Genomic DNA, 56,611 nt, shown 5'->3' with positions numbered 1-56,611 from the left:
GCAGCATCTGCCGTGGGTCCATGCGGTACACGTGGTCGGCCCCGAACACGGCGATGTAGTCGGGCTGTTCGTCGTGGACGAGGTTGAGCGACTGGAGGATCGCGTCGGCGCTGCCCAGGTACCAGCGCGGGCCGAGCCGCTGCTGGGCGGGGACCGGGGTGACGTAGTTCCCGAGCAGACTGGACATGCGCCAGGTGGTGGTCACATGGCGGTCGAGCGAGTGCGACTTGTACTGCGTCAGCACGCAGTTGCGCAGGATGTCGCCGTTCACCAGGTTCGACAGGACGAAGTCGACGAGCCGGTACGTGCCGCCGAACGTCACCGCCGGTTTGGCCCGGTCGGCCGTCAGCGGCATGAGCCGCTTGCCCTCCCCGCCCGCCAGTACGATCCCGAGCACCGAAGGTCCACCGCGCATCTGCCGCCTCCTGCTCGCTACTTGGACTTGAGGATCTCCTCGTACACGGCCGCCGTGCGACGCGCCACGGCGTCCCAGCCGAACTCCCGCACCGCGCGCTCGCGGCCCGCCGCGCCCATCCGCCGTGCCGTGTCCCGGTCCCCCGCCAGCCGGTCGACGGCGGCGGCCAGCTCGGCCTCGAAGACCTCGGGACGCGACTCCTCGTACGGCACGAGCAGTCCCGTGCCGCCGTGCTCGACGACCTCCGGGATGCCGCCCACCGCGGAGGCGACGACGGGCGTGCCGCACGCCATCGCCTCCAGGTTCACGATGCCGAGCGGTTCGTACACCGAGGGGCAGACGAACACGGCGGCGTGCGTGAGGAGCTGGACGACATCGGGGCGCGGCAGCATCCGTTCGATCCAGTGCACGCCTTCGCGGGTGCGGCGCAGTTCACCGACGAGGTCGCGGAACTCGCGCTCGATCTCCGGGGTGTCCGGGGCGCCGGCGCACAGGACGAGCTGCGTGCCCGGGTCCAGGCGCCGGGCGGCCCGCAGCAGGTGGGGGACGCCCTTCTGGCGGGTGATCCGGCCGACGAACAGGGCGTACGGGCGCTGCGGGTCGATGCCCGTGCGGGTCAGCACGTCCGTACGCGGGTCGGGGCGGTACAGCGCGGTGTCGATGCCGTTGTGCACGACCCGCACCCGGCCCGGGGCGAGGGACGGGTAGCTGCCGAGGATGTCGGCGCGCATGCCGTGCGAGACGGCGACGACGGCGTCGGCGGACTCGATCGCCGTGCGCTCGGCCCAGCCGGACAGCGTGTACCCGCCGCCGAGCTGTTCGGCCTTCCAGGGCCGCAGGGGCTCCAGCGAGTGCGCGGTCATGACGTGCGGGACGCCGTGCAGCAGCTTGCCGAGGTGGCCGGCGAGGGCGGTGTACCAGGTGTGGGAGTGGAGCAGGTCGCACCCTTCGAGCGCGGCGGCCATCCTCAGGTCGACGGAGAAGGCGCGCAGCGCCTCGTTGGCGTGGCCGAGGGCGTCGTCGGGACGGTGGCCGTGGACGGGGCCGAGGGCGTCGCGGGCGCCCCAGCAGTGCACTTCGACCTGGGCGAGGGCGCGTAACTCGCGGGCCAGGAACTCGACGTGGACGCCGGCTCCGCCGTACACGTCCGGCGGATACTCACGGGTGAGCAGTCCCACCTTCACCGCGGTCCCCCCGTCGTCGCCCTCCCCCGATGGTCACTCAGATACGGGCTGTGCGGAAGACCGCCGCACGGAGCGCCGCGGCGCGCGTGGGAACACGCAGTCCCCGCAGACGCCGCCGGACGGGCAGCGGTAGTAGAGGCAGCAGCTGCGGCGGCGGAAGGCCCCGGCGTCCAGGGTGCCGGTGCCGCGCAGGTCCGGGTCGCGGAAGAGCTCGGCGGCCAGGGCGAGGGCCCGCTCGCCCACTTCGGGCCGCCCGTTCGCCCGCGCCCAGGTGCGGAGTTCGCGGGCGGCACCCGCCAGGGCCGAGCCCGCGTTGCCCCACAGCAGCGCCCGGGACACCCTCCCGTCCCGGCACAAGGCGTCGGCCAGGGGTACGAGATGGCCGTACTGGACCACTTCGCGGATGCGCTCGGCGGTGGCGGGCAGCGGGCGCGGCGGCGCCGCGAGCCACAGGTCGTCCGGTGACGTCAGGTCGGGGTCCCACCGCAGTTCGTCCGGCGGGAGCGCGGCGAACTCGCCGTACAGCGCGGCCGGGCCCAGGGCGAGCGACCACAGCCGGGCGGCGATTCCGAGCTGGGCGACGGAGGCGGCGACCCTGCGCTCGGGTGCGCCGAGCCGGGCGGCGACCTTGTCGACGCGGAACGTCAGCGGGGCGGTGTCCCCGGCGTAGATCCGTGCGAGCGGTACGTGGGCGCCCCCGTCGGGCGTCGCGGTGCGCAGCGCGAAGAACCCGCCCACCGCTGCCACTTCGGCCCAGTCCATGCGCGCTCCCGCCCGTCCGCCCGGCCCAGTGTCACACGCCGCCCGCGCCCGCCGTCCTCGGCCCCGGGGTGGGGCGGCCCTCGCCGGGAGGAGGAGGCCGGCCGGACCCCCGTACTCCGTCGGCAGTACGTCCGAATGCGTGCTCAAGGACGACGACGCGAACGCCTGGAGAAGACATCGTGGAGTGCATGAGTGCTCTCGCCCTGTCCGTGCTGCTGGCGCTGGTCTCCGCTGTCGCGTACGCGGCCGGGGCCGTCGTGCAGGAGCGCGTCGCGGCCACGACCCCGGCCCGCCCGTACGCCCCGCTGCGCCGCGCCGCGTGGTGGGCCGCCGTGGCGCTCAACGGGCTCGGCGCACTGCTGCACGTCGGGGCTCTGGCGTACGGGCCGCTGTCCCTGGTCCAGCCGCTGGGGGCGCTGACCATCGTCTTCGCGCTGCCGATGGCGGCCGTGTTCGTGCGGCGCCGGGCCGGCGCCGCCGCCCTGCGCGGGGCGATCATGGCGTCGGCCGGGCTCGCGGGCCTGCTGTCGCTCACCGGCACGGCGGACGCGCAGTCGCTGGACGGCGGCGAGCGGCTGGCCGTGACGCTGGTGACGGCCGGCGGGGTGGGGGCGCTGTTCCTGGTGGCGCAGCGGGTCCACCGTGCCGTCGTGCGCAGCGTCCTGCTGGCGACGGCGGCGGGCGTCGTGTTCGGGATCGGCTCGGTGTTCACCAAGACCGTGGCGGTCGACTGGGCGGCGTCGGGTGGGCCGGGCGGCCTGTCGGACCACCTGCCGAGCCTGCTGACGATCGCCGGGCTCGCCGCCGCGGGCATGGCGCTCTCCCAGGCGTCCTACCGGGGCGCCGGACTCGCCGCCCCGCTGGCCACCGTCACGGTGGCCAATCCGGTGGTCGCCGCCGCCGTCGGCATCACCCTGTTCGGCGAGCACTTCCGGTACGGCGCGACCGGCACGGCGCTGGCGCTGGGCTGCGCGGTCGTGACGGCCGGCGGTCTCATCCTGCTGACGACCGAGCGGCTGGGGGCGCACGCCGAGCGACGGCTGCCGGGCGTGCCGGCGCAGGCGCCGCCGACCGCATCGGCGGGTCTCGCGGGGCCCCGCACCGCGAGCCCCGCGGTGCCCCGCTCCCGGCCTCAGACGGTGACGCCGCCCGCCCTGAGGTAGGCCAGCGGGTCGATGTCGGAGCCGTAGCCGGGTCCGGTCCGCACCTCGAAGTGGAGGTGGGGGCCGGTGCTGTTGCCGGTCGAGCCGGAGCGGCCGATGCGCTGGCCGGCGCCGACGTTCTGACCCTCTCGGACGGTGAGCGCGGAGAGGTGCGCGTACTGGCTGTACTTGCCGTCGGCGTGCCGCACGACGACCTGGTAGCCGTACGCCCCGCCCCAGCCGGCCGAGACGACCCGGCCGGACGCGACCGACTTCACCGCCGTGCCGGTGGGCACCGGGAAGTCGACCCCGGTGTGGTAGCCCTTGGCCCACGAGGAACCCGCCGCGCGGTAGGGCGTACTGGGGCCCGTGTCGACCGGGGCGGTGAGGCCCTGGGACCGGCTCGCCTTCTTGGGCGGCCTGGGAGCCGGGGCGCGCTCGGCCTCGCTGCCCCGGCCGGGGCGCTCCACCGCCCGCTCGGCGGGCCCGGCCTTCCGCGCGCCGCCGGTCCGCTTGCCGTCGAGACTCAGGCGCTGTCCGGGGAGGATGAGGTCCGGGTCGCCGCCGACGACCTCGCGGTTGGCCGCGTACAGACGCTGCCAGCCGCCTCTGACGTCCTGGTCGTCCGCGATGGTGGAGAGGGTGTCGCCGCCGGCGACGGTGTACGTCTGCCCCTTCGCCCTGGCCGTGTCCTTCCCGGCCCCGTCCTTCTTCGCCTCCCCCTGCGCCCGGCCGGCGTCCTTCGAGCCGTGGGCGGTGGGGACCGACCCCTTCCTGGCCTGCGGCTTCCTGTCCGGGGCCGACTTCGGCCCGGTCCCGAGGTCCGGCGCGTCGCCGCCCCGGACCAGGCCGGCCCGTACGGAGCACAGCGGCCACGCCGTCGGCCCCTGCCCCTTGAGCACCTGCTCGGCCACCGCGATCTGCTCGTTCTTGGTGGCGAGGTCGGCGCGCGGGGCGTAGGCCGTGCCGCCGTACGCCTGCCAGGTGGACTGCTTGAACTGGAGACCGCCGTAGTAGCCGTTGCCCGTGTTGATCTGCCAGTTGTTCGTCGACTCGCAGGCGGCGACCTTCTCCCAGACGTCCACGGAAGCGGCTTCGGCCGCTCCCGGCGCGACCAGCGGCAGGGCGATCCCGGCGCCGCCGGCCGTCACCGTGAGCGATGCACGGTTGATACGGCTCGGCTGGTACCGGCGGTGTCGACCGGATGCGGCCATGCTCGGTTCCCCCCACTCACGTCACGCGTCGGACACGTCGCAATCGGCAAAAGTAGGGCCACCGTACGCTCCGGGACAAGGGCTTGTACGCCGAACTCACCCCTGCCTCCGGCATATTGGCCCACCGGCCGTCCGGCCGGACCGGTCCGGAGTGCGAAAGCCGCCGCGCGGCTCGAAGATCGGTGAACAGCCGGGTCCGTCGGTACGTACCCCCACGGACGCAGACACGGACACCCCAGGAGCTCACGCATGAGTGACAAGGCCCAGATCGGTGTGACGGGGCTCGCGGTGATGGGCGGCAACCTCGCCCGCAACTTCGCGCGCAACGGCCTCACGGTCGCGCTGCACAACCGGACGGCGGCGAGGACCCGGGCCCTCGTCGAGGAATTCGGCGACGAGGGCGCGTTCGTGCCGGCCGAGACGGCAGAGGACTTCGTGGCGGCCCTGGAACGGCCGCGCCGCCTGGTCGTCATGGTGAAGGCCGGTGAGCCGACGGACGCGGTGATCCGGCAGTTCGCGCCGCTGCTGGAGCCCGGCGACGTCGTCATCGACGCGGGCAACGCGCACTTCGAGGACACCCGGCGGCGCGAGAAGGAGCTGCGGGAACTCGGCATCCACTTCGTCGGTACGGGCGTCTCCGGCGGCGAGGAGGGCGCCCTGCACGGCCCGAGCATCATGCCGGGCGGGTCGGCCGAGTCGTACGCGTCCCTAGGGCCGCTGCTGGAGCGGATCGCCGCGAAGGCGAAGGACGGCGCGCCCTGCGTCACCCACGTCGGTCCCGACGGGGCGGGGCACTTCGTCAAGATGGTGCACAACGGCATCGAGTACGCCGACATGCAGCTCATCGCCGAGGCGTACCACCTGCTGCGCGCCGTCGCGGGCTATGGCCCGGAGCAGATCTCACGGACCTTCCGCTCGTGGAACACCGGGCGGCTCGACTCGTACCTGATCGAGATCACCGCCGAAGTGCTGTCCCACATCGACGACACCACCGACGAGCCCTTCGTCGACGTCGTCGCCGACGAGGCCGAGCAGAAGGGCACGGGCCGGTGGACGGTCCAGATCGCGCTCGACCTGGGCGTTCCGGTGTCGGGCATCGCGGAGGCGGTCTTCGCCCGCTCGCTGTCCGGGCACACCGATCTGCGCCGGGCCTCCCGGGAGCTGCCAGGCCCCACGGCCGCCCCGCTCGGCGAGGCGGAGGCGGCCGCCTTCGCGGACCAGGTGGAGCAGGCGCTCTACGCGTCCAAGGTCGTGTCGTACACCCAGGGCTTCCACCAGATCCGGGCGGGCAGCGACACGTACGGGTGGGACATCGATCTCGGGGCGGTGGCCGGGGTCTGGCGCGCGGGCTGCATCATCCGGGCCGCGTTCCTCGACCGGATCAGGGCCGCGTACGACGCCGAGCCGGGGCTGGTGAGCCTGCTGTCCGACAAGGGGTTCACCGAGGAGATCGGCGCGGCGCAGGACGACTGGCGCGCGGTGGTCGCGGGCGCGGCGCTGCGCGGCGTGCCGACGCCGGGCTTCTCGGCGGCGCTGGCGTACTACGACGCGCTGCGCGCGGAACGGCTGCCCGCGGCCCTCACCCAGGGGCAGCGCGACTTCTTCGGGGCGCACACCTACCGGCGCACCGACCGCGAGGGTTCGTTCCACACCCTGTGGGGCGGCGACCGGTCGGAGGTGCGCACCGGCTGATCAGGGTCCGGCCGGTCCCGGCTGCGGTTCCGGGTCGGGTACGGGGTCGGGCCCCGGCGGCTTGGGAATCGGGTCCGGCGCCGGTCCCGGGGGAACCGGGCCGGGGCCGGGTTCGGGTGTGGGGGTCGGGCCGGGTTCGGGGGAGGGCTCCGGTCCGGGGCCCGGTCCCGGGCCGGGGTGGGGCAGGGGCCCCGGGTCCGGCAGGGGGCCGGGGCCCGGTCCGGGTACGGGGCCGGGGGGCGGTGTCGGGGACGGTGGTACCGGGTGCGGCTGCGTCATGGCTGTGCCTCCTGACTGTGGCCGTCGGGCGACGGGATCCAGACCTGGCCGGATCATGACCCGACCGGATCACGACCTGACATCACGACCTGACCGGATCACGACCCGACCGGGTCAAGACCCACTTTCTCCCGCTGCGACTGCCCTCGCCCGCCGGAACGACACCTGCGCGGCCGCGCGGATCGCGGGGCGGCCAGGGCGGCCGGCGTCCGCCGGCGCCGCGACCGGACACCCCGTGGCACGGCTCTGCCGGACGGTCTCCGCCGCCGCGCGCAGGCCGGGTGCGGGGCTGGAGAGTACGGGCACGGGGAGGCCGCCCCGGACACGGGCGGCGGCATCGGCCATCGACGCCTGGGCCAGTACCACCGCGTCCACGTCGGTGAGGGCGGCGACGGCCCCGGCGACGACGTCGAGATAGCGCGTCCGGTCGCCGGCCTCGAAGTACGGCCAGGCCCCGTCGACCAGGACGGTACGGATGCCGACGGTCCGCCCCGCCGCCCGCGCCTCCTCGCGTACCAGGTCGCAGGTCGGCCCGAAGGTGCTCTCCAGGGCGGCGACGACGGCGACGCGGACCGTCGCTCGCTCCGGCGCGGCGGCGACGGCGGCCGCCGCCATGGGACGGTCCACGCGCAGCACGGGTACGCCGATGTGCGCGGCGTACCCCTCCGCCGCCGCGCCGATGCTGGAGCAGGTGCACAGCACGGCGGTCGCCCCGTCCCGCACGGCCGCGTCGAGTGCCGCGCCGACGGCCCGGTCCGCGGCGCCGGGCCCGCCGGAGCGGGCCAGGGCCAGCAGCTCCTCGTCGACGACGTGGCGCAGGGCGAGACCGGGGTGCTCGCGGTCCCGCAGGGCGTCGAAGACGGGGACGTGGACCGGCGAGGTGTGCAGCAGGAACAGCATGCCGCGATGCTAGGCCGTGCTGTGCTGGGCTCTGCTGCTACGCCCGCGCACCGGCGCGCGCTACGGCGTGCGGGCTGCGGCGGGTGTCGCCGCCCGGCGCGGGCTCGGACGCGTCGGCGCCGAGCGCGACGATCCGGTTCTCCGCGTCGACGTGCACGATCCGCGGCTCCAGGGCGCGCGCCTCGGCGTCGTCGACCTGCGCGTAACTGATGAGGATGACCAGATCGCCCGGGTGGACCAGATGTGCGGCGGCCCCGTTGATGCCGATCACACCGGACCCGCGCTCGCCCTCGATGGTGTACGTCTCCAGGCGCGCGCCGTTGGTGATGTCGACGATGTGGACGAGTTCCCCGGGCAGCAGATCGGCGGCGTCGAGGAGATCGGCGTCGACGGTCACGGACCCGACGTAGTGGAGGTCGGCCTCCGTCACGGTGGCCCGGTGAATCTTGGACTTGAACATGGTGCGCAGCATTTGCACTCCTGTAAGGCGGCTCCCTGCCAGCTTTCTGCTGGTCAAAGGCGGCCCCCACTCTACAACCGGCACGTGCCCGACTCGAACATTGTGAGGAACATCGCTTCGCTCTTCCGCGAAGGACGCAGCGGGCGCACACGTCGAGCCGGGCGCCGTCGATCGGCCGGCTGGTGGGGGGGGGTGCACGCGCCTACCCGGACACCGCCGTCCTGCGGTCCCCGTCCGGCGCCGGGTCGGCCGGTCCGGCCAACCCGCTGTGACCGTCCCCTGTGACGGTGGGCCCAAGGCCCGGCTCGGCGCTTTCGCCGAGGAAGCCGCCCGACTGGTGCTGCCACAGCTTGGCGTAGGCACCGTTCGCCGCGCGCAGCTCCTCGTGGGTGCCCTGCTCGACGACGCTTCCGCGGTCGAGGACGACGAGACGGTCCATGCCGGCGACGGTGCTCAGACGGTGGGCGACCACGAGGGCCGTCCGTCCGTCCATCAGCCGCCACAGGGCGTCCTGGACGAGGAGCTCACTCTCCGAGTCCAGCGCACTGGTCGCCTCGTCGAGCAGCAGGATCGGGGCGTCGCGCAGGATGGCTCTGGCCAGGGCGACGCGCTGGCGCTGGCCGCCGGAGAGTTTCACTCCCCGCTCCCCCACCAGAGTGCTGAAGCCGTCGGGGAGTTGGTCGGCGAACTCCGTGACGTGCGCGGCCACGGCCGCGGCGTGGATCTCCTCATCGGTGGCACCGGGCCGGGCGAAGGCGATGTTGTCCCGGAGGCTGCGGTGGAACATGGCGGGTTCCTGGGGGACGTAGGCGATCAGTGAGCGCAGGTCCGTCTGACGCAGCCGGCTGATGTCCTGACCACCGATCAGAATGCGTCCGGCGTCGATGTCCGACATCCGCAGCAGGAGCCGGGTGAGTGTGGTCTTGCCGCCGCCGGACCGGCCGACCAGGCCGATCCGTGCACCCGCGGGCACGTCCAGGTCGAGTGCCTGGAAGATCGGCTTCGCGCCCGCGTGGGCGAAGGTGACCGCCTCGAAGCGGATGCCCGTGTCCCGCGGTGCGAGCGGTTCGGGGTCCGCCGGATCGAGCACGGTGGGCGGATCCAGCAGCAGCTCCGTGAACTGCGCGGCCTCGGTCATCGAGCTCTCCAGACGCCGGTAGATCTGATTGAACTCAAACATGATCTGGGTCGCGTTGGAGTAGTAGGTGAAAGCGACGACGACCTCCTCCACTCCCTGGCCGGGACCACCGAAGGCGATGGCGACCAACAGGCCCAGCACGTTGGTCAGCACGGCCATGGGAGCGATCAGGGTGTCGACGCGCAGATTGCCGTAGTCCCACGACTTCAGCGTCAGGCGCCGGGAGTCCGCCACCCGGCTGCGGTGTTCGTCGGCCTCCCGCCGCTCGGCCGCGAACGCCCGGATGGTTTCCATGTTCACGAGGCTGTCGGCGACGTGGCCGGAGACCCGGGCGATCGCCGCCTCACGGTCGCTGACCAGCTTCTGGCGACGCCGGATCAACGGTGTCGCGGCCACCACGGTCAGCCCGATCATCACGAGGAGGCCGGCGACGAGCATCGGCTCGTAGCTCCACAGGACCACGGCACCGAACAGCAGGGGCACGAGGCTGCCGACGATCCGGTACGTCACAGTGTCGACGAAGTCCTCGAAGCGCTTGCCGAAGCTCAACACCCGTTTGGTCAGGGAGCCGGTGAAGTTGTCGTGGAAGAACGCCGCGTCCTTGGCGAGGAGTTCGTCCATGCCGCTCACGTACAGGTGCTCCATGCCGCGGGCGTCCACGCGGTTCAGGCAGTGCTGGCCGACCCGCCACACGGCCTCGGCGAGCAGCAGCGTCACGCCGAAGCCCAGCACGTACGGCAGCGCCGAGCCGAGGGTGAGACCGCCTTCGTCGGCGGCCTGTCCTGCCAGTTTGGCGATCAGGAGGGGGGCAACGTAGCGGATGCCGATGTTGCCCACGGCCGGAAGCAGCAGCGCGGGGAGGGCCAGCCGCCGTAGTCGCAGCAGTTCCTGGCCGTAGCGGCGAAGTGCCAGAACGACCGCGCCCCTGCTCGGCGCAGGCCCTCGCGTATCTGTTGTCCCCATCACGCTCCCCGTGGTTCGGAAGTCCGAAGTGTCCCGTCGGGGGAGGTCCTCAGTCCAGGCATTTAAGGCGGACGGGCGAGAACCGGACACACTGCGGGCAACGTCCCGGTGCACGCATCCCTCCGTGAGTTCCGCGAGCGCCTTCCAGCACTGTCCCGGGCGCCTCCGGGTCACTGTGGCGTGGCTACGGCGGCCAGTTCGGCGCCGGGTGCGACGGTGAGGGCGTGCATGGCGTAGAAGACGCGGCCGGTCGCCGGGGCGAGGACCGGGTGTTCGCGGCCGGTGGCCGGGTCCGTGATCCGGCCGATGGCCTCGTTCGCCCTCACGTCGTCCCCTGCGGTGAAGGCCGGGTACCAGAGGCCGGCCGTCGGGGCGGTGGCGGCTCCGGCCCAGACCCATTCGGTCGCCACCGCCGGTTCTCGTGCCGGCCGGTCCAGTACGCGCAGCTCGCGAAGCAGCGCGTACAGGGCTTCCGTCAGGCGGAGTGCGGCGGCCGGATCGCGGTCGCCCCGCTGGCCCGTCTCGACGAGGAGGGCCGGGATGCCGTGGCGGGCGGCGGCGGCGTGGCTGTTGCCGCCGTCGGCGTTCGGCCCGAGGATCACGTCCCGGAAGCCGAGGGCGTGCGCCAGCCGGCGGGTGCGCCGGTCGAGCGCCGGGTCACCGGTGAGCCGGAAGCCGACGAAGTCGCGCAGGGTCTCGTCGATGCCGCCGGAGTGCAGGTCGACGTACGCGTCCGCGCCCGCGATCAGGTCGGTGAAGAGCCGGGCCGCGAGCCGCTCGGTGGGGCCGCCCGTCGCAGCGCCGGGGAAGACGCGGTTGATGTTGACGCCGTCGAGCGGGGAGACGCCGAGCCGTCCCTCGTACACGGCCGGTGGGTTGGCGACCGGGCAGACGATCACCTGGCCGCTGACCTGCTGAGGGTCGAGCGACGCCGAGAGTCCGGCCGCCGCTTCGATTCCGGTGAACTCGCCGCCGTGCATGCCCGCGGTGACGACCACGCGCGGCCCGCGCCGTACGCCGTTGACGAGGGTCAGCGGGAGGTCCACGGTGCGGACGCCGAGGTCGGCCCGGACGCTGCCGCGGGCCGTGGTTCCGGGCTCGGCGCCGAGGGTGCCGACGGTCAGGGCTTCCGGCGGGCCGGTCGGCGTACTCATGTCGCTCCTCTGGGCAGATCCGGCGCGGGATCGCCCGGCCGGGCGGTGCCGGCGGCGAGCAGCCGGCGGGTGCGGGCGTGGACCGGGGCGGCGTACAGCGTCCGGGCGGGCGCGGTCTCCACGATCCGGCCGCCGTGCATCACCGCGACCCGGTGGGCGAAGTGGCGTACCAGCGCGAGGTCGTGGCAGATGAACAGGTACGCGAGCCCCAGGCGTTCCTGGAGATCGGTGAGCAGGTTCAGCACGCCGGCCCGCACCGAGGGGTCGAGCGCCGACACCGGCTCGTCGAGCACCAGCAGCCGGGGCTCGCAGGCCAGCGCCCGCGCGATGCCCACCCGCTGGCACTGTCCGCCGGACAGCTCGTGCGGCAGCCGGTCGCCTAGCCGGGGGTCGAGGCCCACCGTCTCCAGCAGTTCGTTCACGCGTCTTGGGCCGGTCAGGGGGTCCCACCGCCCCTGGACGCGCAGCGGCTCCGCCACCGCGTCGCGGATCCGCAGCCGTGGGCTCAGCGAGCCGTACGGGTCCTGGAAGACGGGCTGGATGCGCGGACGCAGGGGACGCAGTTGCCTCTCGTCCAGCGCGGTCAGCTCGTGCCCGTCGAACCGGACGCGGCCGGCGTCCGGGCGGCGCAGCATCAGTACGGCGGCCGCCGTACTGGACTTGCCCGAGCCGGACGCGCCGATCAGGGCCAGGGTCTCTCCGGCGGACACGTCGAAGGAGACGTCGTCGACCGCGAGCACCGGCGCGGCGCGGCGCGCGCGTGCGGGGTGGCGGACCGTGAGTCCGCGTACCGTCAGCAGGGCGTCGCTCATGCGCCACCGGTCCCGGCGGACGCGTCGTGTGCCGGGGCGGGTACGCCGCCACCGGTCGCTGCGAACAGGTCGCGGGCGCGGGCGGGTACGTCCGGCCAGCGGTGGCAGGCCACCTCGCGGCCCTCCTCGCCGGGCACTGCCACGGGTTCCGGTTCGTCCGCACGGCAGCGCTCCTCCGCGAGCGGGCAGCGCGGTGCGAAGGCGCAGCCGGTGAGTCCGGCGAGGTCGGAGGGGGTGGGAGAGGCGCCGCCGATGGACGGCAGGCGCCGGTCGGCGGACGGTTCGCCGGGTGGCAGGGAGGCCAGCAGTCCCGCGGTGTAGGGGGCGCGCGGGCTGGTCAGCAGCCGGGCGGCGGGCCCGGACTCGGCCACGCGTCCGGCGTACATCACCAGGAGCCGGTCGGCGTACCCGGCCACCGTCGCCAGGTCGTGCGTGACCAGGAGCACCGCCGTGCCGGTCGTCTCGCGCAGCGTCGACAGTACGCCGAGGATCTGCTCGCGCACGACGGGGTCGAGGGCGGTGGTCGGCTCGTCGGCGACGACGAGTTCCGGTTCGTTGACCGTCGCCATCGCGATGACGGCGCGCTGGCGCATGCCGCCGGAGAACTCGTGCGGGTACGCGTCGGCCCTGCGCTCCGCGTCCGCGATGCCCACCCGCTCCAGCGCGGCCACGGCGGCGGCCCGTGCCGGTGTGCGCCCGAGGCCCCGCACGGAGCGCACGGCGGCGGCGAGTTGGTGACCGACGGTGTGCACGGGGCTGAGCACCGAGAGCGCGTCCTGGGGTACGAGGGAGAGGCTTCGCCCCCACAGTCCGGCGTACGCCGAGCGGGACACGCCCAGCAGTTCGCGCTCCCGCAGCCGGACGCTGCCGGTGACCCGGGCCGCGTGCGGCGCCATGCCCAGTACGGCGGCGGCGGTCAGCGACTTGCCGGCGCCGGACTCGCCGGCCACGGCCAGCAGTTCGCCCTCGCGCACGTCGAAGGACACACCGCGCACGGCGGCCACGTCCCGCCCGGCGGCGGGGAACTCCACACGCAGGTCGCGCACGCTCAGGAGCGTGGGGCGGACGCTCATGACGCCGTCCCCGCGCGCGGCGCTCCGGCGCGCGGGCCGGCCCCGGTCCAGGCGGCCAGCGACACCGCGCAGCCGGCGAGCAGCGCGAGGGCCGCCGCCGGAGCGAGCGCGGCCCAGGGCGCGCGTTCGACGTACGCCCGTGACTCGTCCAGCAGCAGGCCCCATTCGGGGGCCGGCGGCTGGGCGCCCAGGCCGAGGAAGCCGAGCGAGGCGAGGGCCAGCGCGATGCCGGGCAGGCGCAGCACCGCGTGGCGGGCCACCGGTCCGGCGACGGCCGGCAGGACGTGGTGCGTCAGGATGCGGCGCGGGGTGGACCCGATCGCCTTCTGCGCGGTGAGGAAGCCGGCCGCCCGCGTCTCCTGGACGAGGGCGGCGGCGTGCGCGGCCAGCGGAGGCCAGGAGACCAGGGCGACGGCGACGGACGCCCCGGTGACGCCCGGTCCGAGGACGGCGGCGACGAGGATGCCCGCGACGACCGGCGGCAGGGCGTTGGCGATGTCGGCCGCACCGGCCGAGAAGGCGGGCAGGAAGCCGATCGCCAGGGCGAACAGGAAGCTGATCAGACAGACCCCGAGGGCCACCGCGAGGGTCGAGGCCGCGCCGTGCCCGAGCCGTGCGAGCACGTCCCGGCCGAGGCCGTCGGTGCCCAGCGGGTACGCCCACGAGGGGGCGGTCAGCCGGGCGGCGGCGTCGACGGTCAGCGGGTCCCGGAGCAGCCCCCAGCCGGTGACGGCCAGCAGGACGCCCGCGAGCACCACGGGCACGGCCCGCGCCGCCCGGCCCGCGCGGACGCGCGGCGGGGCGGGCAGGGCGAGGGCGGCGTCCCGCAGTCCGGGACCGAGCAGGCGGGTGCGTACGAGGTGGGCGAGCGCGCCCGCCGCGAGGCCGAGCAGCAGCAGCGCCAGCACCGCGGCCTGGAGCAGGGGCAGGTCCTGGGCCTTGGCGGCGCCGAGCGCCGCCCGGCCGATGCCGGGCACCGCGAAGACGGTCTCCACGGCGACGGCGCCACCGGTCAGGCCGACGGCGACGAGGCCGAACTGCGGTACGACGGCGGGCACGGAACGGCGCAGCGCCGCGCACGCGATGCGCCGGGCGGACACGCCCGAGGCGCGCCACAGGCCGGCCCAGCGCTCGGCGAACACGGCGGGCAGGGCGTCGTCGACGAGCCGGCCGAGCAGTCCACCGGCGGGAACGCCCATGGCCAGTGCGGGCAGCGCAAGGGATCGCGGGCCCTGCCAGCCGGAGGTGGGCAGCAGGCCCAGCCACACGCCGAGCACGATCAGCAGCACGGTGGCGAGCAGGAACTCGGGGACGGACGCCAGCATCGCCGCGGGCGCCCCGCCGGTGGCCGCACGGCCGCGCGGCGTGCCGCGAGCGCCGCGTACCAGCGTCGCCGCGGTCAGGGCGACCGCGACGAGCAGCGCCACGGCCAGGGAGGCCGCCATGAGCGTCAGCGAGACCCCGAGTCCGGAGAGCACCGACGGCAGGACGTCGGCCCCGGACACCCAGGAGGCGCCGAGGTCCCCGCGGACCGCCCCGGTGAGCCAGCCGCCGAGGTGGGACAGCGGGCCGGAGCCGAGTCCGAGGTCGTCGCGGACGGCCGTCAACGCCTCCTCGGTGGCCTCCTGTTCGGCGGACCGGGCGCGCAGGACACTGAGCGCCGGGTCCTTGCCGGACAGCCAGGGCAGCATCCCCACGGCCGCCACGACGGCGGCGAGCGTCAGGGCGCGGGCGGCGGCGGTGCGGGCGGCGGCGGTGCTCATGTGACGCGGGTGCCGCGCGGTGTTCCCGGGGCGTACCTGTGGCACGGTTCTCCCCGTTCGTACCCGTGGTGGAACTTCCCCATGGCCTGTGTGGCGCACGGTCTTGAGGCGTAGGTGGCGTACGTGGCGCAAGGTCTTCACTTGACGTACGTGCCGGCCGTCACGAGCAGCCGCTCGCGGGGGTCCTTCGCCGACGCCACGACGCCTTCGGCATCACCCTGGACGACGCGCTCGTGGAGCATGGGAATCGCGGCGTCGGTGTTCAGGATCGCCGTCTCCGCCGCCAGGACCGCCTTGCGGCGCGCCGCGCCGGACGGGGCGGCGGCGGCCTTGTCGAGCGCCGCGTCGACCTTCTCGTCGTCGAGCTGGGAGACGTTGAAGGAGCCGTCGCTCGCGAAGTCGCTGTACATGTAGGCCGCCGGGTCGCCGGAATCGAGCACGGTGGCGCGGGACAGGACGAACGCGTCGAACTTCCCGGCGAGGGCGTCGGATTCGATGTTGGCGTACTCGCGTATCTCCAGCTTCACCTTGAAACCGGCCTTCTGGAGCTGCTGCTGGAGCACGGCGGCGACCTCGGGGAGCTCCGCCCGGTCGGTGAAGGTGCCGATGACGACGGTCCTGCCGCCGGGCTTCCCGGGTGCGGCGGCGCGGGTGCGCCCGGCGCGCTCCTTCGCCCACGGGACGGCCGGGCCGAGCAGGCCCTCGGCCACGTCCGCCCGTCCTTCGTACACCCCGTCGACCAGGGCCGCCGGGTCGAGCGCCGCCCGGGCGGCGGCGCGCAGCGCGGGGTCGGTGAACGTTCCGCGCCGGGTGTTGAGGTACAGCGTGTTGGTGCGGGGCATCGGCACCTCGGTGATCCGGTCCTCCGCCAGCAGCGACGCCTGGGAGACCGGCACGGATTCGACGATGTCGGCCTCACCGGTGCGCAGCGCGGCGGCGCGCGCGGTGCCGTCCGGCACGAACCGCACGTCGATCCCCGCCGCCCGGGCCCTGCCGCCCCAGTAGTCCTCGTAGCGGTCGAGGGAGGCCGAGCTGGTCCCGTTCACCTTCTTCAGGACGAACGGGCCGGTGCCGGCGCCGACCGGGTTCACCGTACGTCCCCGGTACGCCCTGGCCGCCAGGATCGACAGCTGCGGCGAGGAGAGCCGGTGCGGGACCAGCGGGTCCGGGTCGGCGGTGGTGACGGTGACCGTGTCGCCCCGGGCGGTGACCGTGAGGTCCACGCCGTCGAGGATGCGCGGCTTGGGGGCCGCGTGGGCGGCCTCGTCGAGCGACCGTACGACGTCCCGGGCGGTGAGCGGGGTGCCGTCGTGGAAGGTGACGCCGCCCCGGACGGTAAAGGCCCAGGACCTCTCGCCGGTCCTGCGCCACTTCTCGGCGAGGGCCGGCTCGGGGTCGCCGTTCGCGTCGAGGGTGACCAGCGTCTCCGCCGTGCTCCAGCGGGAGAGTTTGAAGGCGTCGTCGCTGAGCGGCGAGAGGCCGGAACGCGGCGGCTGCATCATGGCCACTCTGACGCGCTTGTCACCGGCGGCCGAGCCGCCGTCGGGCCGCCCGGACGCGCCGGGCGCGAAGCAGCCCGTGAGGAGCAGCGCGGAGGCGACCGTCGCCGGAACGGCAAGGGGCAGGGCCCTGGGGCTGTGCAAGGACTTTTCCATCTCCGTCGAACGGGTGTCGTACGCGACGGGGACAGTAGCAGATGATAATCATATTCAGTAACTGCGTGCAGGCCCGGGCGCCCCGCCCCCGCGACGCGCGGCAGCGGCCCGCGCGTTCGCTGCCTATGGTGAAAGGACAGGCCCCGCCGCTCCGGGCGGGCGCCTCACCAGCCGGGAGGAAACACGTGACAGGCACCGCACGTCCTCTGCACGGCCGCACCGCCGTCGTCACCGGCGCCGCCCGCGGCCTCGGTGCCGCGATGGCGCTGGAGCTGACCCGGCGCGGGGCGACCGTGGCCCTGCTGGGCCGGGAGGAGTCGACCCTGGCCGAGGTGCGCGACAGGCTCGACGGGCGGGCGGTGTGCTGGGCCGTCGACGTCACCGACGACGACGGCATGGCACGGGTGGCGGCCGAGGTCCGCGAACGGCTCGGACCCGCCTCGGTGGTGGTCGCGAACGCCGGGGTGGCCGAGGGCGGCCCCTTCGCCGAGTCCGACCCGGCGCTCTGGCGCCGGGTGATCGAGGTCAACCTGATCGGCAGCGCGGTCACCGCGCGCGCCTTCCTGCCGCACCTGCGGGCGACCCGCGGCCACTACCTCCAGATCGCGTCACTGGCCTCCATCGGCGCAGCGCCCATGATGAGCGCGTACTGCGCCTCCAAGGCCGGCGTCGAGTCGTTCGCCCACGCCCTGCGCGCCGAGCTCGCGCACGAGGGCGTCGGGGTCGGCATCGCGTACATCAACTGGACCGACACCGACATGATCCGCGACGCCGACCAGTACCCCGTCCTGCGGGAGCTGCGGGCGCACATGCCCGCACCCGCGCGCAAGGTCTACCCGGTGCAGACGGTGGCGGCGCGCCTGGTGCGGGCCGTCGAACGGCGCAGCGCCGCCGTGTACGTACCGGGCTGGCTCCGCGCCACCCAGGCGGTCCGTGCGGCGATGCCCCCGGTGGTCACCCTGCTCTCCAAGCGCGAGCTGCCCCGCCTCCAGAAGGAGTCGTCGCTCGCGGCGACCGGACTGCTGGGCGCCGGCGGGCGGGCGGCCGTGCTCCGTACGGAAGCCGCGGACGGCGGGACGTGAGCGATGGCTGAGGACAGGAGGCGTCCCGCAGCGGACAGGCACACCACCACACCGTCCGGCGGCGTACCGGGCGACGAGTTCGACGCGCTGTTCGGCGTGGAGGAGATCCGCACGGGCCCGGTGGCGCCACGGCCCGCCGGGCCGCTGTTCCGCGACTCGGCCCAGGCCCGGCGAATGCTCGCGGTACGGGAGATCCACGCCGAACCCGGCGCGGCGGCCTCGCCGCGCGGCCGCCGGATCCTCGCGGACTTCCCCGAAGCCGAGGTGGTCCCCGTCGACTCCCACTGGCGCATCCCGGACCTGCACGGCAACAAGGGCAACGCGGAACGGTGGGTGCGGATCAAGAGCACCGTGCTGGTCCTGGGCGAGAAGAAGACGCTCACCGTACGGCCCAACGGCCGCTCGGCCGACTGGATCGCGCCCGGGGCCGCCAACGGGTGCGCCATGGCGTGCGCGTACTGCTACGTGCCGCGGCGCAAGGGCTACGCCAACCCGATCACCGTCTTCACCAACATCGACCGCATCATCGCCCGCCTCGCCCGCCACGTCGCCGCCCAGGGCCCCAAGACGGAGCCGAACCAGTGTGATCCCAGCGCCTGGGTGTACGACATCGGGGAGAACAACGACTGCTCGGTCGACGCCCTGATCTGCGACAACACCGCTGACCTCGTGCACGCCTTCACCCGGTGGCCGACCGCCAAGGCGTCGTTCGCCACCAAGTTCGTCAACCCCGACCTGCTGCTGCTGGAACCGCGCGGACGGACGCGCATCCGGTTCTCCGTGATGCCGCCGGACGACTCCAAGCTGCTCGACATCCGCACCAGCCCCGTGGAGGACCGCATCGCCGCGGCCGCCGACTTCCTCGACGCCGGGTACGAGGTCCACTTCAACCTGTCGCCGGTCGTCATCAGGCCCGGCTGGGAGAGCGCCTGGGGCGAGCTGTTGCAGCGGATGGACGACGTCCTGCCGGCCCGGGTGAAGGAGCAGGCGGCCGCCGAGGTCATCATGCTGACCCACAACCGGGAGCTGCACGAGGTCAACATGGCGTGGCACCCGCGCGCGGAGGACGCCATCTGGCGCCCCGACCTCCAGCAGGCGAAGCGCTCCGAGAACGGCAGCTGGAACGTGCGGTACCGCAACGCCGTGAAGCAGGCGGCGGTGGAGACCGTACGCGCGCTCGTCGACCGCCACGCCCCCTGGCTCACCATCCGTTACGCGTTCTGAGCCCCGCGGGGCCGGCGGCGCGCGTACGGACTCCCCGCGGCGGGTCGCGGACCGCCGTCACGGATGCCTCGGCCGGCCGGTCGCCGGGCCGTCACCTCAACGGCGTACCGGCCCCCCGCTCCGGGCGGGCGCGACCCCGGCACCGGTGGTTGCCTTGGCGGGAGGCAGCCACCGAGCGAGGAGCGACCGTGACCCCCAAGGACCCCGACTACACCGTGCCGGGCATGACGACGCAGGACAGCGGCGCGGTCATCGAGCTGTTGCAGACACGTCTGCACGCGCTGAACGACCTGGCCCTGACTCTCAAGCACATCCACTGGAACGTCGTGGGACCGCACTTCATCGCCGTGCACGAGATGATCGACCCGCAGGTCGAGCAGGTCCGGGCGATGACCGACGACCTCGCCGAACGCATCTCCACCCTCGGCGGCGAACCGCACGGCACGCCGGGCGCGCTGGTGTCCGGGCGCACGTGGGACGACTACTCCATCGGCCGCGCGGAGGCCATCGAGCACCTGGGCGCCCTCGACGTCGTCTACACGTCGCTGATCGAGGACCACCGGGCGGCGATGAAGGCCACCGACGAGCCGGATCCGGTCACCCAGGACATGCTGATCGAGCAGCTGCGCGGGCTCGAACTGTTCCAGTGGTTCGTACGGGCCCACTTGGAGAGCAGCGGCGGGCAACTGAGCACCGCCGGCGCCTCGACCGAGCGCGGGGCCGCCGCGCAGGCCGCCGAGGAGGCGCGCGGGCGGCCGTGAGAACGGGCGTACGCATCACCGCATCCGGATGTGCTCGCGGAGCGGAAGAAGCGGTGTTCGACGCAGTCGCGACGCTCGGGAAGGGGGCCGCATGCTCGGCATCCAGGCGACGGAGGACGACACGCACACGACGGGTGGTGGCGAAAGACCGTCCGGTGGTGACCTCCCGCCGGTGACGCGGGTCGACTCCGCCGTCGCCGGCGCCGTGGAGGCCGTTCTGGGGTCCCGTCTGGACGAACGGCTGGCCGAGGCCGTCGCGACGGACCCGGTGTTCGCGGCCGAACTGGCCGCCCGGGTACGGGACGTCTCGCTGCGCGGCGGCAAGCGACTGCGGGCCCAGTTCCTGTGGTGGGGCTGGCGCGCCTGCGGCGGTGCGGCCGGAGCGGGAGACGTGGAGCGGGTGCTGGACGTCGCCGCGGCGCTCGAACTCATCCAGACATGCGCGCTGGTCCACGACGACGTCATGGACCGCTCCCCGGTGCGCCGGGGCGCCGCCGCCGTCCACGAGGACTTCGCACGGCGGCACGCCCGGTCCGGGATGCGCGGTTCGCCGGAGTTCTACGGCACCGCCGGGGCGGTCCTCGTGGGCGACCTCGCGCTCGCGTGGGCCGACGACCTGGTGACCGCCGCCGCCCTGTCGAGCGGGCAGGGCGGGCGGCTGTACGGCGAATGGCGGGCCATGCGCACCGAGATGGTCGCCGGGCAGTACCTCGACGTGCGCGCGGCCGCCACGGGCGCGACCGAGCCCGACGAGGCGCTCCGCATCGCCCGGCTCAAGAGCGCGCTCTACACCGTCGAGCGTCCGCTGGCGCTCGGCGCGGCGCTCGCGGGCGCCGCGGAGACCACCACGCGGGCGCTGCGGGCGGCGGGCCGCTGCGCGGGGCTCGCGTTCCAGTTGCGCGACGACCTGCTGGGCGTGTTCGGCGATCCTCGGCGCACCGGAAAGCCGGTCGACGAGGACCTGCGCGACGGGAAACTGACGTACGTGCGCGCCGTCGCCCTGCGGCTGGCGGACGCGTCCGGCGACACGGCGGCCGGGGACGCACTGCGCGCGAGCGGACCGCAGGTGAGCGAGGCCGGAGTACGGCGGGCCAGGGCGGCGCTGGAGAGCACCGGCGCCCGGCGCGTCGTCGAGTCCGAGATCGGCCGGCTGGTGCGCACCGGCGAACGCCGGCTGGCCGCCCTGCCCGGCGAACCGGCGGCGGTCGCGGCGCTGGGCGCACTGATCCGTACGGCGGCGGGCGTGGACGCGCCGGGCGAGGAGACCGCTCGATGAGAACTGTTCCCGGTCGCACGGACCGTGTGGTCGTCGTGGGAGCCGGCCTCTCCGGGCTCGCCGCCGCGCTGCATCTGCTGGGCAGCGGCCGCGAGGTGACCGTGGTGGAGCGCGCCGACGGGCCGGGGGGCCGGGCCGGGCGCACCAGCCTGGGCGGGTACAGCCTCGACACCGGTCCGACGGTGCTCACCATGCCGCACCTCGCCGACGAGGCCTTCGCGGCGGTGGGCGACTCGCTGGCCGCCCGGGTCGACCTGGTGGAGCTGCACCCGGCGTACCGCGCCCGGTTCGCGGACGGCTCGGGACTCGACGTGCACACCGACGGCGACGCGATGGCCGAGGAGGTCCGGGCCTTCGCCGGGCCGGCGGAGGCGGCCGGGTACCGCAGGCTGAGGCAGTGGCTCCGGTCGCTGTACGAGGCCCAGATGCGCCGGTTCATCGACACGAACTTCGACTCCCCCGTGCAGTTGCTGCACCCCGATCTGGCGCGGCTGGCCGCGCTGCGCGGCTTCGGCCGGCTGGACGCGCAGATCGGCCGGTACATCAAGGATCCGCGGCTGCGCCGGGTGTTCTCCTTCCAGTCGCTGTACGCCGGGGTGCCGCCCGCGCGGGCGCTCGCGGCGTACGCGGTGATCGCCTACATGGACACCGTCGCGGGGGTCTACTTCCCGAAGGGCGGCATGCACGCGCTGCCCGTGGCGATGGCGGACGCCGCCCGCGACGCCGGGGCGCGGTTCCGCTACGGCGGCGAGGTGACGGACCTGCGGGTCCGCGCCGGCCGCGTCACCGCCGTGCGCCTGGGCGACGGGGAGGAACTGCCCTGCGACGCGGTCGTCCTGACGCCCGATCTGCCCGTCGTCTACCGCCTGCTGGGGCGCGCCCCGCGTCGCCCGGTACGCCTGCGGCACTCGCCGTCGGCGGTGATCCTGCACGCGGGCACACGCCGTACGTGGCCGCAGTTGGCCCACCACACCATCTCCTTCGGGCACGCGTGGGAGCGCACGTTCGACGAGATCACCCGCACCGGGCGGCTGATGAGCGACCCGTCGCTGCTCATCACCCGCCCCACCGCCCACGATCCGCTGCTGGCGCCCGAGGGCAGGCACCTGCACTACGTGCTCGCCCCCTGCCCCAACACGACGGTCGGCCCCCCGGCCGCCGCCTGGGGCGAACTCGGGCCCCGATACCGCGACACCCTCGTACGGGAGCTGGAACGGCGCGGCCTCGACGGGTTCGGCGACTCCGTCGAGGAGGAGGAACTGATCACCCCTGCCGACTGGACGGCGCAGGGCCACGCGGCCGGAACACCGTTCTCCGCCGCCCACACCTTCGCGCAGACCGGCCCGTTCAGGCCGCGCAACCTGGTGTCGGGCGTCGAGAACGCCGTGCTGGCCGGCTGCGGAACGACGCCGGGCGTGGGCGTGCCCACCGTGCTCGTCAGCGGAAAGCTGGCGGCCTCCCGCATCAGCGGACTGTGAGGGACGGGCATGACACGACGTGAACTCGACGCGGCGCGGATCTCCGACCCGGGGCTGCGCGCGGCGTACCTGCACTGCCGGCGGCTCAACGCCCGGCACGGCAAGACGTACTTCCTCGCCACGCGTCTGCTGCCGGTGCACCGGCGGCCCGCCGTGCACGCGCTGTACGGCTTCGCGCGCTGGGCCGACGACATCGTGGACGACCTGGCCCCGGAGCGCGGGACCGAGGGGCGCGACCGGCGGCTCGCGGAGCTGGAGCGCGAGCTGAGTGCCGGGCTGCGGACCGGCGGGAGCACGGAGCCGGTGGTGCGCGCGGTGGCCGACACGGCGCGGGCGTACGACATCCCGGCCGAGCACTTCGCGGACTTCATGACCTCCATGCGGGACGACCTCACGGTCACGGACTACGCGACGTACGACGACCTGCGGGCGTACATGCACGGGTCGGCCGCCGTGATCGGCCTCCAGATGCTGCCGGTGCTCGGGACCGTCGTGCCCAGGGAGGTGGCCGCGCCGCACGCAGCCGCGCTGGGCGTCGCGTTCCAGCTCACCAACTTCCTGCGGGACGTGGGCGAGGACCTCGACCGGGGGCGGGTCTACCTGCCCGCCGATCTCCTCGCCGCCCACGGGGCCGACCGGGCGCTGCTGGAGTGGAGCCGCGCCACCGGCAGGCCCGACCGCCGGATCCGCGCCGCGCTCGAAGCCGCCGCGGCTCTGACCCGGAGCGTCTACCGCGAGGCGGAACCGGGCATCGGCATGCTGGAACCCCGCGTCCGCCCGTGCATCCGGACGGCGTACGAGCTGTACGGCGGCATCCTCGACGCCATCGCGGACGACGGTTACAGCGTGGTCCAGCGCCGGTCGGTGGTGCCGCGCCGCCGCCGGGCCCGGGTGGCGCTGACCGGGCTCGCGGGCATCCTCCGGGCGCGTCCGCGCGGGCGGTGCCGGCGGACCGCGACGCCGGCGCGCGACCGGCGGACGGCGGGGACGGTGGGGACAGCGGGGACAGCGGGGAAAGCGGCGGCGCAGGGGACGCCGGGCGCGGGGCGGAAGGGGCCGGGCACATGACGGGTGGGCAGAAGCGGCGCGGGCTGCCGCTGCGGGCACGGCGGCGGGGCCGGGCCCGGTGGGAACAGCAGGCGCCCACGTGGCGCGACGCGAAACCGGCCCTCATCGCCGGCGCGCTGAAACGCTCGGCCGCGCGCCCGAGCGGCAACTGGTACGTGATCGGGGCCTCCCGGGACATCGGCCGCGGCGGCCGGCCGTTCGGGCGGACCGTCGGGGGCGTGGAGGTGATCGCCTGGCGGGACGCCTCGGGCGGTCTCAGGGCGGGACCGGGCGCCTGTCCGCACCTGGGGGCGCCGTTGCGGGACAGCCGGGTCGTGTGCGGCACGGTGGTGTGCCACTGGCACGGCCTGTCGCTGGACGGCGGGCCGTTCGCGGGCTGGGAGCCGCTGCCCGCCCACGACGACGGCGTGCTCGCCTGGGTGCGCCTCGACGCGCTGGGCGGGGAGCCGCCGCTCGACCGGCCGGTGCTGCCGGAACGTCCGGGCGGCGGCGCCCTGGACGCGGTGTTCGGCGCGGTGGGGCGCTGTGAGCCGGAGGACGTGGTGGCCAACCGCCTGGACCCGTGGCACGGGTCCTGGTTCCACCCGTACTCCTTCGTCGACCTGACCGTCGTGGAGGCCCCGGGCGGCGAGGGGTCCGGCGGAGAGGACCCCGGCGACGACGCGTTCACGGTCGACGTGTCCTTCAAGGTCGCCGGGCGGCTGGTGGTGCCCGTACGGGCCGTGTTCACCGCGCCGGAGCCCCGCACGGTCGTCATGCACATCACGGAGGGCGAGGGAGCGACGTCCGTCGTGGAGACGCACGCGACGCCGCTGGGACCGGGCCCGGACGGCGCTCCGCGCACGGCGGTGACCGAAGCGGTCCTGGCCGCCTCCGACCGCCGGGGTTTCGCGGCGGCGCGGGCGGCGGCCCCCGCCTTCAGGCCACTCGTGCGGTGGGCGGCGGGACGGCTGTGGCGCGACGACCTCGCGTACGCGGAGCGCCGCTGGGAGCTGCGGGCCACCGGCCGCTTCCCCGGGTGAGGCGCGGTGGCTCAGCCGCCGTCCGCGAACAGCGCCGCGAGGGCGCGCAGCGTCGCCGAGCGCCCCTTGCGGGGGACCGTCCACAGGGGGTGCCCGCGTACGCCCCAGCGCCGCAGCAGCGCGTTGGCGGCGAGGAACCCGGTGGTGGCCGCACGCTCCATGAGCGCCACGGGCAGGTCGCAGCGGACGAGGTCGCCGGCGGCCATCAGCGTGGGGTGCGGCGTGCGTACGGCCGGGCGGGACGCGTAGCCGCCGACGGGGAACAGCGGGCAGTCCGCGCGCCATTCGTGGCGGGCGTCGACGATCCGGGCCCCGGCGGTCTCCGGGTAGAGGCCGCGCAGCCGCCGCAGCAGCCGCTGCTCCACCTCCCGCCGGCCGGCCCGCTCGTCCACCGCGTAGCCGTGCAGTTCGACCACGCTGCCGCCGGTACGCCGCGCCCAGCGGGCCGCTTCACCCTCCCAGCGGTCGAGGACGCTGACGTTGTCGAGCCCGTCGAAACCGCTCGTGCCGAGGAAGCCGGCGCGGCCCGCCGCGACCGGCCGGTCGAGCCAGAGCCGGGAGACGAGGAAGGGCGGCGCGGTGCGCTGCGCGGCGACGTCCGCGCGCCACATCTCGTCGCCGAGCTTCGGCGACGCGGCGACGACGCCCCGCAGCCCGGCGACGTCCAGGGCGAGGACGACGGCGTCGTACCGCCCCGACGCCGACCCCGCCTCGACGCTCAGCGTCGTGCCCTCGGCCGGGGTCACGGACTCGACGGGCGTACCGGTGCGGACGTCCACGCCCAGCCGGTCGAGGTGACGGCCGAGCGGCTCCCACAGCGCCTGCGGGTACGGCTCCGCCGGTACGTCGAACAGCAGCCCCTCGGAGGAGCCGAGGAAGTAGATGTGGAACATGAGCAGCAGCTCGGCCGCCGACAGCTCCCCCGGGTCGGCGAAGAAGCTGCGCGAGAAGACCTCGAAGGCCAGGTGGTCGGCCGCGTCGGGGAAGTTGACGGACCTCAGGAAGTCCCGGGCGCTGACCGCGTCGAAGCGCTCGTACACCTCGGGCACCCGGACGTCGAGCAGCGGGAGCGCCGCCCGGGGCTTCATGGCGGCGAGGTCGCGCCATCCGAAGGTGGGGCTGAGCGCCACGAATCCCAGCGCGCTCCAGGGCGGGGTGCGCGGCACGCGGGCGAAGCTGTCGGTGAGCCCGCCGCTGTGGTGCAGCGGGTAGTCGGGCAGCGGCCTCAGCACGGAGAGGGACGGATCCGCGCGCCGCAACAGTCCGCGCAGGTTGTAGTACTGGCGGAAGAAGGCGTGGAACCCCCGGCTCATCGTCGCCCGCGAGCCGTCGGCCAGTTCCGTGCGCCATCCCGCCAGCCGGCCGCCGAGCCCGGTCTCGCGCTCCAGGAGCGTGACGCGTACGCCGCGTTCGGCCAGCGCCGTGGCGGCGGCGAGGCCGGCGATGCCGCCGCCGATCACCGCCGTGTGCGGCGCCGGGCCGTCGCACCGGTGGCGGCCCTGGGCGGCCCGCACCACCTGCGCCCTGCGGTCCCTTCCCCGGCGCGGGCCCGTGGTGTCCGGACGTTTCACGCGTCACCTCCGCTCGCGCCCCGGCCGCCGCGACGGCCGAGGAAGGTGTGCACGATGCCGGTCTGCCAGCCGGGTACGGGCAGGACGCGCGTCCCGGTGAATCCGGCGCGGGTGATCCGGGCCGCGAAGACGGGCGCCGTGTCGAAGTCCAGGACACTGCGGTGCAGATGGCGGTAGAGCCCGGCGTCGCCGGTGCGGACGCCCGCCGGAACGATGACCGCCCGGCACACGGCGGACCACACGGCCCGGTGCGCCGCCGAGCCGCTGAGGGAGTACTCGTGCACCGCCAGCCGGCCCCCCGGGCGCAGCAGGCCGTGGACGGCGGCGAGTACGGCGTCGGGGTCGGCCACGTTGCGGAAGAGGTAGCCGGCGAAGACCGCGTCGAACGGGCCGGTCACCCCGGCGGCGCCCAGCCGCTCCGCCGGGGCGTGCACGAACGTGACGCCGGCCGGCCAGCGTTTGGCGGCGGCCCGCTCCAGCATGCCGGCCGAGGCGTCGACGGCGGTGACGCGGGCGAGCGGCGCGGCGCGCAGCAGGGCCGCCGTGGAGGCCCCGGTGCCGCACCCGAGGTCGAGGAGGCGCAGGCCCGCCCCGCCGTCCGGGAGCCGCAGCCGGCGCGCCGACCGTCGGAGGTCGGCGTGATAGCCGGCGTTGAGGCCCACGAGCCGGTCGTAGCCCCGGGCGGCGTGGTCGAAGGCGTCCGCGAGGTCCGCGTCCCGCAACAGCGTCATCCGGTGCTCTCCTCAGGTGTCCGGGGAAGGGATCTGCGCGGCAGGAAGGGCAGTTCCGCCGCGGTACGGAGCATGGGGCCGACGGGGGTGGAGAACCCGATGAGGACGTCCTCCCACAGCCGGCTGCGCCCGTCGAGGAAGCGCAGTACGCGCTCCGGTGGTGTGCGCCCGAACAGCCGGGTGAAGAAGTCGGGGCCGTCGACGCGTCCGGTGTCCAGGGCCCGCAGCATGACGGCGTCCATGGCCAGTGCCCGGCGCCCGTGCGGCGCCGGGAACCTCGGCTCCTCACCGGCCCGCAGAGCGGCGGCGACGGCCTTGACCTGCCGCTGGACGGCGGAGAAGGTGTACCCGGTCGCGGGCCGGGTGGCGCCGCCCACCGCGCCGATGCGGTAGACGGCGGCGCCGGCCCTGCGGGGGAAGCGCGCGTCGGTCATGGGGATCACGCCGCTTTCGACCGCGTTCACGTCGAACGGCCCCAGGCGCAGGACCTCCCGCGTGTAGTGCCCGAGCGCCGCGTCGTACTCGCCCCGGGTGAGGGGGCTGCGGGAGAACTGCGTGTACTCCACGAGCGCCTCGCGCGGGCCGAGGGGGAGCACGTACCCGAACGCGAGGCCGTGGGCGGGTTGCGGCACCCGGAAGTCCATCAGCTCCACGACACCGGCGTCGAAGGCGGGGGCCGCGGTACGGACGAACCAGCCCCGGAAGTGCTGGAGGAGGGTGCTGCGCGCCGGCGGCAGCGTGCGGGCGGGACGGGAGTCGAACAGGTACCGGCCCCGCAGCGCGAGCCGGTCGCCGTCCTCCGTCACGCACAGGGCTTCGGCGCCGCCCGCCGCGTCGCGCACCGCCTCGGCCGTCGCTTCCACCAGCGTGACGTGCGGGCGTGCCGCGAGACGTGCGCGCACCCACGCCTCGAAGGAGCCGGAACGGAGCATCCGGTAGCGCAGCGCCCCGAGTTCGCCGTCGGTCACCGAGCCGTCCCGGCCCCGTACCCGCAGCCGTCGCCAGGACGCGACCACGGCCTCGTCGAACTCGCAGGCCCCCTCCTGCCAGAAGCACCAGGTGCGTTCCGCGGGGCGCAGGGACCGGCGCGGCGTCTCCACGAGCGTCACGGCGAGGGGGTGCGGGGAGCCGGGGGCCGTCAGGGCGTGGGCGAGCGAGAGACCCGCCGCTCCCCCGCCGACGATCACCACGTCGGCGGGCGGCCCGTGCTGACTCATACGCCCTCCTGGTACGGGGGCGAAGGCCGTCGTCCTGCCGGACGTCCGCCGCCTTCGCCCGGCCACGCTTGCCCCGCCCGGTCCCGGGCCTACCCGCCCGTGCCGTCGCGGCCGGATGCCGGCCCGTCCGCGTGGCGTCGTATCCCCTTCCCGCCGAACGGCCCGGGCGGATGCGGCCCGGGGCGGGAACGTCAGGTCCTGGGGAGTGGGCCCACGTCGCTCCGGCGGCCCGGGCGCAGGGCGGCGTGCCGCTGCCCGGGGCCGGGGCCGTTCCTGGCGGCGAGGGCGTCGGCCACGGCTCCGGTGGCGAAGGCGTAGACGCTCTTGTGCAGGAGGTCGACCGCCAGTTCGCGGCGGGGCCAGGTCGGGGGCGGCGCGCCGACCCCCGTGGCGTTCTCCAGGATCTGGTCGTTGGTCAGCCGCACGACGGCGAACATGGCCGAGGACCACGGGCCGCGCAGCCCCGTCTGCGCCATCACGGCGCGCACCACGCCGGCCAGCGCGCCCTGGCCGAAGTGCATGGCCCAGTTCACCGGAACGGGCTGGCGGCCCGGCCGCTCCCGCATGCCGGTCAGGCGTTGCAGGGTGCGTGCCGGGACGTGCGAATCGGGCCGGCCGGTCAGTCGCTGCTCCGCCTTCTCCGCCAGGGTCATCACAGCGGTCCCGGCCGCTCCGGCGACCAGTCCCTGCCACAGTGCGCGTTTCATCATGGGACCCGGGTACCCGCCGCGGTCGCCGTTACCACGGGCACGCCCGGCTATGCACCCGGCTGCGGTCCGCCTCACTCGAATGCGGCGCTGCTCCGGGCGGTCGCGGGTAGGCGTACGGGACGACACGCCCCCCCGTGAGAGGCCGGAACCCATGACCGCACCCGCACCGGACACGCCACCGACCGCCGCCGCCCTCCTGCCTCGCAGGTCGGCTGCCGTCTGCGCGCTGATCGGCGCGGCGTCGATGGCCGCCGTCGACGAGATCGTCTTCCACCAGATCCTCGGATGGCACCACTTCTACGACCGCTCCACCCCCGCCGTGGGGCTGCTGTCCGACGGACTGCTGCACACGGCCGAACTCCTGGGCCTGGTCGCGGGCCTGTTCCTGTACGCCGACCTGCGCCGCCGGCGGGCGCTGTCGCCGCCCCACGCGCGGGCCGGACTCTTCCTGGGGCTCGGCGCCTTCCAGCTCTTCGACGGCGTCGTCGACCACAAGCTGCTGCGCCTGCACCAGATCCGGTACGGCGTCGACGTCACCCCCTACGACTGGGCCTGGAACGGCGCCGCTCTGCTCCTGCTGGCCGTCGGAGCGACCCTGGCCGTACGCGCGCCCCGCCCGCATCCGGTACGCGGGTGAACCGACCGGCACCCTGCGCACCCGCGAGCCCGTCCCCCGCCACCGCGCGTCCCCGCCGCCCCTTCACCCGCACCGCGCGTCCCCGTCGACCCGTCGCGCGCACCGGGCATCCCCGTCACCGCGCGTCCCTGTCGACCCGTCACCCGGGGCCCGCATGCCCGTGAAGCCGCCACCCGCACCCCCGAGCCCGTGAACCCATCACCCGCACCCCGCGTCATTGCGGACCCCGCACCCCGCGTCCCCGTGAACCCCTCACCCGCTCCTCCGGAGACTCCGTGACCCCCGCTCACTGCCACGGTGGCCTGCCGTCCTGCGGCCCGGCCCAGCTCGTAGGCGTCGCCGCCGCGCTCATCGCGCTCCTCGCGGTGGCGGCGTACCTCACCGCCGCGAGGCGGCTGCGCCGGCGGGGCGACGCCTGGTCCCCGGCGCGGGACGCCTCCTTCACGGCCGGCGGCGCGGCGCTGGCCGCGGTGACGGCCGCGACGCCTCCGGGCGGCCCGTTCACCGCCCACGTGATCCAGCACCTCGTCGTCGGCATGGCGGCCCCGCTGCTGTTCGTCCTGGCCCGTCCGCTCACGCTCGTCCTGCGCGCCACCGGTCCCGGCCGCGCCCGTCGCGCCCTGCTGGCCGCCGCGCACTCCCGGCCCGCCGGCCTGCTGGTGTTCCCGCCGCTGGCGGCGCTGCTGGACATGGGCGGGCTGTGGCTGCTGCACCGCACCCCGCTCCTCGCGGCCGCGCACGACCGCCCCCTGCTCCACGCGGCCGTGCAGACCCACGTCCTGGCCGCCGGCGTGCTGTTCACCTTCGCCGTCTGCGGGCTCGACCCGCTGCGCCGGCGCTGGAGCCTGCGGTGGCGCGGCGCGACGCTGCTGGCCGCCGGCGCGGCCCACGCGGTCCTCGCCAAGGTCCTGTTCGCCGCGCCGCCGCCCGGCGCCACGGTCCTCCCCGACGACCTGCGGTCCGGCGCGCGGCTCATGTACTACGGCGGCGACCTGGTCGAGGCCGCCCTCGCCGTGACGCTGGCGGTCCAGTGGTACGCGGCGACCGGCCGTGCCCACCGGGCCAGGACCCGACGGACGCCCGTGTACGCGCACCGGCCGCCGCTGCGCGGCTGACGCCGCCGGGCCCGGCGGATACTGGTCGTATGGACGTGTCCTCACCCGCCACCTCCTACCTGCGCAAGCGGCTGGGCAGCAGCCTGTTCACCCGCGTCGCGGGGCCCTCCGGCGCGGACACGCGGGCGCGGATCCACGACACGCCGGGGCCGCGGTGGTTCGGGCCGCAGCGGCCGGTGCGCACCGTGCACGGGGACGCGTCGATGTTCATCGGCGGGCTGCGGGCGCTGCTGCTGCAGTCCCTGCACCCGCTGGCCATGGCCGCCGTCGCGGCCCACTCCGGCTACCGGGGCGATCCGTGGGGCAGGCTCCAGCGCACGAGCACGTTCCTCGCGGTGACGACGTACGGGACGGCGGACGACGCGCAGCGGGCGGTCGACCGCGTCCGTGCCGTGCACGAGCGGGTGCGCGGCACGACGGCCGCAGGGGACGCGTACCACGCCGCCGACCCGCACCTGCTGGCCTGGGTCCACGTCGCCGAGGTCGACAGCTTCCTCTCCGCCCACCAGCTCTTCGGGGTGCGGCCCCTGGACGCCGAAGGCTGCGACGCGTACGTCGCCGACATGGCGCGGGTGGCCGCCGCCCTCGGCGTGAGCGATCCGCCGCGCACGCGGGCGGAACTCGACGAACGGCTGCGGGCCTACCGGCCCGAGCTGCGCGCCACCCAGGAGGCCCGGGACGCCGCCCGGTACATCCTGCTGCACCCGCCGTTGCCCTGGATCGCCCGGGGGCCGTACGCGGTGCTCGCCGCGAACGCGGTCTCGACGCTTCCGCCGTGGGCCCGGGAGCCGCTGCGGCTGCCGTACCTGCCAGGGCTGGAGAGAACCTGCGTGCGCCTCACCGGGCACGCCCTGACCAGGACCATCCGGTGGGCGATGCTGCCGCCGCCGCGCACGGCGGATCCCGGCTGACGTCCGCCCGGGCGTTCCGCGGGCCGCCGGGCCGCCGCCCCCGCCGCTAGGTCGCGGGCCGGTCGGCGTCCTCCGCCTGAGCCTTGCTGCGCTTGGTGAGGACGCCGGCCGCGGCGAGCGCGCAGCCGGTGAAGGCGAGTGCCACGGTCCAGGGCTGGTCGAAGTGGTGGCTCATGGCGTGGTCCAGGGAGTAGCGGCCGGGCCCGGCGATGCCGATGGCGGCGGCCGCGAAGCCGAGGAAGGCGGGGTACTCGTATCCGCCCGACTGGGCGAAGAAGCCCGCGGGCGCGTGTACGGCGACGGCCCCGGCCATGGCTCCGGCCGCCGCCGCGCCGGCCGCGGGCGTCGCGAGTCCCAGGGCCAGCAGCACCCCGCCGCCCGCCTCGCCGAGCCCGGCCGCCACGGCGCTCTGCCGTCCGGGGGTGAAGCCCATGTGCTCCATGGCCGCCGCCGTCCCCTCCACGCCTCCGCCGCCGAACCAGCCGAGCAGCTTCTGCGTGCCGTGCGCCGCCAGGACGGCGCCGGTGCCCGCGCGCAGCACGAACAGGCCGAGGTCGCGTCGGTTGATCTGAGCCATGAGTGTCTCCCAGCGTGAAGGGCCGCTTCTACGCCTCCACTTTCACCAGGAAACCCACCATGCGCACCATTTGGCGCTCTCAGCGCAGCAGCAGCTGGAGTCCGCCCAGCACGGTCGCCCCGATCACCAGCCGCTCGAAGAGCCGCTGGTCGATACGGTCCACGCACACGCGGCCGAGCCAGGCGCCCGGGACAACGAAGAGCACCAGTGCGGCGTCCAGCAGCAGCGACCGGCGGTCGATCAGCCCGAGCGCTGCGCCGAACGGCACCTTGGACGTGTTGACGATGAGGAAGAACCACGCCGACGTGCCGAGGAAGCCGAGTTTCCGGAATCCCGCCGAGAGCAGATAGAGCGACATCACCGGCCCGCCCGCGTTGGCGACCATCGTGGTGAACCCGCCGAGCACACCGTACGAACGGGCCTTGATCCGGCCGCGGCGCGACGCCGTGCCCGTCCCGGGATCCGCCGCCGAGCCGTCGCCCGGCCCGCCCTGCGGCGGCGTGCGCCGGCGCCACAGCGTGACTCCGGCCATCAGCAGGAGGATTGCGCCGATCGACGTACGTACGGCCTCGTCGTCGGCCCACAGCATGTACGCCGCGCCCGCCACCACCCCCGCGGCGACCGCCGGGAACAGCCGCAGAAGGGTCGGCCAGTGGGCGTGCCGCCGGTAGACGGACACCGCGATGAGGTCCCCGGCGATCAGGATCGGCAGCAGGACGCCGGTCGACTCGCGCGCCGGGAGCACGGCCGCGAAGACCGCGAGACTGACGGTGTTGGCGCCACTGACGGCCGTCTTCGAGAAGCCGACCAGGGCGGACGCCGAGGCCAGCGCCGCGCATTGCCACAGGGTGAGGGTGTCCATACCTGGAGCCGACGCTACAGGGCCGCCCGTACCGGGCCGCGGAGCGGCATCCCCGGGGGCCACCCTCCCCCGCCTCGGACCCCTCGCGGGGGTGACAAGGGTTTTCCCCGTATCGGGTTCATCTCGCCGTTCCCTACTGTCTGCCGCACCGGCGAATCCCGTCTCCTGACCATTGGCTGTCAGGTGCATGTAAAGGGTGGGTGACGCCGGGAGACGGCCTTGACCCAGGGTCGTAGCGCCGGCGGCGGCGCACGGGCTCACCCGGCCCAGGAACCGCGAACACGTGGCCCCCACGCCACTCGCGATTCCCGCGCCGCCCGCCCGCGCTCCGCACGTCAGTCATGAAAGGGAACACCTTGAACGGTTCCAGGCGGAGACTCATATCCGTCGTGGCCGCGACCGCCACGATCGCCGGCGTCGTTGCCACCTCCTCCGTGGCGTCCGCCGCCGCCACGGGCCCCTCCCCGAAGCCCGCCCCGGCTTCGCAGGCCATGACCGGACTGCCGACCGCCCCGGTCGAGAAGGTCATCGTCACGTACAAGTCCAAGGCCGAAGAGGCCGGTTCCAACACGGCGGCCAGGAAGGACGCCGCCGCCAAGGGCGAGAAGACCGGCGAGAGCCTGTCGTTCGAGCGCCGCCTCGCCGGTGGCGCCGCCCTGGTCGACCTGGGCGGCGAGGCGTCGAAGAAGGACCTGAGCGAGGTCATGGCCGCCTTCCGCGCCGACTCCTCGGTCGCGGCCGTGGAGCCCGACATCCGCGCCTACGCGATGGCGGTCACCCCGAACGACACGGACTACGCCAAGCAGTGGGACCTCTTCGAGGCCACCGGCGGCATGAACGTCCCCGGCGCGTGGGACAAGACGACCGGCAGCGGCGTCACCGTCGCCGTCATCGACACCGGTTACGCCGCCCACACGGACCTGGCCGGCAACGTCGTCGCCGGGTACGACTTCATCTCGTCCTCCGCCGACGCCCGTGACGGCAACGGCCGTGACAACAACGCCAAGGACGAGGGCGACTGGAACGCCACCGACGGCGAGTGCGGCACCGGGTCCAAGGCGAGCAACTCCTCCTGGCACGGCACGCACGTGGCCGGCACCATCGGCGCCGCCACCCACAACACCAAGGGCATCGCGGGCATCGCGTACAGCGCGAAGATCCAGCCCGTGCGCGTCCTCGGCAAGTGCGGCGGCTCCTCGGCCGACATCGCCGACGCCATCACCTGGGCGTCCGGCGGCACCGTCCCGGGCGTCACGGCGAACGCCACCCCGGCCAAGGTCATCAACCTGAGCCTCGGCGGCGCGAGCGCCACCTGCCCGAGCGTGTACCAGACCGCCATCAACGGCGCCGTCTCGCGCGGCACCACCGTGGTCGTCGCGGCGGGCAACAGCAACGCGAACGCCTCCGGCTTCACGCCCGCCAACTGCTCCGGCGTCATCAACGTGGCGTCCACCAGCCGTGAGGGCAACCGCTCGTACTACTCGAACTACGGCACCGTCGTCGACGTCTCCGCGCCCGGCGGCGAGACCCGTCGCGCCACGGACACGCCCGGCACGGTCACCACGCCCGAGAACGGCATCCTCTCGACGCTGAACTCCGGCACGACCACGCAGTCCACCGAGAACTACAAGCCCTACCAGGGCACTTCGATGGCCGCCCCGCACATCGCCGGCCTCGCCGCGCTCCTGAAGTCGGCCAAGAGCACCCTCACCCCGGCCGAGATCGAGTCCGCGATCAAGGCCAACGCCCGTCCGCTGCCCGGCACCTGCACCGGCGGCTGCGGCTCCGGCATCGCCGACACCACCAAGACCGTGAACGCCGTCACCGGCACCACGACCCCCGGCGGCGCCACCTTCACCAACGCCGCGAACGTGACGATCAGCGACAACACGACCGTCTCGTCCTCGCTCGCCGTCACCGGCCGCACCGGCAACGCCCCCGCCGCCCTGAAGGTCGACGTGGACATCAAGCACACCTGGCGCGGCGACCTGGTCGTGGACCTCGTCGCCCCCGACGGCACCGTGCGCAACCTGAAGGCCGCGTCCTCCTCGGACAGCGCCGACAACGTCGTCGCCACCTACACGGTCGACGCGTCGAGCGAGGTCGCCAACGGAACGTGGAAGCTCCAGGTCCGCGACGTCGCCTCGGGCGACACCGGTTACATCGACAGCTGGAGTCTCACCTTCTGAGACGTTGAATACGTCACACCCACGCTGTTCAGGGGCGCGTCCACGGCTTGCCGCGGACGCGCCTCGCCGCACGTCTGTCCGCATGCCGGACAAACGGTCTGGACGGCGGCCGCCGACTTCGTATTCTCTGCTCGCACGGGCAGTGGGCTCGCGCGCACCGGAGGGCGGTGGTGGGTTCGTGACGTCGGCGGTGAACCGACCCGCGCCGGTCGGGCGGACGGAACTCCTCGCGCGGCTCGAAAGGGTCCTGCACACCCGTGGCCGCGCCCTGCTCACCGGCCCCGCCGGAGTCGGCAAGACCGAACTCGCCCTGGCCGCCGCCGCGCGCGCCGAGGGCCGCGGCGAGACGGTGATCTGGCTGGCCACGCTCCCCGCCGACCGCGACATCCCCGGCGCGGCCGCCGCCGCCCTCGTGGCGTCCGTGGCGGCCTGCGTCTCCTGGCCCGCGCCCGGCGCCGCCCACAGCGGCCCGCACGGCCCCGGCGACCGGAACGATCCGGCCGCCCCCGGGACGTACGACCTGCTCGAAGGGCTGCCGGGCCCGCAGCGCACCGCGGTCGCGATGCTGTGCCGCGAGGCGGTCATCCCCGACGACGGCTGGGACGCCATCGCCCTGCGGCTCGCCCTCGCCCAGATCCTGCGGACCCTCGCCGCCCGCGGCCCCGTCCTGCTGGTGGTCGACGGCGTGCAGCGCGTCGACGACACCAGCGCCGACCTCATGCGCTTCGCCCTGCACCTGGCGCCGTCCGCGCTGCGGGTGCTCGCCGTGGAGACCCCTTCCCCGTACGAATCGGGCCCTCCCCCGAGCGGTGCGCCCGGCCCGGGGCAGGCGGGTCCCGAACCCCTGTGGGTGCCTTCCGAGGCCGACGTCCTGTTCGTACCGCCGCTCCAGGCCGACGAGATCGCCGAACTCCTCATCCACCACCGGCTGCCCTCCCGGATGGCCGGCCGCATCCACCGGGCCAGCGGCGGGAACCCCCGGCTGGCGCTGGCCGTCGGCCGCTCGCTCGCCGACGCGCGGACCCCCGTGCACCACGCCGAGACGCTTTCGCTCTCCGGGCGGGCCCGCGACCTGGCGCGCCAGTTGCTCGGCGCCGCCTCCCCCGACGTGCGCTCCACCCTGCTGCTGGCGGCGCTCGCCCTGCGCCCCACGGCCTCGCTGATACGCCGCGCCGGCCGCCCCACCGCCGAGGCCGACCTCGCCGCCGCCGAACGCGCGAACCTGATCTCGCTCGACGAGGACGGGACGGTCGGGTTCACCGCAGGCGTGCTGCCCTCGACGCTCGTGCACGACACCTGCTGGACCGAGCGCAGCGCCGGTCACGCCGCGCTGGCGCGGGTCGTCGACGACCCGGTGGAGGAGGTGCGCCACCGGGCCCTGGCCACCGACATCCCGGACGGGGACCTGGCCACCGAGGTCGCCGCCGCCGCCGACCTCGCGCGGCGCCGGGGCAACAGCGCGCTGGCCGCCGAACTGGCCCTGCTCGCCGCCGAGTCCACGCCCGTACGCGACGGCGTCCAGCGGATGGCCCGGCTCGTCGGCGCGGCCGAGGAGGCCGCCCGCGCCGCCCGCGCCGACCTGGCCATGCGCGCGGCGACCGACCTGCTGGCCCGCGACGCCGCACCGGCCGACCGCGTCCGCGCCCGGCTCGCGGTGCTGGACACGGCCGGTCAGGGGCTGTGCGACCTCGAAGAGATCTACGTCCACGCCATGGAGGACTCCGAGGGGGACACGGCCCTGCGCGCGGCCGTCCAGCTCCGGCTCGCCGTGAAGTACGTCCTGGCCGACGGCGACCCCGTCCGCTCCCGGGCCGCCGCCGTCGAGTCAGCCGCACTCGCCGGCTCGGTGGGCGACCGCCGCACCGCCGCGAGGGCGCTGACCGTACAGGCGCGCATGGACCGCGTCCTCGGCTCACCGGACGCGGAGCGGGTGCTGGCCGAGGCGCGGGCACTGGAGGTGTTCGAGCGTCCGCTCGGTATCCGCAACGCCGCGCAGATCCTGACCATCCGCCACGCCATGTTCGACGACCGGCTCACGGACGCCCGCGACCAGCTCAACGCCCTGCTGCCGCTGGTGGAGCGCCGCGGACCGGTGGAGGACTCCATCGAGCTGTTCCGTACGCTCGCCGAGATCGACGCCCGCCAGGGACAGTGCGCGGCGGCCCTCGCCCACGCCGGCCGGTCGCTGGCGCTGACCCTCGAGGCCGGTCTCTCCCCCGGCCCCGCCTGGTACGCCCTGGCCCTCGCGGAGACCGCGGGCGGCAGCTTCGAGCGTGCCGCGAGCTACGCCCGGCGCAGTGTCCGGGCCTCGGAGGAGGAGGGCGACCACGTGTTCCTCTCCCGCAGCCTGTACGCGCTCGGCCGGGTCCAGCTGATCAACGGCGACGTGGCGTCGGCCCTGGAGAGCCTGCGCCGGGTCCAGGCCGACGAGCGCGCCCAGTCGACCGTCGACCCGTCCATGCTGCGCTGGCACGAGGAGCTCGCCGAGGCGCTGCTGGCCAATGACGCGCCCGAGGAGGCCGCGTCCCTGCTGGACTCCGTGCGGCCGGTCGCCGAGCGGCTGGGCCGCACGACGGTGCTCCTCGGCTGCGACCGGGCGTACGCCCTCTACCTGGCGGCGAACGGCAAGCAGGACGAGGCGGCCTGCCTGCTCGCCCGTACGGCGGAGAGCTTCGCCGTGGCCGGGCTGCCGCTTGAACGCGGCCGGGCGCTCATCGCGCTGGCCCGCGTGGAGCGCCGCCGCCGCAGGAGATCGGCGGCCCAGAGCGCGGTGCACGCCGCCGCCGCGGTGTTCGAACGGGCCGGTGCGGTGCCCTGGCTGGGGCTGACCACCGAGACCTCGTCCCGTACGGCCGAACCGGCCCCCGCCCGGGGTGAGAGCCTCGCCGCCCTCACGGACGCGGAACTGCGCCTGGCCGTGCTGGTCGGCCAGGGCGCCAGCAATCAGGAGGCGGCGGCGAAGCTGTACCTGAGCGTGAAGACGGTCGAGGCCCGGCTGACCCGCATCTACCAGAAGCTGGACGTCCGCTCCCGCGCCCAGCTGGCGACCGCCCTGACCGCCCGGCCGGGCCACCTGCCGACGGCCGCCGCCACGGAGAACCCGGCGGTCGGCTGACGCGAAGATGCGCGACCCCTCGGCCGGGGAGCATCCTTGCTGTGTGACCTGGTACGGCGCGGCCGGGCCCGCCCCGCCGAGCCGGAGCGGGGCTTCCGGGAACCCGCACAGCGACGGCCGAGCCCCGGGCGAACTCGCCCTGGTGCTGGCCCAGGCCGCGGTGCACGCGATCGAGTCCGCGGGCGGCTTCGCCGGCGGGGTCTACCTGCGGTCGGGGACGCCGGGCCTGCTGCGGCTCGCGGTCCTCGGCGGACTGCCCGGCGCCCTGTTCCGCCCCTGGTGGCGCATGCACGTGAACCGCCCCTTCCCGGTGGCGGAGGTGCACCGCTCGGGGCAGCCCGTCCACCTCGCCGACGCCGAGGAGGCCATGCGCCGGTTTCCGCAGCTCATGGCGGGGCTGCCGTTCCCGTTCGGCTCGCTGTACGTTCCGGTCGCCGACGGCCGCGAGAAGTTCGGCGTACTGGTGGTGCTGCGCACGGCCACCACCGGTGTCCCCGTCGACGAGACCGACCGCCGCCGGATGCTGCACGCCGGGGAGCGGCTGGCCACCGCGCTCGCCGGGCTCCGGGCGGCCGGGGACCCCGTCGAGTGGGAGACCGAGCCGGTCTGCCTGCAACTGCCGTCCGTCACCACGCCGCCGGTACGGATCGGCAACTTCGACTGGGACCTGACCACCGGCGCGGTGTCGGCCGACGACGAGCTGTGCGCCATCCTCGGCACCTCACGGGCGGCCTTCCCCGGCACCGTCGACGCGCTGGCGGCGCGGCTGGATCCGGAGGACGCGTACGGACTGTGGGCCGTGGCCCGGCACGTGGCGAGGTCGGGCGCCCCGGCGTCGCGCCGGATGCGCCTGCGGGGCCCGGACGGCCGCCCCCACCTGCTGGAACTCACCGCACGGGCCCGGCCGCCCGGCAGCGGCCCGAGCGGCCGGCTACGGGGCTTCCTGGTCGACTTCGGCACCGGTCCCGCGGTCGCGGAGGCGACCGACCGGCTGCCGCGCGCCATCGTCTCCCTCGACCGGGTCGGACGGATCACGTACCTGAACCACAGCGCGGAGACGCTCTTCGGGCGCGCGCGCTCCCAGCTGATCGGCCGTGTCCTGTGGGAGGCGCTGCCGTGGTTCGGCCACCCGGCGTACGAGGAGCACTTCCGGGCCGCGCTGATGTCGGACGAAGACGTCCATTTCACCGCCCGCCGCACGCCGGGCCCCGAGGAGTGGCTGTCCGTCTCCCTGTACCCGGGCCACGACGGCCTGACCGCCACCCTCGCCCCCGCCGACCAGCCCGCCTACGCGCCGGGGTCCGTCACCCGGCCGGGCGCCGGGCTCGGCTCTCCCGCCGACCGCGCGTCGGCGCTGTACCGGCCGGTCGCCCTGGCCATCGCGCTGACCGAGGCCGTCACCGCGCGCCAGGTGTCGGCCGTGGTCACCGACGAACTGCTGCCCGCGTTCGGCGGCCGTCAGCTGGCGATCTACCTGCTGAACGAGAGGCACCTCTACCTGGCCTGGGAGACCGGCTTCCCGCAGGGGTTCCTCGACCGTTTCGACGGCGTGGCGCTCGACACCCGGCTGCCCGGCGTCGAGACGCTCACCTCGGGCCGCCCGATGTTCTTCGAGTCCATGGAGCACCTGGCCGCCGCCTACCCCGGCATCCCGATGGACGCCCACGTGGGCGCCAGGGCCTTTCTGCCGCTGATCGCCTCCGGGCGGCCCGTCGGCTCGTGCATCCTCGGCTTCGACCGGCCGCGCGGCTTCAGCCCCGAGGAGCGGACGGTGCTGACCGCCCTGGCCGGGCTCATCGCGCAGGCCCTGCAACGGGCCCAGCGCTACGACACGGAGGCGGCCCTCGCCCGGGGCCTGCAGAGCGCGCTGCTGCCGCACCGGCTGCCCGTCGTCGAGCACGTCGACACCGTGGCCCGGTACCTGCCCGGCACCCAGGGCATGGAGGTGGGAGGCGACTGGTACGACGTGGTCGGCACGGACCAGGGGCTGGCCCTGGTGGTGGGCGACGTACAGGGGCACGGTGTGGCGGCGGCCGCCACCATGGGCCAGTTGCGCAGCGCCGTACGGGCTTTCGCGCTCGCCGGCCAGGACCCGCGTGAGGTGATGCGGGACACGAACCGCCTGCTCATCGACATAGATCCGGGCCAGTTCGCCAGTTGCTGCTACATCGTCCTCGATCCCGTGACCGGGGCGGCGCAGGCCGTACGGGCCGGCCATCCGCAGCCCCTGCTGCGCCACGGCGACGGTACGGCGGAGGTCCTCGACCTGGCGGGAGGCATCGTGCTGGGCGTGGACCCGGAGGCGTCGTACCCGGTCACCGAGCTGCGCCTGGAGCCGGGCGCCGTCCTCGCCCTGTTCACCGACGGGCTGGTGGAGCAGCCGGGCATCGACATCGACCTGGGCGTCGAACGGCTGCGCGCGACCTTCTCCGCGATCGGTTCGTCGTCCCTGGCCGAGACCGCGGACCGCCTGATCACGGAGGCCAGACAGGCCGCCGACCGACCGGACGACATCGTGCTGCTGCTCGCCGCCCGCTGGGCGCAGCCGACGAGGCGGGCACCATGAGCGCGGAACACGCAGCAGGGGACGCCGATGTCCGCGGGCCCCTCGACGTCTCCAGGGCGGCCACCGCCGTGCTCGACGCCGACGGCACGGTCGTCGGCTGGAGCCCGGCGGCGCGCGGGCTGCTCGGGTACGCGCCGCGGGAGGTGCTCGGCCGGCCGCTCGACGCCCTGATGGCCGACGGCGACGACGGCTCCCCGCGGGAGGGCGCTCCGGACGCGGCGGCGTACCTGCCGGCCGGCGACCCGGCGGGCGCGGCCGCAGTCCGCCGGGTCCTGCGGATGCGGCACCGCGACGGGCACGTCGTACGGGTGGCCGTGACCGCCCTCGTGCTGTCCGCCGAGGGCAGGGGGCCGGCCCGGCTGCTGGCGGTGGCCGACGCCGAGGAGACGGAGCAGCACGAGGCACTCCAGTCGATGCTGCGCGGGCTGGCCACCCAGTCGCCCGTCGGCCTGGCGATCTACGACACGGACCTGCGGGTGGTGTGGACGAACGCGGCGCTCTGCCACGAGATGGGCGCCACCCAGTACACCGGGATGGGGCCGGACGAGATGGTGGCCGACGGGAAGATCCTGTCCGACGGCTACCCCCCGACCCTGGAGGAGACGATGCGCCGGGTGATGGCCACCGGCGAGCCCGTCATCGAGCTCCACTACCGCGGCCGCCCGCCCACCGACCCCGAGCGCGACCACGTCTGGTCGTGTTCGTACTACTGGCTGCGGGACGCCACCGGGGCCTCGCTGGGGGTGTGCGAGGAGACGATGGACGTCACCGACCGCTACCTCGCCCAGCAACGCCTGGACCTGCTGGTACGGGCCGGCGGCCGGGTCGGCACGACCCTGGACATGACCCGTACGGCCCAGGAGCTGTCGGACGTCACGGTCCCTCGGTTCGCCGACGCGGTCACGGTCGACCTGCTGGAGGCGGTGCTGGACGGCGACCAGCCGGCCGGCGGGAGCGCGGGCGAGGTGATCCGGGTGTGGGGCCCGGAGGGCGGGGCGGCCGCCACGGACCGGCCGGAGGACCGGCGGCGGATCGCGTATCCGCCCGGTTCCCCCCAGGCCCGCAGTCTGGCCTCCGGCCGCCCGGTGCCGGAACGGCCGGACGGCGCGGAGGGCGCCGACGGGCGGCCGCGCGGCCGGCTGGCGGTGCCGCTGCGCGCCGAGGGCGCCACGCTGGGCGTGGTCACGTTCGCCTGGGACCGCCGCCGGGACCCGTTCGACGCCGGCGAGCTGGCCGTGGCCGACGAGCTCGTCGCCCGGACCGCCGTGAGCATCGACAACGCCCGCCGCTACACCCGGGAGCACACCGCGGCGCTCATGCTCCAGCACAGCCTGCTGCCGCAGAGCCTGCCGGAGCTGTCCGGCGTGGAGATGGCGTACCGCTACCTGCCCGCCGACAACAAGGCCGGTGTCGGCGGCGACTGGTTCGACGTCATCCCGCTGTCGGGCACACGGGTCGGCCTGGTGGTGGGGGACGTGGTGGGCCACGGTCTGCGCGCCGCCGCCACCATGGGCCGCCTGCGCACGAGCGTACGGGCGCTCGCCCGGCTGGACTTCGCCCCCGACGAACTCCTCTCCCGGCTGGACGACCTCGTCACGCAGGCCGCCAACGAACGGGCCGTCCCCGTCGACGGCCACACGATGCCCTACGACGAGGCGCTGGGCGTGACGTGCCTGTACGCCGTGTACGACCCGGTGTCCGGCCAGTGCCGCATGGCCCGGGCGGGCCACCCGTCCCCCGCCGTGGTCGACCCCTCGACGGGAGCCGTCTCCTTCCCCGAGGTGCCCGCGGGGCCGCCGCTCGGCCTGGGCGGGCTGCCCTTCGAGACGGCGGAGCTGCACCTGCCGGAAGGCAGCCTCCTGGCGCTGTTCACCGACGGCCTCGTGCAGAGCGGCGAGCGCGACCTCGACGAGCAGCTCGACGCGCTGGGCTCCGTCCTCACCGAGCACCGCCGTCCGCTGGAGGAGCTGTGCGACCGGACGGTCGCGGCCCTGCTGCCGGGCGCCGTGGACGACGACGTGGCGCTGCTCCTCGTCCGTACGCACATGCTGGGCCGCGAACAGGTGGCGGTGTGGGACCTGACGGCCGATCCGGAGGCGGTCTCCCATGCCCGCGCGGTGGCGACCAAGAAGGTCGGCGAATGGGAGCTGGAGGAGCTGTCGTTCACCACCGAACTGGTGGTCAGCGAACTCGTCACGAACGCCGTCCGGCACGCCCCCGCCGGCCCGATCCAGCTGCGGCTCGTCCGCGACCGCACCCTGATCTGCGAGGTCTCCGACACCGGCCACACCTCTCCCCATCTGCGGCACGCCCGCATTGACGACGAAGGCGGCCGGGGCCTGTTCCTCGTCGCGCAGATGACGCAGCAGTGGGGAACGCGCTACACCCCGACCGGCAAGACCATCTGGACGGAACAGCCGTTCACGCCGGGAGAGGTGCCCCTCGACCTGTGGGACGACGACCTCTGACCGTGCGGCGACCCGCGGCCCGCGGGGCCGGGCCAACCCGGGAAAGCCGGACCGGCCCGACCCGGGAAACCGAAAAGGCCGTATCGGATTCCTCCGACACGGCCTTCGACCCGCGTGAACGCAAGTCGGGACGACAGGATTTGAACCTGCGACCCCTTGACCCCCAGTCAAGTGCGCTACCAAGCTGCGCCACGTCCCGGTGCCCGCCTGACCTGGGGTTTCCCCTGGCTGGGCGCGCAACAGAACCATACCTCACTCTGTGCGTGCTCCCGACTCCGGTGACAATGGGCGGATGGACGACAGGGAACGGGACAGGAGGGACCGCGACCCCGAGGGGCGGGCGCGCAACGCGCGGCCGCGCGACGGGCTCGGCAGGCCGCTGCCCTACGGGGCCGAGGGTGTGGCCCGGCAGCCGGAGGGCGTGGATCGCACCGGGGCGCAGACGGTGGACGATGCGCAGCGGCTGCTGGACGCCGGTATGCCGTTCCACGCGCACGAGGTCTTCGAGGACGCCTGGAAGGCGGGCCCCGAGGCGGAACGCGCCCTGTGGCGCGGCCTGGCCCAGCTGGCCGTCGGCCTCACCCACGCGGCCCGGGGCAACAGGAACGGCGGCGCCACGCTGCTGCGGCGCGGGGCGGCCGGCCTCGCGGCGTACGACGACACCCGCCCGTACGGGATCGCCCTCGGAGAACTCGTCGGGTGGGCCGAGGAGCTGGCGGACCGCGTTCTGCGGCAGGAGGGGCCCGTACCGGCGGCCGGCAGCGCACCGCGGCTGCGTGGGCGGGCCGGGGCCGCCGGAGCCGATGCGGCAGACTCCCTGCGGTGAGAAAGATTCATGTCATAGGCATCGGCGCGGGCGACCCGGACCATCTGACGATCCAGGCCGTCAAAGCGCTCAACACGGTCGACGTCTTCTTCCTGCTCGACAAGGGGGAGGAGAAGTCCGACCTGATCCGGCTGAGGCACGAGATCCTCGACCGCCACATCGCGGACGGCCGGCAGTACCGGCTGGTCGAGGGCCGCGACCCGGACCGCGACCGCGGGGCCGGGGGCGCCGACTACTCCCCCGCGGTCGGCGACTGGCGCAGCCGCCGGGCCGACGTCTTCGAGCGGATGATCACCGACGAGCTGGGCGAGGACGGCACCGGCGCGTTCCTGGTGTGGGGCGACCCGGCGCTGTACGACAGCACGCTCGGCATCCTGGAGGAGATCCTGGAGCGCGGGAGGGTGGCCTTCGACTACGACGTGGTGCCCGGCGTCAGCAGCGTGTCCGCGCTGGTGGCCCGCCACCGCACCGGGCTCAACCGGATCGCGAAGCCCGTCCAGATCACGACGGGCCGACGGCTCGCCGAGGGCTGGCCCGAGGGCACGGACGACGTGGTGGTCATGCTCGACGCGCACCAGGTCTTCCAGCGGTACGCCGAGGAGGACCCGTACATCTACTGGGGCGCCTACATCGGCACCGCGGACGAGATCCTCGTCTCCGGCAGGCTCTCCGACGTCTCGGACCGGATCCTGGAGCTGCGCGCCGAGGCCCGCGCCCGCAAGGGCTGGATCATGGACACGTACCTGCTGCGCCGGGGCTGAGGCACCCGAGCCGCTCCAGCTCCCGGACCGCCTCCGCGGTGTCGGGGACGGTCCGCACACCCGGCGGCGGGGGCGGCCGCCGCACAACGAGGACCGGCAGGCCGAGGTCGCGGGCGGCGGTGAGCTTGGCGGCGGTGGCCGGGCCCCCGCTGTCCTTGGTGACCAGGACGTCGGCGGCGAACGTGCGCAGCACCTCCTTCTCGCCCTCGACGGTGTACGGGCCGCGGTCGAGCAGCAGCCGGGTACGGCGCGGCAGCGGCGGCTCCGGGGGCTCCACGGACCGTACGAGGAAGTCCAGGTCCTCCAGATGGGCGAAGGCGGCGAGGCCGAGCCTGCCGGTGGTCAGGAAGACCCGGCGGCCGAGTGCGGGCAGCAGCGCCGCCGCTCCCGCCAGGTCGTCTGCGTGGTGCCACCGGTCGCCCGGACCCGGCTGCCAGCCGGGGCGGCGCAGGGCGACCAGCGGGACTCCGGCCGCGTCGGCGGCGGTGGCGGCGTTCGCGCTGATACGGGCGGCGAACGGGTGGGTGGCGTCGACCACCGCGGTGACGCCGTGGCCGCTCAGCCAGGCCGCCATCGGTCCGGGGCCGCCGAAGCCTCCGACGCGAATCTCGCCTTCAGGCATCCTTGGATGTGTCACCCGTCCCGCGAGTGAGGTCGTCACCCGCAGGAGGGGGACCGGGGCCAGTGTCCGCGCTAGCTGCCTGGCTTCCGTCGTACCGCCGAGTATCAGTACATGGGCCGTGCCGGTGATCATGCCGTCACGCTACCGGAGGGGCCCCGAGCGGGCCGTTTCGGGAAAGTGGTTCAGGTCACTCCATTCAAGGCGTAACGAAATGGCGCGAGCGTGCGATGAACCCACAGGTGTCGTCGCGCTGCCCCATACGTCATGCGACCTCGCCAAGTCATCATTTTTGCTACGAGAGGCTCCTCGTGTCGGTCAGTCCGTCCCGCCCGTTCCCACAGGAGATTGCGGAATCCCCTTCCCTGGTCGCGCTCATCGAGCGTGGCAAGGAGCAGGGTCACATCAACGGCGACGACGTACGCCACGCCTTCGAGGCGGACAGCATCCCCGCGGACCAGCTCAAGCGGGTGCTGCGCAGCCTCAACCAGGTCCTCGACGAAGAGGGCGTGACGCTGATGGTCACGGCGCCCAAGGCCCCGGCCAAGGCGCCCGTCAAGCGTGCCCGCAAGGCCGTCGCGCGGGACGAGGAGAAGCGTCCGGCGGTCAAGAAAGCCGCGGTGAAGAAGACCGTCAAGAAGACCGCCACGGCGACGTCTCAGGCGGCTCCCGCGTCAATATCGGTAATGGAGTCCGCCGCCGAGGCCGAGGCCCCGGCGGCGCCGGCGAAGCGCGCCGCGAAGAAGACGACCGCGAAGAAGACCGCCGCCAAGAAGGCCGCCGCGGCCCCCGACGAGCCGCAGGGCGACGCCTGGGCCGACGAGGCGCCCGTCGCCGACGAGGCCGACGAGAAGCCGGTGAAGCAGCCGCAGCAGGGTGACGGCTACGTCCTGTCCGACGAGGACGAGGACGACGCGCCCGCGCAGCAGGTCATGGTCGCCGGCGCCACCGCCGACCCGGTCAAGGACTACCTCAAGCTGATCGGCAAGGTTCCCCTCCTCAACGCCGAGCAGGAGGTGGAGCTCGCCAAGCGCATCGAGGCCGGCCTCTTCTCCGAGCACAAGCTGGAGGAGGAGGACGAGCAGGACCCCGTCTTCCGGCGCGAGCTGGAGATCCTGGTCGAGGACGGCCGCCGGGCCAAGAACCACCTGCTGGAGGCCAACCTCCGCCTCGTGGTGTCGCTGGCCAAGCGCTACACGGGCCGCGGCATGCTGTTCCTGGACCTGATCCAGGAGGGCAACGTCGGTCTGATCCGCGCGGTGGAGAAGTTCGACTACACCAAGGGCTTCAAGTTCTCCACGTACGCCACCTGGTGGATCCGCCAGGCGATCACCCGCGCGATGGCCGACCAGGCCCGCACCATCCGCATCCCGGTGCACATGGTCGAGGTCATCAACAAGCTGGCCCGCGTCCAGCGCCAGATGCTCCAGGACCTGGGCCGCGAGCCCACCCCGGAGGAGCTGGCCAAGGAACTCGACATGACCCCCGAGAAGGTCATCGAGGTCCAGAAGTACGGCCGCGAGCCCATCTCGCTGCACACCCCGCTGGGTGAGGAGGGCGACAGCGAGTTCGGTGACCTCATCGAGGACTCCGAGGCTGTCGTCCCGGCCGACGCGGTCTCCTTCACGTTCCTCCAGGAGCAGCTGCACTCGGTGCTCGACACCCTGTCCGAGCGCGAGGCGGGCGTGGTCTCGATGCGCTTCGGTCTGGCCGACGGTCAGCCGAAGACGCTGGACGAGATCGGCAAGGTCTACGGAGTGACGCGTGAGCGCATCCGCCAGATCGAGTCGAAGACGATGTCCAAGCTCCGCCACCCGTCGCGCTCGCAGGTGCTGCGCGACTACCTCGACTAGGAGGTCCGGGAGCCCCGGCTCCCGCACAGCGGCTTCGGCGCCTCGGGCGGAATACTCGCCCGTGGCGCCGAGCCGCGTTCCGGGGCCGGGACTGCCGTCCGTCGGTCGAAGGGATGCCGGTCCGGGATGCCGGTCCGGGATGCCGGTCCGGGATGCCGCTCGGGGGATGCCGGTCAGGGGACGCCCGTCAGGGGATCAGGAACGCGTCCGCCGCCACCGCCGCCGCGAGGCCCGACACGAGCAGCCAGGTCGCGAGCCGGGTGCGCCCGCGCCGGCTGAGCTCGATCACGCCCCCGCACAGGATGAGCGCCAGCCCGTACACGCCGACGACCAGCACCGACGACCGGCTCGCGAGCCGTACGGCGAGGACCGCCGCCACCGCCGCCATCAGGACCGAGGCGGCGGCGATCCGCAGGCGTCTGGCCTGCCGCGGCGTGAGACCGCCGGTCCGTGCGGAAGAGGGGTCGGTCACGGCCTGTTCCTGGTCAGAAGCGCTCATGAGTTCGGATCGTAATGCGTCGTACGGACAGCCGGGACACCATCCGCGCCCCGTGCCGCCGCCCCAGGACACCCGTGCGATAGGTTTTGCCTCTCCTTGACCACGATCGACTTCACGCGCGGAGACACAGACCAATGGAAGACATCGTCAACGGACTTGGCCGCTCCGCCGCGTACGGGGCCCTGGGCGTGGTGCTGCTGACGCTCGGCATATTCCTGGTGGACGCCCTGACGCCCGGCAAGCTCGGCCGGCAGATCTGGGAGCAGCGCAACCGCAACGCGGCGCTGCTGCTGAGTTCGGCGCTGCTGGGCATCGGCGGGATCGTCTTCACCTCGATCTGGACGACGTACACCGACTTCGGCAAGGGCCTCCTGTCGACCGCCGCGTTCGGGGTGCTGGGGCTCGTGATGATGGCGGTGGCGTTCTGGGTCGTCGACCTCGTGACGCCGGGGAAGTTGGGCGAGACGCTGGTCCAGGACGAGCCGCACCCGGCGGTGTGGGTGACCGCGTCGTGCAACATCGCCGTCGCCGCGATCATCTCGGCGTCCATCGCCTGAGGCGGGGGCGCGGCGCGCCCCCACACCTCGCCCGGCCCAGGCCGCTTCCGCTACCGCGGGAGCGGCCTTTGTGCGTACACAAGCCCCAATCGTCACCCGATCGGTTACTCCTTGCGCACACGCATGAGCCCAGTGTGCAAAATTGGCGAGTCTAAACCCGCCGGGGAGGCCCGTGCAGAGGGTTACGTGAATATGCCGTCGCACTGATCCGATCTGGCTAAGCTCGCTCGAAGCGCGCCGAGTTGATATGAAATCACGCGCTTGTTCGTAAGTGTCGTGATGGCCGAATACATCCCCGAATCGACCGCCAGAGGGTTTACATGGTTCGCGTTGAATCGCCTCCAACTGACCGAAAATCCCCGTTCTTCCGCGCGCTCGTGCCTCCCGTCCTGCTGATGGCCGCGGCCACTGCCGCCGCCTACGTCCTCGTACCGGCGTCGGCGCGGATACCGGTCGTCTGCTTCGGAGCGCTGGCGACCCTGGTGGTGACGGCCGTCGCCGCCGAAGTCGTCCGCCGCGGACGGGCCATGGACGCCCTGCGCGCGGAGTACGGGCAGCGCCTGGCCCTCCTGGACCAGCGCATCACCGGCCACGACCGGCAGACCCTGCGGCTGAGCAACGAGCTGCTCCCGGCGACCATTCGCCGCCTCCGCCAGGGCCAGTCGCCCGCCGAGGTCATGCGCGACATGGTCGACGCGGACCCGACGTACCGCGATCTGCCCGAGCCCGAGCGCGCGTTGGTGCGCTCCGTCCTGGAGATCGTCGACAACGAGGAGGCGATGCGCGACTCGGCGCAGCGCGCCTTCGTCAACATCGCGCGCCGCGTGCAGGCCATCGTCCACCAGCAGTCCAGCGAGCTGCGGCTGATGGAGGAGGACCACGGGCGCAACCCCGCCGTCTTCGACGACCTGCTGCGTCTCGACCACGGCACCTCGCTGATCGGCCGCCTCGCCGACTCCATCGCCGTCCTCGGCGGCGGTCGGCCCGGACGTCAGTGGCCGCAGCCCGTACCGCTGTTCAGCGTGCTGCGCGGCGCGATGTCGCGCATCCTGGAGTACCAGCGGGTCGATCTCCACTCGATCGCCAAGGTCGCCGTCATCGGCACCGCCGTCGAACCGCTCATCCACGCCTGCGCCGAACTCCTCGACAACGCCACGCGCTACTCCCCTCCGCAGACCCGGGTGCACGTCACCGCGGTCGAGGTGCAGACGGGCATCGCCATCGAGATCGAGGACGGCGGCGTCAGCCTCAGCGAGGAGGCCCGCGGCCGCGCCGAGCGCATGCTGGCGCAGGCCCAGGCCGGCATCGACCTCAACGACCTCGGTGAGACGCCGCGGCTCGGCATGGCCGTGGTCGGCCGGCTCTCGCAGATGTACGACCTCAAGGTCTCGCTGCGGCAGTCCGCGTACGGCGGCGTCCGCGCCGTGCTCATCGTGCCGCGCGAGGTGATCACCACCGGGCCTGCCCCCGGCATCGCCCACGGCATCGGCGCGACGGCCGTCCCCCGCCAGGGCCCGTCGGGTCTGTCCGCGGCGGAGGAGGCCCGTGTCCCGCGGCGCAAGCCGCGGCCGGCAGCCCAGCCGAAGCGGCCGGTGCACGTGCCGGTCGCACGGGAGGAGGACGTCCCCGAGGTGACCGAATGGACGGCGCAGGGCCTCCCGCAGCGCCGCAGCCGGGGCCGGGCGCCGCTCGGCTCGCACAACCTGCCGCCGGAGCAGCGCCCCGGGGTGGTCAACGGCCACACCAACGGCCACACCAACGGCCACGCGAGCGGCGCGGCCAAGGAGGAGCCGGAGCCGGGCCTCTGGCTCGAAGCCTTCACCAAGGGGTTCAACGGCGAGGCGCCGGACCCGTCTGCCGGTGACGAACCAGATGACGCGTTGGACAAGGGAGATCTCAAGTGATCACGCAGCGGGCGAACTTCGACTGGATGCTCAAGGAGCTGGCCGACGGGGTGCCGCAGGTCCAGCAGATCGTCGTCCTGTCCGCGGACGGGCTGCGCATCGCCCGGCACGGCGGTGACCCCGACGCCGCCGACCGGCTCGCGGCGGCCTGCGCGGGGCTCCAGAGCCTCGCCGCGGCCGTCGCCACGGAAATCCCGTACAGCGAGGGCAAGATGCGGCTCGTCGTCATCGAGGTCGACGGCGGTCTCTTCTACCTGATGGCCGCCGGAACCGGGGCGTACCTCGCGGTACTCGCCGACGACACGGTGGACGCCGGCCTCATGGGCGCCCGTATGCGGGATCTGGTCATCCGGATCGGAGCTCATCTGACCAGCCCGCCGCGCCACGACGGGCAGACCGTATGAGTCCGCCCCGCCGAGAACGACGAGAGCCGGAGAAGGACGAGACGAAGGATCCGGAACGGCTGTACGTACTGACCGGCGGCCCGGACGGCGCCGAGCGGGCGCCGCTCGACCTCGTCACCATGGTCGTCTCCCGTACCGAACCGACGCCGACGGTGCAGCCGGAGCAGGCAGCGATCCTGCGGCTGTGCCAGGCGCCGTTGTCCGTGGCCGAGATCTCGGCGTATCTCAGCCTGCCCTTCAGCGTCGTGACGGCGCTGCTGACCGAACTCCTCGCCACCGAGCTGGTCGAATCGCGGGCGCCGATCGTCCGCGCCACCCTTCCGGACCGGTCCCTCCTCGAAGCGGTGATGCATGGACTTCAGAAGCTCTGACACGATCACCGGCCCGCGCAGCGAGGACGTTCTCCCCACCACGGCCACGGCCGCGGTGAAGATCGTCATCGTGGGCGGGTTCGGCGTGGGCAAGACCACGATGGTGGGCTCGGTGAGCGAGATCCGCCCGCTGACCACCGAGGAGACGATGACCGAAGCCGGGGTCGGCGTCGACGACAACCTGGAGGGCAAGACCGCCACCACCGTCGCGATGGACTTCGGCCGGATCAGCATCAGCGACGAACTGGTCCTCTACCTGTTCGGCACCCCCGGCCAGGAGCGCTTCTGGTTCCTGTGGAACGGGCTGTTCGAAGGCGCCCTCGGCGCGGTGGTGCTGATCGACACCCGCCGGCTCGAGGTCAGCTTCGACGTGATCGGGCGCCTGGAGGAGCGGGGCGTGCCGTTCGTCGTCGCGATCAACACGTTCCCCGACGCGCCCCGGCACCCCGTCGACGCCCTGCGCACCGCCCTCGACCTGCCCCCGGAAGTACCGATAGTGGACTGCGACGCGCGAGGACGCGGGTCCTGCCGCGACGTGCTGCTGACGCTGATGCGCTATCTGCACGCCCTGTCCCTGCAACCGCCGGCCTGACGCCCGCTCGTCCGATACCTGGAGTGACCGTGACAACCCCCTTCCACCATCTACCCGGAGCGGACGACGGGGCCCTCCCGCCCCCCGGCTGCCCGGCCCACGCCGTCGCCGGAACGGGCCCGGGCGGCCTGCGCCGGCTGTACGGACCGGAGCACGAGAGCGACCCGATGGCCGTGTACGAGAAGCTGCGCGCCGAGCACGGCCCGGTGGCCCCCGTACTGCTCAACGACGACGTACCGGCCTGGCTGGTCCTCGGCCACACCGAGAACCTGCACATGACGCGCACCCCGTCGCAGTTCTCCCGCGACTCGCGCCGATGGCGGCTGGTCGCCGACGGCACCGTCCCCCCGGACCACTCGCTGGCGCCCATCTTCACCTGGCAGCCCATCTGCGTCTTCGCCGACGGCGGGGACCACGAGCGGCTGCGCGGCGCCGTCACCGACAGCATCGCGCGCATCGACACCCGGGGTGTGCGCCGCCACATCAACCGGTACAGCAACCGGCTCGTCAACAGCTTCTGCCAGGACGGCAAGGCCGACCTGGTGGGCCGGTTCGCCGAGCACCTGCCGATGATGGTGATGTGCCAGATCCTCGGCATGCCCGAGGAGTACAACGAGCGGATGGTGCAGTCCGCCCGCGACATGATCAAGGGAACGGCGACGGCGAACGCCAGCAACGCCTATGTGATGGGCGTGCTGAGCAGGCATGTGGCCAAGCGCCGCACGGCGCCCCAGGAGGACTTCACGACCTGGCTCGTGGAACATCCGGCCGGGCTCACCGACGACGAGGTCAGCCAGCACCTGCGACTGGTGCTCATCGCGGCGTACGAGACGACCGCCAACCTGATCGCCAACGTCCTGCGCATGGTGCTCACCGACCCGCGCTTCCGCGCCCAGCTCAGCGGCGGCCACATGACGCTGCCCGAGGCGGTCGAGCAGACGCTGTGGGACGAGCCGCCGTTCACCACCATCCTCGGCCGCTGGGCCGTGGGGGACACCGAGTTCGGCGGGCAGCAGATCAAGAGGGGCGACGCCCTGATCGTGGGGATCGCCGCCGCCAACGTCGACCCGGTGGTACGTCCCGACCCGCACGCCTCGATGCAGGGCAACCGCGCCCACCTCGCCTTCAGCGGCGGGCCGCACGAATGCCCGGGCCAGGACATCGGCCGCGCCATCGCCGACACCGGCATCGACGCCCTCCTGATGCGCCTGCCGGACCTCCAACTCTCTGTCGGGGAGCACGAGCTGCGGTACCGCAGCTCCCTCATGTCGAGGCACCTCATCGAGCTGCCGGTGCAGTTCGCCGCGCGGCCGCCGGAGGCCGACCCCGGCCACCCGACCACGAAGTCGCGCACGACGCCGCAGCCGGACTGGCAGGTGAACTCCCCCACGCCGGCCGTCGCGTCCGCGCAGCCGGCGGCCCGGGTGCCGGGCCCCGCCCCGCAGACCGTGTCCGCACCGCTTCCCGCCGCGGCGCGGACGCCGGTCATGATCCCGGCCCAGCGCAGGCCGGTGGCGCCCAAGCGGCTGTGGCAGGCGGTCACCCGCTGGTGGCGCGGCTACTGACCGCCAGCTGGTCCCACCACCAGGAGATCGTCGGCAGGGGCAGTGGTTCGAGACTGTCGTCGGCGGGACGCTGCTTCCACCACCCCTCGTCCGGTTTGCCCTCCGGAGCGGACGGCACGCTGTACCGGGGACAGGTGGAGGCCCAGTCGAGGTGCCCGCGGATGAACTGGCCGAGCCCCTGTACGTAGCGGCGCAGTCCCCCTCCGGCGTCCCTCAGCACCTGGTCGCGCAACCGCAGGAAGAGCACCATGACGCGGTCCCGCATCGCCACGGCCTCCCGGAGTGCGTGGTGCGGGTCGCAGTCGAGTTCCTGGCACAGCACGTCGACGAGGTTGAGGTTGTCGTCGGCCCGCAGGAGCTCCTTGTTGCGGGAGTAGAGGTCGTTGTCCCAGCTGACCAGTGTCCAGGTGATCTCGGTGAGGGCCCGCACCCGCGGGTCCTCCAGGTCGTTGTCGGGCACCGAGTACCCGGCGACGATCTCGATCATGGCGGTGGACGGGGCCATGCCTATGGCCCTCATCCACAGCGTGACGTAGTCGTTCAGCGACGGCAGGTCGGGGTTCCGCCGCCACGCCGCCTCCCACACGAGCCCCGAGGTGTAGACCCGCATGGCGTCGGTCCAGCGGCGCACCTGCTGCCGGGACGCGTACCGTTCCAGTTCCAGACGCAGGGAGCGCAACGCCGCCGTGTGCGGCGACTCGTCCGGCTGCGGGACGGTCGGGGCCTCCAGGGCCCGCATGATGCGGGACGTCTCCTGCGCGAGGGTGTCCGCGGTGGCGTACGCCTCGTCGCACACACCGTCGTCGAGCGAGAAGAGCACGGCGTGGAACCTGGCCATCAGCGTCAGCGGTTCGATCTGCCCGTACGCCATCGTGGACGCCGTCAGCCCGCCGAAGTCGCACAGGGCGAGGCGCCGCCGCTGATGGTCGTCCGCGTCGAGACTCTGCTGGAGCATCCACCGCACCGTCATGTCGTTGAGCGCCTCGGCGGACGGGTGGACGGCGGACGGCACCGGGCAGTAGAAAGGCGCCCTCGGTAACTGCCGGCCCCGTCGACTTGGCGAGATTACGTTCATGTTCGGCCTCCCCTTGAGTGCCACCGCGTGCGCTGGGGCCTATATGCCCATGTCCGACCGGCAATAACAATGCAACTGGCCGCCGCGTGAGCCAAGTTGATCGTAGGTTGCCCAAAGTTGCAGAAGTCCGCTTTCACCGCTGTGCCGGGGGTTCTCACGGCTTATGACCCCGACTGACGCACGGGTCAGCCGCACCGAACGGGCCGGAATGCCCTGCAGGGCACGGCACTTCGACTGAGCCCCGTTGCGCTCTTCTCAACGCGTGGTTACGGTGACCGACCATGCGGCCTGAAACCGGAAGTCGTGTCGGCGACGGTGGCGGTGAGGTGGCCGGGCGGGTGCGCCAGGTGATCGCCACCGCGGGGGTGAGCCGGCGCGAGTTCGCCCGGCGGATCGTCATGGAACCCTCGAAACTTTCGCGTTCGCTCAGCGGTTCGCGCCGGTTCACGGTGGCCGAATTGGCGCGTATCGCCGATACCGCCGACGTGGACGCGGGCTGGCTGCTGGGGTCCCGTACCGGGGCCGCCACGAAGCCTGCGGCCGTACGACGCGAACGCGCGACGGCCGTCGGGTCCTGCGAGGGCGGCAGGCCGCTCCAGATTCTCCGAGAGACCGTGCGGCTGATCGCGGAGCGCGGCTTGCACGCCGTACGGATCGCCGACATAGCGGCGGCCTGCGCGACCAGCTCCGCCGCCGTGCACTACCACTTCCCCGGCCGGGAGCAGTTGCTGGAAGCGGCCGTGCGCTGGTGCTTGGAGGAGGAAGCCGCCCGCCTGGCGGCCGTGGTCACCGGGGCGGGGGACGCGGCGCAGGAGCTGCGGCGGCTGATCGAGCTGCGGACGCCGTGCACGCCGCAGCAGCGGTGGGCGTGCGCCATCCGGCTCCACCTCTGGTCCGAGGCGGCGCGCTCGACCGCCGTGGGCCGGCTGCACACCGCGCACTGCGACCAGTGGCGGGCCACGGTCGCCGACGTCCTGCGGCGCGGGACCCGCCAGGGGGCCTTCCGCCCCGGCACGGACCCGGACGCCGAAGCGCTGCGGCTCACGGCTCTGATGGACGGCCTGGCCGCGCAGGTGCTGGCGGCCGAACCGGGCCCGGATGCCGGTACGCGCCCCGAGGACATGCGGGCGGCGCTGCACGCGTACGTGGAAGCCACGCTGGTCATGCCTCGGCCCTCCCCCGCGGACTGAAGCCCGGCCCCCTGCGGACTGGAGCCCGGCCGCGGCGGCCCGGGCACCGGCTTGGTCCCGGTGCGCGCCGGTGCCTGCCGGTGCGCGCCTGCCGTGGTCAGGCTCCTGGGCCCGGATCGGGCATGACCGGCTCCAGGATGCCCGCGCGGGCGGCTTCGAGCTGCGCCGCGAACGCCACGCCGAGGAAGAGCGCGATGCCGGTGAGGTTCGCCCAGAGCATCAGGGCGACGAACGCGGTGAGCGGGCCGTAGACCGCGCCGAACGAGCCGCTCTCGGCGACGTACAGGGCGAGCAGCCAGGTCGCGACGACCCACAGCACCAGGTGTACGGCGGACCCGACGGCCAACCAGGTGTAGCCGGGCTGGTCGCGGCGGGGCGCCCAGCGGAAGATCACCGCCGACGCCAGCAGGGCGAGCAGGACGCCGACGGGCACCTGCAGCGGCCCCCACAGGTCGAGCAGGGTCTCCGGCCAGCCCAGAGCCTCCACGAGCGAATCGCCCACCGCCTCGCCGGCGACGAGGACCAGGAAGCCGAGCACCATCGGTATGCCGGCCCCCAGGGCCAGCAGGAGACTGCGCCCGTACTTCGCGTGGAACGGCCGGTCCCGCTCAATCCCGTAGATGCGGTTGCTGCCGCGCTCGATCTGCCCCATGGCGGAGGTGAGGTTCAGTACGGCGAAGCCCAGTCCGAGCCACATCGCGACGGCGATCGACGTACTGCCGCCGGCGCTGCGCCGGGTGTCCGCGAGTGCGTCCTCGACCAGTTCGTTGCTCGCGCCCGGCACGATGTGTCCGAGCGTCAGTTCCACCACCCGCCCCACACTGTCGGTGTGCACGCTGGCGGCGACGCCGACCAGGGCGATGGCGAAGGGCACTATGCCCAGCACGACTTGGAAGGCGAGCGACCGCGCGTGGCTGAAGCCGTCCGCGTACCGGAAACGGGCGAAGGCGTCGAGGAGCAGCTTGCGCCCCCCGTAGTGCCGTAGAGCGGTCAGGGCCTCGTCGCCGGAGAGCTCTTCCCCGATCATGTCCCGAGTCTGGGGGACATGCACCACAGTTCCCATCGAACGCCCGCTTTCATTCATTGTTTCGTCGGAACGAGAATACGAGCCCCGAACGCAAAAAAGCCCCGGCCCCTGGACATAAGTCCAGGGGCCGGGGCATAAAATTTTTTAGGCGGCGTCCAACAATACCACAGGGTCCCCCCTGC

General features: G+C 74.0%; 48 protein-coding genes and 1 tRNA gene (1 of these 49 cut by a window edge). 26 read left to right on the top strand and 23 right to left on the bottom strand.

The annotated features are described in order from the left end of the window. The 3 genes in view from glgC to ACWGH0_RS23670 are tightly spaced (at most 33 nt apart) and all read right to left on the bottom strand, a layout consistent with a single transcriptional unit that may run on beyond the window. On the bottom strand, positions 1-415 hold the 5' end (the start) of the coding sequence (gene glgC, locus ACWGH0_RS23680; RefSeq protein ID WP_453406210.1) for a glucose-1-phosphate adenylyltransferase. The gene continues 803 nt to the left of window position 1, outside the view; only the first 415 of its 1,218 coding nucleotides appear in the window; it begins with the start codon at positions 413-415; the stop codon falls past the left edge of the window. A gap of 17 nt (positions 416-432) precedes the next feature. After that, complete coding sequence (gene glgA / locus ACWGH0_RS23675) at positions 433-1,599, bottom strand: glycogen synthase (protein WP_453406209.1); 1,167 nt, start codon at positions 1,597-1,599, stop codon at positions 433-435. Positions 1,600-1,632: 33 nt separating this feature from the next. Beyond that, on the bottom strand, positions 1,633-2,361 hold the full coding sequence (locus ACWGH0_RS23670) for a (2Fe-2S)-binding protein (RefSeq protein WP_453406208.1): 729 nt from the start codon (positions 2,359-2,361) through the stop codon (positions 1,633-1,635). Between the two features lie 188 nt (positions 2,362-2,549). Here ACWGH0_RS23670 and ACWGH0_RS23665 point away from each other — a divergent pair, with 188 nt between their 5' ends. Next, the gene (locus ACWGH0_RS23665) at positions 2,550-3,524 is read left to right on the top strand and encodes a DMT family transporter (protein WP_453406207.1); all 975 of its coding nucleotides are present in this window, start codon (positions 2,550-2,552) and stop codon (positions 3,522-3,524) included. Here the strand turns inward: ACWGH0_RS23665 and ACWGH0_RS23660 are convergent. Beyond that, entirely contained in the window at positions 3,494-4,717 is a 1,224-nt protein-coding gene (locus tag ACWGH0_RS23660; RefSeq protein WP_453406206.1) for a transglycosylase family protein, read from the bottom strand. The two genes, ACWGH0_RS23665 and ACWGH0_RS23660, sit on opposite strands and share 31 nt — an antisense overlap. A gap of 249 nt (positions 4,718-4,966) precedes the next feature. On the opposite strand from ACWGH0_RS23660, the gene gndA reads away from it, so the two are divergent. Next, complete coding sequence (gene gndA / locus ACWGH0_RS23655; protein WP_453406205.1) at positions 4,967-6,409, top strand: NADP-dependent phosphogluconate dehydrogenase; 1,443 nt, start codon at positions 4,967-4,969, stop codon at positions 6,407-6,409. A 393-nt stretch (positions 6,410-6,802) separates the two neighbouring features. On the opposite strand, the gene ACWGH0_RS23650 is transcribed toward gndA, so the two are convergent. The 8 genes from ACWGH0_RS23650 to ACWGH0_RS23615 all read right to left on the bottom strand — a co-directional run bounded on the left by ACWGH0_RS23650 (position 6,803) and on the right by ACWGH0_RS23615 (position 16,606). Further along, positions 6,803-7,588: an aspartate/glutamate racemase family protein gene (locus ACWGH0_RS23650; RefSeq protein ID WP_453406204.1), complete on the bottom strand. Its 786-nt coding sequence runs from the start codon at positions 7,586-7,588 to the stop codon at positions 6,803-6,805. A 37-nt stretch (positions 7,589-7,625) separates the two neighbouring features. Next, positions 7,626-8,060, bottom strand: coding sequence for an aspartate 1-decarboxylase (panD, locus tag ACWGH0_RS23645; protein WP_453406203.1), 435 nt, complete (start codon positions 8,058-8,060; stop codon positions 7,626-7,628). Between the two features lie 190 nt (positions 8,061-8,250). Further along, entirely contained in the window at positions 8,251-10,149 is a 1,899-nt protein-coding gene (locus ACWGH0_RS23640; RefSeq protein WP_453406202.1) for an ABC transporter ATP-binding protein, read from the bottom strand. A gap of 170 nt (positions 10,150-10,319) precedes the next feature. Next, positions 10,320-11,303: an ethanolamine utilization protein EutE gene (locus tag ACWGH0_RS23635; protein WP_453406201.1), complete on the bottom strand. Its 984-nt coding sequence runs from the start codon at positions 11,301-11,303 to the stop codon at positions 10,320-10,322. Next, positions 11,300-12,115: an ATP-binding cassette domain-containing protein gene (locus ACWGH0_RS23630; RefSeq protein ID WP_453406200.1), complete on the bottom strand. Its 816-nt coding sequence runs from the start codon at positions 12,113-12,115 to the stop codon at positions 11,300-11,302. Before ACWGH0_RS23630 ends, ACWGH0_RS23635 begins: the two co-directional genes overlap by 4 nt. After that, on the bottom strand, positions 12,112-13,188 hold the full coding sequence (locus ACWGH0_RS23625) for an ABC transporter ATP-binding protein (protein ID WP_453406199.1): 1,077 nt from the start codon (positions 13,186-13,188) through the stop codon (positions 12,112-12,114). Before ACWGH0_RS23625 ends, ACWGH0_RS23630 begins: the two co-directional genes overlap by 4 nt. Next, positions 13,185-14,951, bottom strand: coding sequence for an ABC transporter permease subunit (locus ACWGH0_RS23620; RefSeq protein ID WP_453406198.1), 1,767 nt, complete (start codon positions 14,949-14,951; stop codon positions 13,185-13,187). The genes ACWGH0_RS23625 and ACWGH0_RS23620 overlap by 4 nt, the downstream gene beginning before the upstream one ends. A gap of 137 nt (positions 14,952-15,088) precedes the next feature. Beyond that, entirely contained in the window at positions 15,089-16,606 is a 1,518-nt protein-coding gene (locus ACWGH0_RS23615) for an ABC transporter substrate-binding protein (RefSeq protein ID WP_453406197.1), read from the bottom strand. A gap of 185 nt (positions 16,607-16,791) precedes the next feature. On the opposite strand from ACWGH0_RS23615, the gene ACWGH0_RS23610 reads away from it, so the two are divergent. The 7 genes from ACWGH0_RS23610 to ACWGH0_RS23580 all read left to right on the top strand — a co-directional run bounded on the left by ACWGH0_RS23610 (position 16,792) and on the right by ACWGH0_RS23580 (position 24,517). Beyond that, positions 16,792-17,688, top strand: coding sequence for an SDR family oxidoreductase (locus ACWGH0_RS23610; protein WP_453406196.1), 897 nt, complete (start codon positions 16,792-16,794; stop codon positions 17,686-17,688). A 3-nt stretch (positions 17,689-17,691) separates the two neighbouring features. After that, complete coding sequence (locus ACWGH0_RS23605; protein WP_453406195.1) at positions 17,692-18,912, top strand: spore photoproduct lyase family protein; 1,221 nt, start codon at positions 17,692-17,694, stop codon at positions 18,910-18,912. A gap of 224 nt (positions 18,913-19,136) precedes the next feature. Beyond that, the gene (locus ACWGH0_RS23600) at positions 19,137-19,673 is read left to right on the top strand and encodes a Dps family protein (RefSeq protein WP_453406213.1); all 537 of its coding nucleotides are present in this window, start codon (positions 19,137-19,139) and stop codon (positions 19,671-19,673) included. A 91-nt stretch (positions 19,674-19,764) separates the two neighbouring features. Then, complete coding sequence (locus ACWGH0_RS23595) at positions 19,765-20,949, top strand: polyprenyl synthetase family protein (protein ID WP_453406194.1); 1,185 nt, start codon at positions 19,765-19,767, stop codon at positions 20,947-20,949. Next, positions 20,946-22,427, top strand: coding sequence for a phytoene desaturase family protein (crtI, locus tag ACWGH0_RS23590; RefSeq protein WP_453406193.1), 1,482 nt, complete (start codon positions 20,946-20,948; stop codon positions 22,425-22,427). Before ACWGH0_RS23595 ends, crtI begins: the two co-directional genes overlap by 4 nt. 9 nt (positions 22,428-22,436) lie before the next feature. Further along, a complete protein-coding gene (locus ACWGH0_RS23585; RefSeq protein WP_453406192.1) occupies positions 22,437-23,495 on the top strand; it encodes a phytoene/squalene synthase family protein in 1,059 nt (352 codons plus the stop codon). Continuing rightward, complete coding sequence (locus tag ACWGH0_RS23580) at positions 23,492-24,517, top strand: DUF5914 domain-containing protein (protein WP_453406191.1); 1,026 nt, start codon at positions 23,492-23,494, stop codon at positions 24,515-24,517. The genes ACWGH0_RS23585 and ACWGH0_RS23580 overlap by 4 nt, the downstream gene beginning before the upstream one ends. A gap of 11 nt (positions 24,518-24,528) precedes the next feature. On the opposite strand, the gene ACWGH0_RS23575 is transcribed toward ACWGH0_RS23580, so the two are convergent. The 4 genes from ACWGH0_RS23575 to ACWGH0_RS23560 form a co-directional block, all read right to left on the bottom strand. Next, a complete protein-coding gene (locus ACWGH0_RS23575) occupies positions 24,529-26,088 on the bottom strand; it encodes an FAD-dependent oxidoreductase (RefSeq protein WP_453406190.1) in 1,560 nt (519 codons plus the stop codon). Then, positions 26,085-26,819 carry a methyltransferase domain-containing protein gene (locus ACWGH0_RS23570; protein ID WP_453406189.1) on the bottom strand — a complete coding sequence of 245 codons (735 nt, stop codon included), beginning with the start codon at positions 26,817-26,819 and terminating at the stop codon, positions 26,085-26,087. Before ACWGH0_RS23570 ends, ACWGH0_RS23575 begins: the two co-directional genes overlap by 4 nt. After that, entirely contained in the window at positions 26,816-28,036 is a 1,221-nt protein-coding gene (locus ACWGH0_RS23565; RefSeq protein ID WP_453406188.1) for a lycopene cyclase family protein, read from the bottom strand. Before ACWGH0_RS23565 ends, ACWGH0_RS23570 begins: the two co-directional genes overlap by 4 nt. Before the next feature lie 191 nt (positions 28,037-28,227). Further along, positions 28,228-28,746: a hypothetical protein gene (locus ACWGH0_RS23560; RefSeq protein WP_453406187.1), complete on the bottom strand. Its 519-nt coding sequence runs from the start codon at positions 28,744-28,746 to the stop codon at positions 28,228-28,230. 151 nt (positions 28,747-28,897) lie between these two features. On the opposite strand from ACWGH0_RS23560, the gene ACWGH0_RS23555 reads away from it, so the two are divergent. From ACWGH0_RS23555 to ACWGH0_RS23545, 3 genes are all read left to right on the top strand, one after another. Continuing rightward, positions 28,898-29,383: a DUF2243 domain-containing protein gene (locus ACWGH0_RS23555; protein WP_453406186.1), complete on the top strand. Its 486-nt coding sequence runs from the start codon at positions 28,898-28,900 to the stop codon at positions 29,381-29,383. A gap of 275 nt (positions 29,384-29,658) precedes the next feature. Further along, positions 29,659-30,498, top strand: coding sequence for a cytochrome c oxidase assembly protein (locus ACWGH0_RS23550; RefSeq protein WP_453406185.1), 840 nt, complete (start codon positions 29,659-29,661; stop codon positions 30,496-30,498). 29 nt (positions 30,499-30,527) lie between these two features. Continuing rightward, on the top strand, positions 30,528-31,409 hold the full coding sequence (locus tag ACWGH0_RS23545; RefSeq protein ID WP_453406184.1) for an oxygenase MpaB family protein: 882 nt from the start codon (positions 30,528-30,530) through the stop codon (positions 31,407-31,409). A gap of 46 nt (positions 31,410-31,455) precedes the next feature. Here the strand turns inward: ACWGH0_RS23545 and ACWGH0_RS23540 are convergent, their stop codons facing one another. Next, the gene (locus ACWGH0_RS23540) at positions 31,456-31,986 is read right to left on the bottom strand and encodes a DoxX family membrane protein (protein WP_453406183.1); all 531 of its coding nucleotides are present in this window, start codon (positions 31,984-31,986) and stop codon (positions 31,456-31,458) included. Between the two features lie 79 nt (positions 31,987-32,065). Beyond that, entirely contained in the window at positions 32,066-32,848 is a 783-nt protein-coding gene (locus ACWGH0_RS23535; protein ID WP_453406182.1) for a sulfite exporter TauE/SafE family protein, read from the bottom strand. 389 nt (positions 32,849-33,237) lie between these two features. On the opposite strand from ACWGH0_RS23535, the gene ACWGH0_RS23530 reads away from it, so the two are divergent. From ACWGH0_RS23530 to ACWGH0_RS23515, 4 genes are all read left to right on the top strand, one after another. After that, on the top strand, positions 33,238-35,037 hold the full coding sequence (locus ACWGH0_RS23530) for a S8 family peptidase (protein WP_453406181.1): 1,800 nt from the start codon (positions 33,238-33,240) through the stop codon (positions 35,035-35,037). 178 nt (positions 35,038-35,215) lie between these two features. Then, positions 35,216-38,152: an AAA family ATPase gene (locus ACWGH0_RS23525; RefSeq protein ID WP_453406180.1), complete on the top strand. Its 2,937-nt coding sequence runs from the start codon at positions 35,216-35,218 to the stop codon at positions 38,150-38,152. A gap of 7 nt (positions 38,153-38,159) precedes the next feature. After that, entirely contained in the window at positions 38,160-40,718 is a 2,559-nt protein-coding gene (locus tag ACWGH0_RS23520; protein WP_453406179.1) for a SpoIIE family protein phosphatase, read from the top strand. Next, on the top strand, positions 40,715-43,186 hold the full coding sequence (locus ACWGH0_RS23515) for a SpoIIE family protein phosphatase (protein WP_453406178.1): 2,472 nt from the start codon (positions 40,715-40,717) through the stop codon (positions 43,184-43,186). The genes ACWGH0_RS23520 and ACWGH0_RS23515 overlap by 4 nt, the downstream gene beginning before the upstream one ends. A gap of 125 nt (positions 43,187-43,311) precedes the next feature. Here the strand turns inward: ACWGH0_RS23515 and ACWGH0_RS23510 are convergent. Continuing rightward, positions 43,312-43,385, bottom strand: a tRNA-Pro gene (locus ACWGH0_RS23510). Positions 43,386-43,478: 93 nt separating this feature from the next. Here ACWGH0_RS23510 and ACWGH0_RS23505 point away from each other — a divergent pair. Both ACWGH0_RS23505 and cobF read left to right on the top strand, forming a co-directional pair. Then, the gene (locus ACWGH0_RS23505) at positions 43,479-44,012 is read left to right on the top strand and encodes a DUF309 domain-containing protein (protein WP_453406177.1); all 534 of its coding nucleotides are present in this window, start codon (positions 43,479-43,481) and stop codon (positions 44,010-44,012) included. Next, positions 44,009-44,773, top strand: a complete 765-nt coding sequence (cobF, locus tag ACWGH0_RS23500) for a precorrin-6A synthase (deacetylating) (RefSeq protein WP_453406176.1) — start codon at positions 44,009-44,011, stop codon at positions 44,771-44,773. Before ACWGH0_RS23505 ends, cobF begins: the two co-directional genes overlap by 4 nt. On the opposite strand, the gene ACWGH0_RS23495 is transcribed toward cobF, so the two are convergent. Next, positions 44,742-45,527 (bottom strand): cobalt-precorrin-6A reductase, encoded by a 786-nt coding sequence (locus ACWGH0_RS23495; RefSeq protein WP_453406175.1) that lies wholly within the window; start codon positions 45,525-45,527, stop codon positions 44,742-44,744. The genes cobF and ACWGH0_RS23495 overlap by 32 nt on opposite strands. A 176-nt stretch (positions 45,528-45,703) precedes the next feature. On the opposite strand from ACWGH0_RS23495, the gene ACWGH0_RS23490 reads away from it, so the two are divergent. Further along, complete coding sequence (locus ACWGH0_RS23490; RefSeq protein WP_453406174.1) at positions 45,704-47,245, top strand: RNA polymerase sigma factor; 1,542 nt, start codon at positions 45,704-45,706, stop codon at positions 47,243-47,245. Positions 47,246-47,432: 187 nt separating this feature from the next. On the opposite strand, the gene ACWGH0_RS23485 is transcribed toward ACWGH0_RS23490, so the two are convergent. After that, the gene (locus ACWGH0_RS23485; RefSeq protein WP_453406173.1) at positions 47,433-47,744 is read right to left on the bottom strand and encodes a hypothetical protein; all 312 of its coding nucleotides are present in this window, start codon (positions 47,742-47,744) and stop codon (positions 47,433-47,435) included. 134 nt (positions 47,745-47,878) lie between these two features. Here ACWGH0_RS23485 and ACWGH0_RS23480 point away from each other — a divergent pair, with 134 nt between their 5' ends. The 6 genes from ACWGH0_RS23480 (at position 47,879) to ACWGH0_RS23455 (ending at position 53,137) form a co-directional block, all read left to right on the top strand. Further along, a complete protein-coding gene (locus tag ACWGH0_RS23480; RefSeq protein WP_453406172.1) occupies positions 47,879-48,301 on the top strand; it encodes a DUF350 domain-containing protein in 423 nt (140 codons plus the stop codon). 320 nt (positions 48,302-48,621) lie between these two features. Continuing rightward, a complete protein-coding gene (locus ACWGH0_RS23475) occupies positions 48,622-50,205 on the top strand; it encodes an ATP-binding protein (protein WP_453406171.1) in 1,584 nt (527 codons plus the stop codon). Next, positions 50,202-50,609 (top strand): roadblock/LC7 domain-containing protein, encoded by a 408-nt coding sequence (locus ACWGH0_RS23470; protein WP_453406170.1) that lies wholly within the window; start codon positions 50,202-50,204, stop codon positions 50,607-50,609. Before ACWGH0_RS23475 ends, ACWGH0_RS23470 begins: the two co-directional genes overlap by 4 nt. Further along, the gene (locus ACWGH0_RS23465; RefSeq protein WP_453406169.1) at positions 50,606-50,980 is read left to right on the top strand and encodes a DUF742 domain-containing protein; all 375 of its coding nucleotides are present in this window, start codon (positions 50,606-50,608) and stop codon (positions 50,978-50,980) included. Before ACWGH0_RS23470 ends, ACWGH0_RS23465 begins: the two co-directional genes overlap by 4 nt. Then, positions 50,961-51,572 carry a GTP-binding protein gene (locus ACWGH0_RS23460; RefSeq protein ID WP_453406168.1) on the top strand — a complete coding sequence of 204 codons (612 nt, stop codon included), beginning with the start codon at positions 50,961-50,963 and terminating at the stop codon, positions 51,570-51,572. Before ACWGH0_RS23465 ends, ACWGH0_RS23460 begins: the two co-directional genes overlap by 20 nt. Positions 51,573-51,601: 29 nt before the next feature. Next, positions 51,602-53,137 (top strand): cytochrome P450, encoded by a 1,536-nt coding sequence (locus ACWGH0_RS23455; RefSeq protein WP_453406167.1) that lies wholly within the window; start codon positions 51,602-51,604, stop codon positions 53,135-53,137. On the opposite strand, the gene ACWGH0_RS23450 is transcribed toward ACWGH0_RS23455, so the two are convergent. Beyond that, positions 53,112-54,149 (bottom strand): terpene synthase family protein, encoded by a 1,038-nt coding sequence (locus tag ACWGH0_RS23450; RefSeq protein WP_453406166.1) that lies wholly within the window; start codon positions 54,147-54,149, stop codon positions 53,112-53,114. The two genes, ACWGH0_RS23455 and ACWGH0_RS23450, sit on opposite strands and share 26 nt — an antisense overlap. 344 nt (positions 54,150-54,493) lie before the next feature. Here ACWGH0_RS23450 and ACWGH0_RS23445 point away from each other — a divergent pair, with 344 nt between their 5' ends. Next, positions 54,494-55,402 carry a TetR family transcriptional regulator C-terminal domain-containing protein gene (locus ACWGH0_RS23445; RefSeq protein WP_453406165.1) on the top strand — a complete coding sequence of 303 codons (909 nt, stop codon included), beginning with the start codon at positions 54,494-54,496 and terminating at the stop codon, positions 55,400-55,402. 97 nt (positions 55,403-55,499) lie between these two features. On the opposite strand, the gene ACWGH0_RS23440 is transcribed toward ACWGH0_RS23445, so the two are convergent. After that, complete coding sequence (locus ACWGH0_RS23440; protein WP_453406164.1) at positions 55,500-56,465, bottom strand: YihY/virulence factor BrkB family protein; 966 nt, start codon at positions 56,463-56,465, stop codon at positions 55,500-55,502. Between the last annotated feature and the right edge of the window lie 146 nt (positions 56,466-56,611).

This window comes from Streptomyces sp. NPDC054887 (assembly GCF_053610585.1).
The sequence above is the reverse complement of the archived record's forward strand: the minus strand, read 5'-3'. Positions and strand labels throughout refer to the sequence as shown.

Coding starts and splice junctions, on each gene's coding strand:
- ACWGH0_RS23670 (WP_453406208.1), bottom strand. CDS start 2,361: ATGGACTGGGCCGAAGTGGCAGCGGTGGGCGGGTTCTTCGCGCTGCGC.
- ACWGH0_RS23665 (WP_453406207.1), top strand. CDS start 2,550: ATGAGTGCTCTCGCCCTGTCCGTGCTGCTGGCGCTGGTCTCCGCTGTC.
- ACWGH0_RS23660 (WP_453406206.1), bottom strand. CDS start 4,717: ATGGCCGCATCCGGTCGACACCGCCGGTACCAGCCGAGCCGTATCAAC.
- gndA (WP_453406205.1), top strand. CDS start 4,967: ATGAGTGACAAGGCCCAGATCGGTGTGACGGGGCTCGCGGTGATGGGC.
- ACWGH0_RS23650 (WP_453406204.1), bottom strand. CDS start 7,588: ATGCTGTTCCTGCTGCACACCTCGCCGGTCCACGTCCCCGTCTTCGAC.
- panD (WP_453406203.1), bottom strand. CDS start 8,060: ATGCTGCGCACCATGTTCAAGTCCAAGATTCACCGGGCCACCGTGACG.
- ACWGH0_RS23640 (WP_453406202.1), bottom strand. CDS start 10,149: ATGGGGACAACAGATACGCGAGGGCCTGCGCCGAGCAGGGGCGCGGTC.
- ACWGH0_RS23635 (WP_453406201.1), bottom strand. CDS start 11,303: ATGAGTACGCCGACCGGCCCGCCGGAAGCCCTGACCGTCGGCACCCTC.
- ACWGH0_RS23630 (WP_453406200.1), bottom strand. CDS start 12,115: ATGAGCGACGCCCTGCTGACGGTACGCGGACTCACGGTCCGCCACCCC.
- ACWGH0_RS23625 (WP_453406199.1), bottom strand. CDS start 13,188: ATGAGCGTCCGCCCCACGCTCCTGAGCGTGCGCGACCTGCGTGTGGAG.
- ACWGH0_RS23620 (WP_453406198.1), bottom strand. CDS start 14,951: ATGAGCACCGCCGCCGCCCGCACCGCCGCCGCCCGCGCCCTGACGCTC.
- ACWGH0_RS23615 (WP_453406197.1), bottom strand. CDS start 16,606: ATGGAAAAGTCCTTGCACAGCCCCAGGGCCCTGCCCCTTGCCGTTCCG.
- ACWGH0_RS23605 (WP_453406195.1), top strand. CDS start 17,692: ATGGCTGAGGACAGGAGGCGTCCCGCAGCGGACAGGCACACCACCACA.
- ACWGH0_RS23600 (WP_453406213.1), top strand. CDS start 19,137: ATGACGACGCAGGACAGCGGCGCGGTCATCGAGCTGTTGCAGACACGT.
- ACWGH0_RS23595 (WP_453406194.1), top strand. CDS start 19,765: ATGCTCGGCATCCAGGCGACGGAGGACGACACGCACACGACGGGTGGT.
- crtI (WP_453406193.1), top strand. CDS start 20,946: ATGAGAACTGTTCCCGGTCGCACGGACCGTGTGGTCGTCGTGGGAGCC.
- ACWGH0_RS23585 (WP_453406192.1), top strand. CDS start 22,437: ATGACACGACGTGAACTCGACGCGGCGCGGATCTCCGACCCGGGGCTG.
- ACWGH0_RS23580 (WP_453406191.1), top strand. CDS start 23,492: ATGACGGGTGGGCAGAAGCGGCGCGGGCTGCCGCTGCGGGCACGGCGG.
- ACWGH0_RS23570 (WP_453406189.1), bottom strand. CDS start 26,819: ATGACGCTGTTGCGGGACGCGGACCTCGCGGACGCCTTCGACCACGCC.
- ACWGH0_RS23565 (WP_453406188.1), bottom strand. CDS start 28,036: ATGAGTCAGCACGGGCCGCCCGCCGACGTGGTGATCGTCGGCGGGGGA.
- ACWGH0_RS23560 (WP_453406187.1), bottom strand. CDS start 28,746: ATGATGAAACGCGCACTGTGGCAGGGACTGGTCGCCGGAGCGGCCGGG.
- ACWGH0_RS23555 (WP_453406186.1), top strand. CDS start 28,898: ATGACCGCACCCGCACCGGACACGCCACCGACCGCCGCCGCCCTCCTG.
- ACWGH0_RS23545 (WP_453406184.1), top strand. CDS start 30,528: ATGGACGTGTCCTCACCCGCCACCTCCTACCTGCGCAAGCGGCTGGGC.
- ACWGH0_RS23540 (WP_453406183.1), bottom strand. CDS start 31,986: ATGGCTCAGATCAACCGACGCGACCTCGGCCTGTTCGTGCTGCGCGCG.
- ACWGH0_RS23535 (WP_453406182.1), bottom strand. CDS start 32,848: ATGGACACCCTCACCCTGTGGCAATGCGCGGCGCTGGCCTCGGCGTCC.
- ACWGH0_RS23520 (WP_453406179.1), top strand. CDS start 38,160: ATGCGCGACCCCTCGGCCGGGGAGCATCCTTGCTGTGTGACCTGGTAC.
- ACWGH0_RS23515 (WP_453406178.1), top strand. CDS start 40,715: ATGAGCGCGGAACACGCAGCAGGGGACGCCGATGTCCGCGGGCCCCTC.
- ACWGH0_RS23505 (WP_453406177.1), top strand. CDS start 43,479: ATGGACGACAGGGAACGGGACAGGAGGGACCGCGACCCCGAGGGGCGG.
- ACWGH0_RS23495 (WP_453406175.1), bottom strand. CDS start 45,527: ATGATCACCGGCACGGCCCATGTACTGATACTCGGCGGTACGACGGAA.
- ACWGH0_RS23485 (WP_453406173.1), bottom strand. CDS start 47,744: ATGAGCGCTTCTGACCAGGAACAGGCCGTGACCGACCCCTCTTCCGCA.
- ACWGH0_RS23480 (WP_453406172.1), top strand. CDS start 47,879: ATGGAAGACATCGTCAACGGACTTGGCCGCTCCGCCGCGTACGGGGCC.
- ACWGH0_RS23475 (WP_453406171.1), top strand. CDS start 48,622: ATGGTTCGCGTTGAATCGCCTCCAACTGACCGAAAATCCCCGTTCTTC.
- ACWGH0_RS23465 (WP_453406169.1), top strand. CDS start 50,606: ATGAGTCCGCCCCGCCGAGAACGACGAGAGCCGGAGAAGGACGAGACG.
- ACWGH0_RS23460 (WP_453406168.1), top strand. CDS start 50,961: ATGGACTTCAGAAGCTCTGACACGATCACCGGCCCGCGCAGCGAGGAC.
- ACWGH0_RS23445 (WP_453406165.1), top strand. CDS start 54,494: ATGCGGCCTGAAACCGGAAGTCGTGTCGGCGACGGTGGCGGTGAGGTG.
- ACWGH0_RS23440 (WP_453406164.1), bottom strand. CDS start 56,465: ATGGGAACTGTGGTGCATGTCCCCCAGACTCGGGACATGATCGGGGAA.